This is a genomic window from Ruegeria sp. HKCCA5763, assembly GCF_013034545.1.
Classification (GTDB): Bacteria; Pseudomonadota; Alphaproteobacteria; order Rhodobacterales; family Rhodobacteraceae; genus Ruegeria.
This window is the reverse complement of record NZ_WQGF01000002.1, coordinates 393,469-435,721: the sequence shown is the minus strand read 5'-3', so window position 1 is coordinate 435,721 and position 42,253 is coordinate 393,469. Positions and strand designations below refer to the sequence as shown.

General features: G+C 57.5%; 40 protein-coding genes (1 of these 40 cut by a window edge). 31 read left to right on the top strand and 9 right to left on the bottom strand.

Features of this window, described 5'->3' with window-relative positions; all coding sequences use genetic code 11:
- Positions 1 to 312 precede the first annotated feature (312 nt).
- The 6 genes from GOV89_RS06545 to GOV89_RS06520 all read left to right on the top strand — a co-directional run bounded on the left by GOV89_RS06545 (position 313) and on the right by GOV89_RS06520 (position 5,658).
- Positions 313 to 1,455, top strand: coding sequence for a Coenzyme F420 hydrogenase/dehydrogenase, beta subunit C-terminal domain (locus GOV89_RS06545; RefSeq protein ID WP_171237840.1), 1,143 nt, complete (start codon positions 313 to 315; stop codon positions 1,453 to 1,455).
- Positions 1,456 to 1,710: 255 nt separating this feature from the next.
- The gene (gene dusA / locus GOV89_RS06540) at positions 1,711 to 2,706 is read left to right on the top strand and encodes a tRNA dihydrouridine(20/20a) synthase DusA (protein WP_171237839.1); all 996 of its coding nucleotides are present in this window, start codon (positions 1,711 to 1,713) and stop codon (positions 2,704 to 2,706) included.
- Positions 2,707 to 2,721: 15 nt separating this feature from the next.
- A complete protein-coding gene (locus GOV89_RS06535; protein WP_171234558.1) occupies positions 2,722 to 3,546 on the top strand; it encodes a sulfite exporter TauE/SafE family protein in 825 nt (274 codons plus the stop codon).
- Positions 3,543 to 4,325, top strand: a complete 783-nt coding sequence (locus GOV89_RS06530) for a hypothetical protein (RefSeq protein ID WP_171237838.1) — start codon at positions 3,543 to 3,545, stop codon at positions 4,323 to 4,325. Before GOV89_RS06535 ends, GOV89_RS06530 begins: the two co-directional genes overlap by 4 nt.
- 36 nt (positions 4,326 to 4,361) lie before the next feature.
- The gene (locus GOV89_RS06525; RefSeq protein WP_171237837.1) at positions 4,362 to 5,090 is read left to right on the top strand and encodes an STAS/SEC14 domain-containing protein; all 729 of its coding nucleotides are present in this window, start codon (positions 4,362 to 4,364) and stop codon (positions 5,088 to 5,090) included.
- A gap of 367 nt (positions 5,091 to 5,457) precedes the next feature.
- On the top strand, positions 5,458 to 5,658 hold the full coding sequence (locus GOV89_RS06520) for a hypothetical protein (protein ID WP_171237836.1): 201 nt from the start codon (positions 5,458 to 5,460) through the stop codon (positions 5,656 to 5,658).
- Positions 5,659 to 5,662: 4 nt separating this feature from the next.
- Here the strand turns inward: GOV89_RS06520 and GOV89_RS06515 are convergent, their stop codons facing one another.
- The 3 genes from GOV89_RS06515 to ccmI are packed head-to-tail and all read right to left on the bottom strand — an operon-like array spanning position 5,663 to position 7,596.
- Positions 5,663 to 5,896, bottom strand: coding sequence for a DUF1289 domain-containing protein (locus GOV89_RS06515; RefSeq protein WP_171237835.1), 234 nt, complete (start codon positions 5,894 to 5,896; stop codon positions 5,663 to 5,665).
- A gap of 18 nt (positions 5,897 to 5,914) precedes the next feature.
- Positions 5,915 to 6,379 carry a Holliday junction resolvase RuvX gene (gene ruvX, locus GOV89_RS06510; protein WP_171237834.1) on the bottom strand — a complete coding sequence of 155 codons (465 nt, stop codon included), beginning with the start codon at positions 6,377 to 6,379 and terminating at the stop codon, positions 5,915 to 5,917.
- Positions 6,376 to 7,596: a c-type cytochrome biogenesis protein CcmI gene (ccmI, locus tag GOV89_RS06505; RefSeq protein ID WP_171237833.1), complete on the bottom strand. Its 1,221-nt coding sequence runs from the start codon at positions 7,594 to 7,596 to the stop codon at positions 6,376 to 6,378. The genes ruvX and ccmI overlap by 4 nt, the downstream gene beginning before the upstream one ends.
- A gap of 176 nt (positions 7,597 to 7,772) precedes the next feature.
- Here ccmI and GOV89_RS06500 point away from each other — a divergent pair, with 176 nt between their 5' ends.
- The 4 genes from GOV89_RS06500 (at position 7,773) to GOV89_RS06485 (ending at position 13,064) form a co-directional block, all read left to right on the top strand.
- Complete coding sequence (locus tag GOV89_RS06500; RefSeq protein WP_171237832.1) at positions 7,773 to 9,017, top strand: sarcosine oxidase subunit beta family protein; 1,245 nt, start codon at positions 7,773 to 7,775, stop codon at positions 9,015 to 9,017.
- Positions 9,018 to 9,093: 76 nt separating this feature from the next.
- Positions 9,094 to 9,423, top strand: a complete 330-nt coding sequence (locus GOV89_RS06495) for a sarcosine oxidase subunit delta (protein ID WP_171237855.1) — start codon at positions 9,094 to 9,096, stop codon at positions 9,421 to 9,423.
- 67 nt (positions 9,424 to 9,490) lie between these two features.
- Positions 9,491 to 12,505, top strand: coding sequence for a sarcosine oxidase subunit alpha family protein (locus tag GOV89_RS06490; RefSeq protein ID WP_171237831.1), 3,015 nt, complete (start codon positions 9,491 to 9,493; stop codon positions 12,503 to 12,505).
- Positions 12,498 to 13,064, top strand: a complete 567-nt coding sequence (locus GOV89_RS06485) for a sarcosine oxidase subunit gamma (RefSeq protein ID WP_171237830.1) — start codon at positions 12,498 to 12,500, stop codon at positions 13,062 to 13,064. Before GOV89_RS06490 ends, GOV89_RS06485 begins: the two co-directional genes overlap by 8 nt.
- Before the next feature lie 536 nt (positions 13,065 to 13,600).
- Here GOV89_RS06485 and GOV89_RS06480 read toward each other — a convergent pair.
- Complete coding sequence (locus GOV89_RS06480) at positions 13,601 to 14,359, bottom strand: FkbM family methyltransferase (protein WP_171179486.1); 759 nt, start codon at positions 14,357 to 14,359, stop codon at positions 13,601 to 13,603.
- A gap of 100 nt (positions 14,360 to 14,459) precedes the next feature.
- On the opposite strand from GOV89_RS06480, the gene GOV89_RS06475 reads away from it, so the two are divergent.
- From GOV89_RS06475 to GOV89_RS06465, 3 genes are all read left to right on the top strand, one after another.
- Positions 14,460 to 15,059 (top strand): superoxide dismutase, encoded by a 600-nt coding sequence (locus tag GOV89_RS06475; RefSeq protein ID WP_170704218.1) that lies wholly within the window; start codon positions 14,460 to 14,462, stop codon positions 15,057 to 15,059.
- Between the two features lie 4 nt (positions 15,060 to 15,063).
- Positions 15,064 to 15,942 (top strand): metallophosphoesterase, encoded by an 879-nt coding sequence (locus GOV89_RS06470; RefSeq protein WP_171237829.1) that lies wholly within the window; start codon positions 15,064 to 15,066, stop codon positions 15,940 to 15,942.
- A 219-nt stretch (positions 15,943 to 16,161) separates the two neighbouring features.
- Entirely contained in the window at positions 16,162 to 16,623 is a 462-nt protein-coding gene (locus GOV89_RS06465; protein ID WP_171237828.1) for a host attachment family protein, read from the top strand.
- Positions 16,624 to 16,665: 42 nt separating this feature from the next.
- On the opposite strand, the gene GOV89_RS06460 is transcribed toward GOV89_RS06465, so the two are convergent.
- Entirely contained in the window at positions 16,666 to 17,217 is a 552-nt protein-coding gene (locus GOV89_RS06460; protein WP_171234546.1) for a TIGR00730 family Rossman fold protein, read from the bottom strand.
- A gap of 127 nt (positions 17,218 to 17,344) precedes the next feature.
- Here GOV89_RS06460 and GOV89_RS06455 point away from each other — a divergent pair, with 127 nt between their 5' ends.
- The 3 genes from GOV89_RS06455 to GOV89_RS06445 all read left to right on the top strand — a co-directional run bounded on the left by GOV89_RS06455 (position 17,345) and on the right by GOV89_RS06445 (position 21,393).
- Entirely contained in the window at positions 17,345 to 18,718 is a 1,374-nt protein-coding gene (locus tag GOV89_RS06455) for a LysM peptidoglycan-binding domain-containing protein (protein ID WP_171237827.1), read from the top strand.
- A gap of 92 nt (positions 18,719 to 18,810) precedes the next feature.
- Positions 18,811 to 20,601 carry an ABC transporter ATP-binding protein/permease gene (locus GOV89_RS06450; RefSeq protein ID WP_216601731.1) on the top strand — a complete coding sequence of 597 codons (1,791 nt, stop codon included), beginning with the start codon at positions 18,811 to 18,813 and terminating at the stop codon, positions 20,599 to 20,601.
- 99 nt (positions 20,602 to 20,700) lie between these two features.
- Positions 20,701 to 21,393 (top strand): TylF/MycF/NovP-related O-methyltransferase, encoded by a 693-nt coding sequence (locus tag GOV89_RS06445; RefSeq protein WP_171237825.1) that lies wholly within the window; start codon positions 20,701 to 20,703, stop codon positions 21,391 to 21,393.
- Between the two features lie 50 nt (positions 21,394 to 21,443).
- Here the strand turns inward: GOV89_RS06445 and GOV89_RS06440 are convergent, their stop codons facing one another.
- Positions 21,444 to 25,232 (bottom strand): efflux RND transporter permease subunit, encoded by a 3,789-nt coding sequence (locus GOV89_RS06440; protein ID WP_171237824.1) that lies wholly within the window; start codon positions 25,230 to 25,232, stop codon positions 21,444 to 21,446.
- Positions 25,229 to 26,455, bottom strand: coding sequence for an efflux RND transporter periplasmic adaptor subunit (locus GOV89_RS06435; RefSeq protein WP_171237823.1), 1,227 nt, complete (start codon positions 26,453 to 26,455; stop codon positions 25,229 to 25,231). Before GOV89_RS06435 ends, GOV89_RS06440 begins: the two co-directional genes overlap by 4 nt.
- A 227-nt stretch (positions 26,456 to 26,682) precedes the next feature.
- Between GOV89_RS06435 and GOV89_RS06430 the strand changes: the two genes are divergently transcribed.
- The 5 genes from GOV89_RS06430 (at position 26,683) to GOV89_RS06410 (ending at position 32,067) form a co-directional block, all read left to right on the top strand.
- Positions 26,683 to 27,354 (top strand): hypothetical protein, encoded by a 672-nt coding sequence (locus GOV89_RS06430; RefSeq protein ID WP_171237822.1) that lies wholly within the window; start codon positions 26,683 to 26,685, stop codon positions 27,352 to 27,354.
- Between the two features lie 45 nt (positions 27,355 to 27,399).
- Positions 27,400 to 28,722 carry a PQQ-like beta-propeller repeat protein gene (locus GOV89_RS06425; protein ID WP_171237821.1) on the top strand — a complete coding sequence of 441 codons (1,323 nt, stop codon included), beginning with the start codon at positions 27,400 to 27,402 and terminating at the stop codon, positions 28,720 to 28,722.
- 49 nt (positions 28,723 to 28,771) lie between these two features.
- Positions 28,772 to 30,235 carry a ribosome biogenesis GTPase Der gene (gene der, locus GOV89_RS06420; RefSeq protein ID WP_171237820.1) on the top strand — a complete coding sequence of 488 codons (1,464 nt, stop codon included), beginning with the start codon at positions 28,772 to 28,774 and terminating at the stop codon, positions 30,233 to 30,235.
- Positions 30,236 to 30,397: 162 nt separating this feature from the next.
- Positions 30,398 to 31,381 (top strand): fatty acid desaturase, encoded by a 984-nt coding sequence (locus GOV89_RS06415; RefSeq protein ID WP_171237819.1) that lies wholly within the window; start codon positions 30,398 to 30,400, stop codon positions 31,379 to 31,381.
- An 89-nt stretch (positions 31,382 to 31,470) separates the two neighbouring features.
- Positions 31,471 to 32,067, top strand: a complete 597-nt coding sequence (locus GOV89_RS06410; protein ID WP_171237818.1) for a helix-hairpin-helix domain-containing protein — start codon at positions 31,471 to 31,473, stop codon at positions 32,065 to 32,067.
- 55 nt (positions 32,068 to 32,122) lie between these two features.
- Here the strand turns inward: GOV89_RS06410 and serS are convergent, their stop codons facing one another.
- Together serS and GOV89_RS06400 are read right to left on the bottom strand one after the other, a co-directional pair.
- Entirely contained in the window at positions 32,123 to 33,415 is a 1,293-nt protein-coding gene (gene serS / locus GOV89_RS06405; protein ID WP_171237817.1) for a serine--tRNA ligase, read from the bottom strand.
- A 72-nt stretch (positions 33,416 to 33,487) separates the two neighbouring features.
- Positions 33,488 to 35,152: a mechanosensitive ion channel family protein gene (locus GOV89_RS06400; protein ID WP_171237816.1), complete on the bottom strand. Its 1,665-nt coding sequence runs from the start codon at positions 35,150 to 35,152 to the stop codon at positions 33,488 to 33,490.
- Positions 35,153 to 35,353: 201 nt separating this feature from the next.
- Here GOV89_RS06400 and yajC point away from each other — a divergent pair, with 201 nt between their 5' ends.
- The 10 genes from yajC to GOV89_RS06350 form a co-directional block, all read left to right on the top strand.
- On the top strand, positions 35,354 to 35,641 hold the full coding sequence (gene yajC, locus GOV89_RS06395) for a preprotein translocase subunit YajC (protein ID WP_171090782.1): 288 nt from the start codon (positions 35,354 to 35,356) through the stop codon (positions 35,639 to 35,641).
- A 33-nt stretch (positions 35,642 to 35,674) separates the two neighbouring features.
- Positions 35,675 to 37,336 carry a protein translocase subunit SecD gene (gene secD, locus GOV89_RS06390; RefSeq protein ID WP_171237815.1) on the top strand — a complete coding sequence of 554 codons (1,662 nt, stop codon included), beginning with the start codon at positions 35,675 to 35,677 and terminating at the stop codon, positions 37,334 to 37,336.
- Position 37,337: 1 nt separating this feature from the next.
- The gene (secF, locus tag GOV89_RS06385) at positions 37,338 to 38,306 is read left to right on the top strand and encodes a protein translocase subunit SecF (RefSeq protein WP_171179522.1); all 969 of its coding nucleotides are present in this window, start codon (positions 37,338 to 37,340) and stop codon (positions 38,304 to 38,306) included.
- Positions 38,299 to 39,045, top strand: coding sequence for a TSUP family transporter (locus GOV89_RS06380; protein ID WP_171237814.1), 747 nt, complete (start codon positions 38,299 to 38,301; stop codon positions 39,043 to 39,045). The genes secF and GOV89_RS06380 overlap by 8 nt, the downstream gene beginning before the upstream one ends.
- Before the next feature lie 9 nt (positions 39,046 to 39,054).
- Entirely contained in the window at positions 39,055 to 39,411 is a 357-nt protein-coding gene (locus tag GOV89_RS06375) for an Mth938-like domain-containing protein (RefSeq protein WP_171237813.1), read from the top strand.
- 95 nt (positions 39,412 to 39,506) lie between these two features.
- Complete coding sequence (ccmA, locus tag GOV89_RS06370; protein WP_171237812.1) at positions 39,507 to 40,121, top strand: heme ABC exporter ATP-binding protein CcmA; 615 nt, start codon at positions 39,507 to 39,509, stop codon at positions 40,119 to 40,121.
- Positions 40,118 to 40,774, top strand: coding sequence for a heme exporter protein CcmB (gene ccmB, locus GOV89_RS06365; protein ID WP_171179531.1), 657 nt, complete (start codon positions 40,118 to 40,120; stop codon positions 40,772 to 40,774). The genes ccmA and ccmB overlap by 4 nt, the downstream gene beginning before the upstream one ends.
- Positions 40,775 to 40,835: 61 nt before the next feature.
- The gene (locus GOV89_RS06360; RefSeq protein WP_171179533.1) at positions 40,836 to 41,609 is read left to right on the top strand and encodes a heme ABC transporter permease; all 774 of its coding nucleotides are present in this window, start codon (positions 40,836 to 40,838) and stop codon (positions 41,607 to 41,609) included.
- A complete protein-coding gene (gene ccmD / locus GOV89_RS06355; RefSeq protein WP_171179535.1) occupies positions 41,606 to 41,764 on the top strand; it encodes a heme exporter protein CcmD in 159 nt (52 codons plus the stop codon). Before GOV89_RS06360 ends, ccmD begins: the two co-directional genes overlap by 4 nt.
- Positions 41,757 to 42,253, top strand: partial view of a DsbE family thiol:disulfide interchange protein gene (locus tag GOV89_RS06350; RefSeq protein ID WP_171237811.1) — the 5' portion only. Its footprint extends 43 nt past the window's final position; only the first 497 of its 540 coding nucleotides appear in the window; its start codon is at positions 41,757 to 41,759; its stop codon lies off the right edge, out of view. Before ccmD ends, GOV89_RS06350 begins: the two co-directional genes overlap by 8 nt.

Here is a 42,253-nt window from a genome sequence, read left to right as displayed (position 1 = left end):
CTGAACTGAGCGTCGAAACCGAAAATGTCGAAGTCGACAACTGCGCTCATCAGGTGATCTTGAAGCTTGAGCAAATGGGGTTGATTTCGGGCAGTTGGGGAGAGGGTTGGTGATGGCTGTACCTGCCTTGAAGGCTTTTTGGGGCCCAATCGTCCAATGTAAACCCAACTGCCGGAACGGTGCCGTTATAGCCCGGGGTGATTTTGAGTGAAGAACATGGACCCCAACACACGCTTTTCAAAGATTTTGAAGGACGGATTGTGCATTGGCTGCGGTCTTTGCCAATCTGTGCTTGGGTCAGCAAAACTGCATATGGCAAAGGCGCAGGACGGAGAACTGCGCCCGCAGCTTCGAGGCGAGCTGACACGGGCGGATGTTGACCTTGTCTACGACGTTTGCCCTGGTACGCGTTGCGAGGCGATCCCATCCGAAGAAGCGAATGCCGCCCCCTTTGATGACCTGGTCTGGGGACCTTACCACAGCCTGTCTCTGGCTTGGGCGGCTGATGCCAACACGCGGTACGAGGGCTCTACCGCAGGTGTCTTAACCGCGCTGGCGCAATACCTGCTACACTCAGGGCGGGTCTCGTTCATCTTGCATGTGAAAGCCTCGGAACAAGAGCCGACTTTTGGCGAGGCCACGTTTTCGACAACGATGGAAGAGGTTTTGAGCGGGGCAGGGTCTCGCTATGGTCCGACGGCACCGCTGATTGGACTGGTTGCGGCTTTGGACCGGAACGAACCCTTTGCCGTTGTTGCAAAGCCGTGTGATCTGAACGCTATACGCAATCTTGCGCACAAGGATGCGCGTGTGAATCGCTTGATCAAGTATATGCTGGCCCCGGTCTGCGGCGGCTTTATGCCCGATCAGGCCATGAACCGCTTTTTGTCGGACAACGACATCCCCAAGCAGGACATCAACGCTTTGCGGTACCGAGGTCGTGGGTGTCCGGGCCCAACGACAATCACTACAAATGACGGTCGACGTCGCGATTTTCATTATCTTGATTTTTGGGGCGAAGACGAAAGCAAATGGTCATTGCCTTTTCGCTGCAAGGTTTGTCCCGATGGTATTGGCGAGGCCGCAGATATTGCGGCCGCTGACACCTGGCCCAATGCCACGCCGGACCGAGAAGGGTCAGTAACGGATCCTGGTACCAATTCAGTGATTACCCGCACGCAGCGTGGCGAAGCGCTTTTACAAGCAGCACTTGCGGACGGATTTCTGGCCCCCGGAGGACAGGTTGATGTTGACTACATGAGTAACACGCAGCCGCATCAGGTATCTAAAAAGCGGTTTATGCATGCCCGATTCAAAGGGCTGAACCGGGCTGGTCAACTAACGCCGGCGACCTTCGGTTTGCGCCTGGAAGAGCTTTCTGATCAAAACACCAGAGAGGAAAACACCGCTCAGGAACAAGGGGCATTCGAGCGCGCTTCGAGGGTAAATGTTTAAAAATATACGTTTTTCTCTGCTGGCCTTTTGTGATCATAGGCACTGCAAACCGGTTTGAGACGGTCACGTCTGGTATGACCACGACAGTCACGAGACGTTGGCTTCTCGCACAGTGCCTTCGGCCTGCTGTTCGCGCCGTCGCGATGTGTTACACCCCAAGAACGCTCGAATCGTGATCTTTGGAAAACCCGAGGAGATACGGCTAAAACCGGGGATATCGCACGCAATGGAGTTTAGAGCTGTGGAGCTGGCGCTTTGAAAAACAACGCACAAAAAGCAGCGCGTTTAAGCGTTGCGCCGATGATGGATTGGACAGATCGACACTGCCGCTTTTTCCATCGACTGCTCAGCACTGAGACCTTGTTGTACACCGAAATGGTGACAGCGCCGGCGCTTGTACGAGGCGGGGCGATGCACCTGTTGGAGTATTCGCCAGAGGAACATCCGGTGGCATTGCAGCTTGGCGGTTCGGACCCGGATGAACTGGCGCAGGCCGCACGGCTGGGGGCCGAGGCTGGATATGATGAGATCAATCTCAATTGCGGTTGCCCATCGGACCGGGTGCAATCGGGCACGTTTGGGGCGGTTCTGATGAAAGATCCGGGCCGTGTTGCCGACTGCGTGTCCGCGATGTGCGCGGCTGTGGATGTTGACGTTACGGTCAAGTGCCGCATCGGGGTTGACGATCAAAACCCTGACGATGTGCTGCCTGCATTTCTGGACCAGATCCGTAACGCGGGCTGTCAGAGGGTGACAATCCACGCACGCAAGGCTTGGTTGCAGGGGCTGAGCCCCAAGGAAAATCGGGATATTCCTCCGTTAGACTATGATCTGGTGCACCGGATGAAGGCGACGTTTTCAGACCTTCATATCTCGATCAATGGCGGTATCGCTTCATTGGACGCGTCGAAGGCTCATCTGGATGCAGGCCTGGATGGGGTGATGATCGGACGGGCCGCGTACCACCAGCCCGGAGATATTCTGTCAGAGGCTGACCCGCGCATCTTCGGCGTCGGAGACGCGCGAGATCCGATTGCGATCGTTCAACAAATGGTGCCCTATGTTGATAAGCATCTTGCCAAAGGCGGGCGGTTGCACCAGATCACGCGCCATATGCTCGGTCTCTTTGCGGGCCGCCCCGGGGCCCGTGCATGGCGGCGCGCTTTGTCTGAAGGGGCAGTGCACAAAGGGGCAGGGCCCGAAGTGATGTTGCAGGCGTTGGACCACGTTGCGCCGATGGCAGAGGCTTAACAGGCAGGGGGAACAATGCCCGAGACGATGTTGCTGGCTCAGATGCTGGGCCTTTTGCTTGTGATCGGAGCGCTGGCTGGCGTTCTGGCAGGGTTGCTTGGGGTCGGCGGAGGTATCGTTCTTGTCCCCGCGTTCTTTTATGCCTTCCAAACCCTCGGATATGGCGGCCCGCAACTGATGCAGCTGTGTTTGGCGACATCGCTTGCCACGATCATTGTGACATCGGTTCGTTCAGTTATGGCGCATAACAAAAAGGGTGCCGTTGATTGGGACATTCTGCGTGGATGGGGACCGGGTATCGTCGTTGGCGCAATAGTTGGCGTTATGGTCGCCTCCGCCCTGCGGACCGAGGCCCTGCAGGCTTTGTTTGGCGTTCTGGGTATGGTGATTGGCGCGTATCTTGGGCTGGGCCGTGCTGAATGGCGACTGGGCGATGTTATGCCGGGGGGGATCAAAAGGGCAGTTCTGTCGCCCATGGTAGGCTTTCTTTCGGTTCTGATGGGGATCGGGGGTGGCAGTTTTGGTGTTCCGCTGATGAGCCTTTATAACACCCCGATCCACCGTGCCGTCGCAACAGCGGCAGGCTTTGGTGTGATCATTGCCGTGCCGTCGGTTATTGGCTTTCTGTTTCTCGAAATTGCACCTGAACACCGCCCTCCGTTGACAATCGGGGCCGTCAATCTTGTGGCCTTTGCCGTTGTTGTTGCGATGACGATGATGACCGCACCCTTGGGTGTGAAACTGGCGCATGCGATGGATCCGAAACCCTTAAAACGGGTCTTCGCCGTGTTTCTGACGCTGGTGGCGCTGAACATGCTGCGGAAGGCAATTGGCCTATGAGTGATTTTTGGGCCAAGGGCTGGGTAAAGTTTGCCTATGACCCGTCGCTGGCCGAGTGGGTCAGCTACGCGTTGCCCGCAGCCCGCGCCTCGACTTCAGACCCGGCTCATGCGGAATGGTTAGACTGTGAAGGGACATGGTTCATCGGCGTAGATGCGCTGCCCAATGACGCGCAGGGCAGGGTCGGTCAGTCTGCGCCTCTGGCCGGGCAGGCGGTGTCGTTTATTCGCGAACATTATGGCGATTTACCCCTGCACAAAGGGCAGGTGTCGGTCATTTATCCGGGCTACCCGCGCCCGCGGCGTTGGGAAAACGAAGCCGCCACTCGGTATCGCCGGAATAGGGATGCTGCCCATGTGGACGGTTTGCGCCCAATGGGCCCGGATCGTCGTCGGCGTGTGGATGAGCCACATGCGTGGATATTGGGCATTCCCCTGACCGAGGCCAGCGCGGATGCGTCACCCATGGTGCTGTGGGAAGGCAGCCATCATATTCTTGGTTCTGCCTTCAGGGATGCGTTGCGTGGCACACCAGACGAGGCTCTGCATGAAGTAGATGTGACGGATATCTACCAAGCCGCGCGACGCGAGGTTTTTGAGACCTGCCCGAGGGTCGAATTGCCTGCCGTACCGGGGGAAGCTTACCTGTTACACCGCCACTGTCTGCATGGTGTTGCGCCCTGGGCTGACACGGCCACAGCCGGACCAGATGGACGGATGATCGCCTATTTTCGACCGGAATGTACCGGGGGTGTGGCCGAATGGATCAAAACTGCCTAACCTTCTGTCATTGTTTGGCTTTGGAGGTTTTGAGGTATGATTAAGGTCCATACGAATTCTGATGGTGCCCTGATTGAAGTCGAGTTGTCAGGGCAAGTCACAAGCGCCGACTACACAAACACCTTGGTTCCTGCGATCGAGGCCGCGTTGACCGAAAATGACACGGTGCGTCTACTGGCCATCGTGCAGCCTGAATTCAAAGGGTATGATCTGGGCGCTGCATGGTCGGATACCAAGCTGGGGCTTAGCCATTGGCGTGGCTTCGACCGGATCGCCGTTGTTGCCGATCAGGGCTGGGTGAAAACCAGCATACGTCTGGCCGCCCCGATCCTGCCGTGTCCCGTGCAATTGTTTGATCTGGCTGATCTGGAAGCCGCCCGGCGTTGGATGCGCGAGTCGCTGGGCTCGATCCATGTGACCGACTTGGGCGGGCCGGGTGTGCAGATCAGCCTTTTGGGTAAACTGGACCCCGAGGAATACCAGCAGGCAGAGCGTGATCTGGATGGCTTGCTTCAGGACCGCGACGGGTTTCGCTTGCTGATCGACCTGCGGGAATTCGATGGATGGCAGGGACTGTCTGCGTTAGCGGCGCATTTCCGGCTGGCCAGTCGCCATATCGGTCAGTTGGACCGAGCTGCGATTGTTGGCGACAAAAGCTGGCAGCATATGGCCCAAAAAGTCGCCAGTCATGTTCTTGGCACTCGGACTCAGTTTTTCCCGTCTGAAGAGTTCGACAACGCAAAAACCTGGCTGGCTGCCGGATAAGCCCGCGGTGTGCTTAAGGTGGCGGCGATCAATCCCCGGGGCATTGATCGATGCATCGCGCTCGCGAAATTCATGATGATTCGCCAACAATGGTTGGGTTGCAAAGTGCACACTTGTTATTTGCGTTTTGCTCAGACCTGAACGCCTAATAATGACGTGAGGGAACTTCAGGCGTTTATGGGTTTTTACTGACGGGTGCGTCAAATACGATCTGGACCTGAGTGTTTTCCCCCTAATTTTCGTTGGAAACACCTTTAGCCACACTTTGTCGCTGCGGATCACCACTTACATAAAACGCGAGCTAGAACCCCTCGGAGCTCGCTTTCGATCCGCAGCGGCAGAAATGTTATTTAGCGGGAAAATTAAGATGAAATTGAATGGTCTGTTAGGAAAGCTTTTAAGTGGCGGCGCGTCTGACAATCGGCGTGTGAAACCCAAAAGTGAAACTGTTCGACATGACCGGGCGACGCGATCCGAGATGACGGTTCTGCTCCGCAAAGAATTGCATAAACCTGTTTCGAAGCGGGCCGGACACGCGCAAATCGACGCGCGAGATAAGCTGGGCTAACTGCTCAGGAGTCGTTTAAGCGACCCGCACGTCCGCCGCGCCGTTTGGAAAGTCGGGGTTTGCGCGCGGGCAAGTCATCCATGATTTCTGCACGCTCAGAGCTGTCCATCTTGGACCAGCGCGTGATTTCGTCAATCGTGCGATAGCATCCGGTGCAGATGCGTTCAGTCGGGTGAACGGCACAGATCTGGACGCAAGGGCTTTCGACCTCATTCCGTTTCCACACCATATTCGTCATTGACGGTCTCCGACCTCGTTACAAAAAGCGCAACCTGTCCAGCGCCCCTTGCAAGATATAACCTGCGGCTACGTGATCAATAACCTGTCCGCGACGTTTTCGTGTCGTATCCGCCTCCAGCAGTGCTTTTTCTGCCGCAACCGTGCTGAGCCGTTCGTCCCAGAATCCAATGGGCCGATCGGTCAAACGGGACAGATTTCGCGCAAAAGCCCGTGTCGACTGGCAGCGCGGCCCCTCAGACCCATCCATGTTTTTCGGCAGTCCCAGTAAGATACCACCGATTTCACGATCGGTCACAATCTCGATCAAACGCGCGGAATCCAAGGTAAATTTTTTGCGCCGTACGGTTTCCAGCGGACTGGCAACCCCGCGCATCCGGTCGGACACGGCAACGCCGATTGTCTTTTCACCAAGATCCAGACCCATCAGTGCTGTCATCGGCGGCAACGCTGCAGCGAAGTCCTCGAACGCATCGTGGATCATTGGGCAATCCCTGCCTGCAACGCGGCTGCGTCGAGGATTTCAAGTGCTTCGGAATTCCCGGCAAAGACTTGCATGGCCTCTTTGTGAATATCGATGGCCCTTTGACCCTGACCCAGAACACCCAAAGCTGCAATCAGACGTGCCCATTCCTCGGGCGCGCCGCCTTCGGTGGCCAGACGGTCTGACAGCTGGTTCACCATCCCCTGAATCATCTCTTGCCGTTCTTCGGGCGTCAATTCCGCCGCGGCGGCCATATCTTCCTGACTGGGGCCGGCCGCGGTGCTGAGGTCTGGTGCATTGAAAACACCTGCTCGAAAGGCCAGTTCATCGATCTGCGCCCGAATGGCACCGACCCAGGGCGCGCCGCTTGGGGAATCCTGTAAGGTTTGCACCCACATGCGATAGGCCAGGTCCGGGCGACCGACCTGAGCCAACATCTGCCCCCAGTAGTAACGCGCCGGACCATGGCGACGGTCCCGGTTCAACGCTTCGGTCAGGGCCTGTTCAGCCTCTGGCGAAACATAGCCGCCCGCCGCGAGGATCATCATCTCGGCAAGGTCAGCGTAAGCGTCGGCCGTTGCTGCGTCCCCGGACAGTTCAATCACGCGTTGCTGCGCGGTATATCCTGCCTTGAAGTTGCCAGCGTTGGTCTCGTGCTGTGCCAGCAGCATTTGCCCCTGCAGGTCATCCGGACGGTTGGCGACCGTTTCCCGCAACTGATTCAAAAGCGCTTCATAGCTTTCGTCCAATTGCGCAGGTTGCGGTGGGGTCGCCAGCTGTTCTGCGGCGTTTTGGGGCGGACGGTTGGCGCGAACCTCTTCCGCAAGCTCCAGCCTTGCGGTCAATGGCATGTCAGGCAAATCCACGGCACCGGTCCGATCATACAGTGCCGTCGCACCACCGATCAGGATAAGCGCAATCACGACCACCGAGATGATGGAAACGGCTCGCGAAGGTCCAGATTCGGCGTTGCCCTTTTTCATTTGTTCGTCAGCGGCCAGAATGCGACGGGAAATCTCGGTTCGGACCCGTTCGGCGTCTGCCTCGCCAATCACACCGCGCGCCAGGTCTTTGTCGACCCCGGCCAATTGTTCGCGATAAACCTCCAGATCATAAGCGGCTGAAGGTTTTTCCCCACTGCGATTGCGCAGCAGAGCGAAGCAAAGGAATGCCGCAACCAGGAGTGCGACAATAAAAATCAGAACCCAGAACGTCATGGTCCCTCCGAAGATGTTGCCCTGACTTAGACCCAAGGGCCGCCCGACAAAAGGGACAAATGGCCGCGAATGAGCGACATGTCGCAATAGTGCGATATTGCGGCGTTGCGCGGCAGGGGTAAACTGCGCACACACGGCATATCTGCGCCCAATCACCGAACCGGATGGATTCGCACATGAAACACTATTCAGCCTTTGCTGTGGCGCGGGAAGCTCTGCGCTATCACACCGGATGGGAACGCGCCTGGCGTTCGCCCGAACCCAAGAAGAAATATGACGTCATCATCATAGGTGCTGGCGGGCACGGTCTAGCGACCGCGTACTACCTTGGAAAGAACTACGGCATACAGAATGTCGCGGTGATCGAAAAAGGCTGGCTGGGTGGTGGTAACACGGGCCGGAATACCACCATTATCCGTTCGAACTATCTGCAGGATCCATCGGCTGCACTGTACGAAAAGGCGCGGGGGCTTTATGAGGACCTGAGCCAGGACCTGAACTACAACATCATGTTCAGCCCGCGCGGTGTGATGATGCTGGCGCAGACACAGCACGAGATTCGCGGCTATCAACGCACGGCCCATGCCAACGCTTTGCAGGGCGTGAAAACTGAATGGATTACGCCCGAGCGCGTCAAGGAACTGGTGCCGATCATCAATCTGGAGGGTCCGCGCTATCCGGTTCTGGGCGCGTTGTGGCAGGAACGCGGCGGCACCGCGCGTCACGATGCTGTGGCCTGGGGCTATGCCCGTGCCTGTTCTGCCATGGGGATGGATATCATTCAGCAATGTGAAGTCACAGGCGTGCGCTCGGATAACGGGCGGGTCGTAGGCGTAGATACCACCAAAGGTGCCATTGATTGTGACAAGCTGGGCATCGTCGTTGCCGGCCACTCTGGTCAACTGGCCGAAATGGCGGGCTTCCGTCTGCCGCTTGAAGCGATTGCATTGCAGGCTCTGGTATCCGAACCGATCAAGCCTTGCATGGATGTGGTCGTAATGGCGAACACCGTGCACGGTTATATGTCTCAGTCCGACAAGGGTGAGATGGTGATTGGTGGCGGCACCGACGGGTTCAACAACTTTACCCAGCGCGGATCGTTCCATCACATCGAGGAAACCGTGCGCGCGCTGGTCGAAACCTTCCCGATGATCTCACGCCTGAAAATGCTGCGGCAATGGGGTGGGATCGTGGATATGACCGGCGACCGGTCCCCGATTTTGTCCAAGACACCGCTGGGTGGCTGCTTCATCAACTGTGGTTGGGGTACTGGCGGCTTCAAGGCGATCCCGGGATCGGGCTGGGGCATGGCACAGCTGATGGCCACAGGTCATTCGCCGCTGACCGAAGCCTTTACTCTGGATCGCTTCAAAGAGGGCCGCTTCATCGACGAAAGCGTCGCCGCCGGGGTGGCGCACTAATGGGTCTGCCCAAGGTCGCCAAGTAACAGAATTCAGGTCGGCTTCGATGCCGACCGACCGCCAAAAGGATGACAACATGCTGATCCTGAACTGCCCTTACTGCGGCGTCGACGCCGAAGAAACCGAACTGGCCGCTGGTGGCGAAGCGCATCTGAAGCGTTTTGGCCCCGGCTCGTCGGATGATGAATTCCACGACTACCTTTTCATGCGTGAAAACCCCAAAGGGGTGCATTTCGAACGCTGGCGTCATGCCAATGGTTGCGGCAAGTGGTTCCACGCCGCGCGCTGCACGCAGACGCTTGAGGTGTTCGGCACTTATTCCGCACAGGTCACCGAGCCGCCGAAAGAGATCAAGGATGCCATCACAGCCAAACGTCCTGACTGGACGTGGAGAGAGTTCTCCTGATGCTTCATCTTTTCAAAAATACTCCCGCCGGAGGCTTTGATGCCTCCACCTGCGAAAGGTCCGCAAAATGAGCACCCGTCTCGCAAAACAAGGCCGGCTGATTGACCGGTCGAAAAAGGTCACGTTTACGTTCAACGGCACTTCGATGCAGGGCTACGACGGCGACACGCTCGCTTCGGCCCTGCTGGCCAACGATCAGATGATGATGGGCCGGTCGTTCAAGTACCACCGTCCGCGCGGCGTCGTCGCCAGCGGTGCGGAAGAGCCGAACGCGCTGGTTGGTCTGGGGCAGGGTGCCCGGTTCGAGCCGAACCAGCGCGCCACCACGACCGAGCTGTTCAACGGCTTGACTGCAATCTCTCAAAACCACTGGCCGAACCTCGATTTTGACATCGGTGCAGTGAATACAGCGCTGGCGCGGTTCCTGCCGGCTGGTTTCTACTACAAAACGTTCATCCATCCGAAGCCGTTCTGGAAACACGTCTACGAGCCCTTCATCCGCCAATCTGCCGGTCTGGGCAAAGCGCCCGACAAGGAAACCAAGGACGCGGACACCTATGAACACTTCTATGCCTTTACCGATGTGCTGGTGATTGGCGGTGGTGTAGCTGGGCTGCAAGCAGCGAAAACGGCCGCGCAATCCGGTGCCAAGGTTCTGCTGATCGAGCAGACCGCGCATTGGGGTGGTCGCGCTCCGGTTGACGGCGGTACGGTGAATGGCGAGCCTGTGGATAAGTTCGTGGAACAATTGGTTTCCGAACTCGAAACAATGGACAACGTGACCATGCGCGCGCGCTGCATGGGGGCAGGCGTCTATGACCACGGTTACGTGCTGGGATATGAGCGTCTGACGGACCACACTCCGGGCGTGCAAGGCCCGCGTCATCGGTTGTGGCGTATCCGGGCCAAACAGGTTGTCACCGCCACCGGCGCAATTGAGCGTCCGTTGTCATTCGCGGGTAACGATGTGCCGGGCGTGATGCTGGCTTCGGCGATGCGCGATTATGTTGTGAACTGGGGCGTAACACCCGGTGAACGTGTGATTGTTGCCACCAATAATGACGACGCATACCGAACTGCGATCCAGATGAAACAGGCCGGTGTTGATGTTCTGCGCGTGGTTGACGCCCGTGCATCTGCAGGCCCTCTGGCGCAAGAAGCGCGGGACCTTGGTATCCGCGTTGATCCCGGCAAGGCCATCGCGAAGGTCAAGGGCGGCAAACGCGTCAAAAAGGTTGCCATCTGTAACCAAGAGGGTGTCGGCGGCGCGCGCGAGGAGGTCGAAGCCGATGCGGTCGCCATGTCGGGCGGCTGGTCTCCGGTTGTGCATATGTGGTCGCACTGCGGCGGCAAACTGATCTGGGACGAGGCGCACGCGCATTTCCGCCCCGATCCCGACCGCCCGCCGCTGGGTGCCGATGGTGAAGGCTTTGTTATTGCTGCTGGCAGCTCCAATGGTCCGTTGGCTCTGGCAGATGTTCTGAAAGATGCAGACGCAGCGGGCAAAGCCGCGGGCAAGGCCGTTGGTCATACGCCCAAACGCACCAAAGCCCCGGTTGGTGAAACCACTGCCGAGGCACCGATGGAAGCTGTTTGGCTGATGCCTGCCAATGCTGAAATCCAACTGCGGGCTAAGTCCTGGCTGGACTTCCAGAACGATGTCAAAGTGTCCGACGTTCAGCTGGCAGCGCGCGAAGGGTATGAAAGCGTCGAGCACACCAAGCGTTACACCACGCTGGGCATGGCGACTGATCAGGGTAAGTTGAGCAATATCAACGGCTTGGCGATCCTTGCTGATGCACTTGAGTCAGAGATTCCCAAGGTCGGAACCACCACCTTCCGTCCGCCCTATACGCCCATTTCGATGGGGGCGATCGGGGGCGAGGCGCGCGGTGAAGTGTTCCAACCGATCCGTCAGACTCCGATGCACAACTGGCATGACAAGAACGGTGCCGATTGGGAACCTGTCGGCCACTGGCGCCGGACATATGCCTATGTTCGTCCCGGTGAATCCGTGCATGACGCAGTGAACCGCGAGGTGAAGAACACCCGCGAAAACCTCGGATTGCTGGATGCCTCGACACTGGGCAAACTGATCGTCAAAGGGCCTGATGCAGGCAAGTTCCTGGACATGATGTACACCAACATGATGTCCACGCTGAAGGTCGGCAAATGCCGCTATGGCCTGATGTGTTCCGAGAATGGATTCCTGATCGACGACGGTGTTGTTGCCCGTATCGACGAGGACACGTGGCTGTGCCACACCACCACTGGCGGGGCCGAGCGCATCCATGGTCACATGGAAGAATGGTTGCAGACCGAATGGTGGGATTGGAAAGTCTACGTCGCCAATGTGACAGAGCAATATGCGCAAGTCGCCGTGGTCGGACCGAACGCGCGCAAGGTGCTCGAGAAACTGGGCGGCATGGATGTCAGCAAAGAGGCGCTGCCGTTCATGGAATGGCGCGATGGCAAGATCGGTGACTTCGATTGCCGTGCCTATCGCATCTCGTTCTCGGGTGAACTGTCCTATGAGATCGCCGTTCCGGCAAGCCAAGGTCAGGCGTTTTGGGATGCCTTGATGGAGGCAGGTAGAGAATTCGGAGTGATGCCGTACGGCACCGAATGTCTGCACATCCTGCGGGCCGAGAAGGGCTTTATCATGATCGGTGACGAGACCGACGGCACCGTGATCCCGCAGGATCTGGGGCTGCACTGGGCGCTGTCCAAAAAGAAAGAGGATTACCTCGGTAAACGCGCGCATTCGCGTACTCATATGACCGATCCAGAGCGCTGGAAACTGGTCGGTCTTGAGACTGTGGATGGTTCTGTCATTCCCGACGGTGCCTATGCGGTGGGCGAAGGCGTCAACGCCAACGGTCAGCGCAACATGATCGGGCGCGTGACCTCGACCTATTACTCGGCCAATCTGGGCAAAGGCATCGCCATGGGCCTGATCAAGCACGGCCCGGATCGCATGGGTGAGATTGTCGAGTTCCCGGGCACCGACGGTAAAACCTACAAAGCCAAGATCGTGGACCCGATCTTCTTCGACAAGGAGGGGGAGAAGCAGAATGTCTGAACCCATCAGCGCACTGAACCACGCCAGCTATGACGGCATCGCCAAGATCGCGGAATGTGGCCTGCAAGGCATGATCACACTGCGCGGTGATCTGTCCGACAAGGTTCTGGCCAAAGCCGTCAAGGATGCAACCGGACAGAAGGTGCCCGGTCAGCGCGAGGCTTCGGTCACTGGCGACACCGGCGTGGCTTGGATGTCCACCGATGAATTGCTGGTGCTGGTGCCTTACGCCGAGGTCGAGGCCAAACTGGCGGCAATGACCAACGCGCTCAGCGGCACGCATGCTCTGGCGGTCAACGTCTCGGATGCGCGTGCGGTATTCAGCATCTCGGGTGCCAGCGCGCGTGAAGTGTTGGGTAAGCTGGCTCCGGTTGAGCTGTCGGCAGAGGCATTCCAACCCGGCCAGATCCGCCGTTCGCGCCTTGCGCAGGTGGCTGGCGCATTCTGGATGGACGACGATCAGACCTTCCGCGTTGTGTGCTTCCGCTCCGCTGCGGACTACGTCTTTAAGTTGCTTAAGGTTGCCGCGCAGCCGGGCGGCGAAGTCGGTGTTTACTGATAGAAAGTAGAAAGCCCCGGATCACCCGGGGCTTTTCTTAGCTTTGAACACTGCAGATGCCAACGCCGGATGGCTTGTTCGCAAAGTTACCCTGCAAAAAGGCCATGCGCACAGTAACGGACTTATCGGAAGGTTTAAGGTTTGCCTGAGAGCGAACACGAACGTTTCCGCCTGCAGCCATGGTTTGGTCCAAGTGCCAGACAACACGATAGCCTTTCGCGCCTCAATCTTAAAATTGTGCCGCCTCTCATTCCCGGTAAGAGCTGGCTGCCAGTGCAGACGCTTGTGCTGTATCAATCTTGAACCTGTACTCTGGCGCGATCCAGCGGTGGGCGTCCTGTTTTGTCATCTTACATAAGCATATAACCGTTTCGGCTGCTCCTGTTTGTACAAGTACCAGCGCAGAAAACTTCAATAAAAATATTTTATTACAATGATTTATTTATTGAATTCAGGTGGGTGCAAGCACCCCGATACACCCAGAAGAGGCAAGATCTATTCGTTGAAGTTTATAGAATACCGGCCCCGGCGTTTCTTTATTGCAAAAGGATTGTACGATACCGGCTTAACCCCTCTGGCTTCAAAAGCTCCGCCGGTTTCAGCGGTTGCATCTTGTCATCCGAGAGAGAGGGGTAAAAATCCAGCGCCTCCAACAATCCGGCCACCCGGTCGCGTCTTTCAGCCTCGGGCAGCAATGGAGCATGCAGCGACAAAAACAGGGCGGGGCGATGTTCTTTGAGCCACGGTGCGAGGGTTGGTAAGACAAAGAACTCTGCCCCCTCGATATCCATCTTAACCAACGACACGCCGGACAGATCGTTTGCGGTTGCGAACTGGTCCCACGCGATGGTCAATGCATCAGAGCCATGCGCTCCGTCATGCAGAAGCGAACTGGTGGAATCCCCCGGCTCGCCCCGAACGGACGCCATGCGGGCCACGCCAAATTTGTCAGACAAGGCAACGCCCAAGGCCGAGACATTTTGAATGCCATTCAGATCCAGATTCCAAGCCAGATGCCGGTACGCTGTGGGGTCGGGTTCGAAGCACCACACATGCCGCGCTTTTCGCGCGCCATATAGGACCGTGGGACCGATCCAAGCCCCGATGTCCAGATAATCGCTATCTTGGGAAAGGAACTGATCCAGCACCGCAAAGGTTTCCGGTTCCCAAGCGCCAGCAGAGGCTTTGCGCCAGAATTTCGAATGGTAGGGGTCTAGGCGAAATGGCTCGCCGTTCAATGAACCTTCATAGTATCCGCGGGCGCGGTAAAACATCTTGCGCGCCTGTGTCAGCATCGCGGACCTCCGGGTTTTATTGCCTCGCCCCTTGACCTGCGGCGGCTGCCACAGCATTTAACCGTTGGGAACCGCAACTTTAATTTAACAGGGGGCCGACATGGCTTTTGAACTTCCTGATCTTCCTTATGCACATGACGCGCTGGCAGCCAAGGGTATGTCCGCGGAAACGTTGGAATATCACCACGACCTGCACCACAAAGCCTATGTCGACAACGGCAACAAGCTGATCGCCGGCACCGAATGGGATGGCAAGTCGCTGGAAGAGATCATCGTTGGCACCTATGACGCAAACGCAGTCGCTCAGAACGGTATCTTCAACAACATCAGCCAGCTGTGGAACCACAACCAGTTCTGGGAAATGATGGGCCCTGGCGACAACGCGATGCCCGGTGAGCTGGAAAAAGCGCTGACCGAAAGCTTTGGCTCGGTTGACGAATTCAAGTCGCAGTTCAGCGCGGCTGGTGCCGGTCAGTTCGGCTCGGGCTGGGCGTGGCTTGTCAAGAACGCCGACGGATCGCTGGCCGTGACCAAGACAGAAAACGGCGTAAACCCGCTGTGCTTCGGTCAGACCGCACTGCTAGGTTGCGACGTGTGGGAGCACTCGTACTACATCGACTTCCGCAACAAGCGCCCGGCATACCTGTCGAACTTCCTCGACAATCTGGTGAACTGGGAAAACGTCGCGTCGCGGATGTAATGAATTGAACCGACGTCGGTTTATAAAGGGCCTGCTGGCGGTAACGCTGGCAGGTCTCATCACGTCAGCCTACGGGTTTTTCATCGAACCCGCAGTGCGGCTGCGCGTGCGTAAATGGCGCGTGCGTCGGGACGATTGGACCGCACCACCGCTCAAGATTGCGGTGCTGTCGGATTTGCACGTGGGTGAGCCCTATGTTGGTCTGGATCGCATAAGGCAGGTTGTGCGCCGTACAAACGCATTGGCACCTGATGTTGTCCTGCTGCTGGGCGATTTCTTCGCAAGCCACAAAGGGGTCTCTGAAACCGTCGAGATGCAGGATCTGGCACCTGTATTGGCGGGGCTAGAGGCAAAGAACGGTGTCTTTGCCGTGCTGGGCAATCACGACTGGTGGGATGACAAGCCAGCACAGCGCCGTGGGGCAGGACCCAATCGCTATACCGAGATTCTGGAACAGAACGGCATTTCGGTTTTGTCTAACACCGCCGTGAAACTCGAAGTCCCCGGCATCTGGCTGGCAGGGCTTGAGGATCAACTGGCTATCTGGCGCAACGGTAAACCAAAAGGGCTGGATGATCTGGAAGGAACATTGGCGCAGATCACCGACGATGCCCCGGTTGTGATGATGGCGCATGAACCGGATGTTTTCCCTAAAGTGCCAGACCGGGTGGCCTTGACCCTTTCGGGGCATACGCATGGCGGCCAAGTGCGCCTGTTTGGGTGGTCGCCCGTGGTGCCGTCGAAGTTTGGCAATCGGTATGCTTACGGACATGTACGCGAAGGTGCGCGTGATCTGGTGGTGTCGGGCGGTATCGGATGTTCGATCCTGCCGGTGCGTTTTGGTGTGACACCGGAAATCACCGTTGTCGAAATGTCGGCCTAAAGGATTGATGAGCCGCCGGTGAAAACCCGCCGATGGGTTTCATTTCCGTACAACCACATCTTGTTTGCTTCGCTACAGAACACATCTTTGTAGGGCGGAGGGAGAGAACCGCACACCAAATCAAACAACGACCGGGCTACGCATCACTGGTGCGTAAACAAACCCGTACGCCCGGCAGGTCGAGGGATACCCAGAGAACAACCTTAACAGGAGATCGCAATGGTCGCACTTACACAGGGAACTTGGGTTATTGTTGCAGACGGAGAGAAAGCGCTGGTGATGGAGAACATCACCGATGCTGACGATCCCAATCTTGTTGTTGTCGCTGTCGAGGAACAGGACAACCCAGCCTCAAAGCCGACTGACCGCGCTGGTCGCCGAAATGACGGCGGACCAAAGCAGAAATCGGCCCTTGAGGACCCAACGTGGAAGACCCATGCAAAATCTCTGTTCGTGCAGGATTTGGCGAATTTGCTGAATCGCAAGGGGTTGAAAGGGGCATATAATCGATTGGTACTGGTAGCCAGCCCTCATGTTCTGGGTCTGCTGCGCCGCCGGTTGCACAGTGAAGTGCTGGGAAAAGTCGTGGCCGAGGTCAACAAGACCCTGACCAACCACCCTTTGCATAAGGTTGAGCAGGTCGTGCGCCACAGTTTGCAACACAAGGCGCGTTTGGCCTGATCAACAAGGCGGGCGGTTTTGCCGGCCGCACCGTTTCTGGTGTCAGTTCAGCTTGTTCCGCAAGGTGACCATGGCGGCATCTGCATCTTCTACCCATGTGATGAAATCTGCCAGCGACGCGTCGGCAAAGCCTTGTCCGATCACCTGACCCAACAGCGTCTGCAACGCATCCCAATAGCCATTCACGTTCACCACGACGATGGGCTTGTCGTGCAGTCCCAACTGACGCCAAGTGAGGGCTTCGAACAATTCATCCAATGAGCCCGGCCCTCCGGGCAGAACGACCACCGCGTCGGCGTTCATGATCATGACCTTCTTGCGCTCGTGCATCGTCTCGGTGATCACAAAGTGGGTCAGATCGGTTTTGCCGACTTCCCGCTGAACCAGATGAACGGGGATGACGCCAAAGGTTTCGCCTCCGGCATTTTGCGAGGCGCGGGCCACTTCTCCCATCAAACCCACATCCCCAGCACCATAAACCAGCCGCCAGCCTTCCTGCGCCAGCAGCGTGCCGAAGTGCCTTGCAGTTTCAGAATAAGACTTCTCGGCACCATTGCGTGACCCGCAATACACACACACTGATTTCTGAGACATGAAAGAAGGGCTCCGGGGTTGTGTCAGAGGTTTTGACCCGTGATAGCGGGATTGATAGATTGCCTCAACTGTCCGCCGGAAAGCTTTTGAACGAAAAGCTTTTGCAGCGCGGAGTGAAAGGAAAAGAATGAACGCCAATTCGGGAAACGAAAGCTCGGGCAATTTCATCTGGGGGGTGATTGCAGGGCTTGTTGCAGTATTGGGTGCAGGTGGCTTGTACCTGTCGGGCGTCTTCACCAACGCATCGGAACCTGACGCAAGCACACCGCAGGAAACTGCTTCCGTTCCAGCAATCTCAGAGCCAGCAGATGAGGCACCGAAAGAAGCGGAAGACGTTACTGCCGCAGAGCCGTCCAATCCGGATACTGCGTCGTCAGACGAAACACCCGCACCTGCTGAAGACCTGGCGGAGCAAGCGGAAGAACCTGCTGAAACGGAGGCCGCCGAAGTTGTAGAGGAAGTGGCTGCGCCTGCGCCGGTCGCGCCTCCAGTCCTGGATCAGATTTTTGTAGAAACTGACGGCACCGCGCTTCTTTCGGGTGACGCAGCACCCGGCAGTCAGATAGAAGTTCTGCTAAACGGCGAAGTCGCACATTCTTTTACCGTGGATGGCAGCGGTCAGTTTGCTGAATTTGTGACGATCCCCTTCAGCGACAGCGCGCAGGGACTTGTGTTGCAAAGCACAGACGGGGCGCAAGCAACGCGATCCGACGACTATCTGATTGCCGCCTTGCCCAAACCAATCGAAGAAGAACCTGTTGCCGAAACAGCGCCCGAAGCCGAGCAGATCCCATCCCCGGACACGCAGGAGCAGGTGGTTGCAGTTGAAGAGGTTCAGCCGGATTCTCATGCTGCGGCAGACGTCTCGGAACCTGAAACGTCAGAGCCCGAGGCTGAGACAGTTGAAACTGCTGAACTGACCGATGAAACCCCACAGCAGGATCAGCAGGTCGCCGTGCTGCGATCTGGCGAAGAGGGCGTTGAGCTGGTGCAGCCCCCGGTCGTGCGGGATACCCCACCCGAGCAGGTCGCACTGGACACGATCGGATATTCCGAAACGGGCGATGTGCAGCTGACAGGGCGCGTTCAGGATGGGGCCGCCATTCGGTTGTACCTGAACAATCGTCTGGTCGCGGATCTTGCCCCGGAACAAGATGGATCCTGGCGCAGCGATCTGGAGGGAATTGACCCAGGCGTCTACACGCTCCGGGTAGATGCGGTAAACACGGACGGGACGGTCCTTAGCCGGGTCGAAACTCCGTTCAAACGCGAACCACTTGACGTTCTTCAGGCTGCAACGGGCACGGCTCAGGCAGATACGCCTCAAGCGACCCCTGCAATCCGGTCTGTCACGGTGCAGCAGGGCGATACGCTATGGGCGATCTCACGTGATCGATTTGGCGACGGGGTCTTATATGTGCGGCTGTTCGAAGCCAATCGTGACTTGATCCGCGATCCGGATCTGATCTATCCCGGGCAAATCTTTACAATCCCGGAATAATCAGCCCTTCTGGCCTTTTATGGGCAGAGGTCTAACTCTGACCGCAGACAAGGCACGTGATGAGACGCACATCTCCTAGGACTTCAGATGACATGGTGTCGGATGACGAACGCAGTTCGGGCTGGCGGACGATCCGCAAGGTTGCCCCATATCTATGGCCCGACGACGAACCGTGGGTAAAGCGTCGCGTCGTCATCGCCATGGGTATGCTTGTTCTGGCCAAGCTGATCGCGGTTTATACACCCATTTTGTACAAGGGCGCTGTTGACGCGCTGGCAGGCGAGGGTGTGCCGCCATTGGCGCTGGGCGCAGTTGGATTGACTGTGGCCTATGGTGTGGCGCGAATGATGACGGTGGGCTTTCAGCAATTGCGGGATGCCGCCTTTGCCCCCGTCGGACAACGCGCGTTGAGGGCGCTGGCGCTTGAGACGTTTCAGCACATCCACAACCTGTCGATGCGCTATCACGTCACGCGCCGTACTGGCGGGCTGAGCCGTATCATCGAACGGGGCGTCAAAGGGGTTGAGTTCCTGCTGCGGTTCCTGCTGTTCTCGATCGGGCCGCTTATTCTGGAGCTGATGCTGGTCGCCATCATCCTGATGTGGCTGTTTGATGTCTGGTATCTGGTTGTCGTCGCGGTCACGATTGGTCTGTACATCTGGTTTACTTTTGCCGTGACCGAATGGCGCGTGAAGCTGCGGCGTGAGATGAACGATCAGGACACCGAGGCCAACCAGCGCGCCATCGACAGCTTGCTGAACTTTGAAACGGTCAAATATTTCAACGCCGAAACCCGCGAAGCTGAACGGTACGACGTGTCGATGAAGGCCTATGCAGCGGCTGCGCTGAAGACGGCCTATTCATTGGCATTTCTGAACTTCGGACAATCCTTCCTGATCACCTGCGGTCTTATTGGGGTGATGGTTCTGGCCGCAATGGGTGTGCAGAACGGCAACCTGACCGTCGGCGATTTCGTTATGGTCAACGCCTACATGATCCAGATCACAGTGCCGTTGAACTTCCTTGGGACGGTCTATCGGGAAATCCGGCAGTCCTTGGTCGATATGGGTCAAATGTTCGACCTGCTTGAACAACCCGCCGAAGTTACAGACAAAGCCTGCGCGCCGAACCTGAAGGTAAATGGCGGCGAAGTCACGCTTGAGGACGTGCACTTCGGCTATGATCCCGAGCGTGAAATCCTCAAGGGCGTGTCCCTAACTGTCCCGGCTGGAAAAACCGTGGCCATTGTGGGGGCGACAGGGTCGGGTAAATCGACCATCGGGCGGCTCTTGTTCCGGTTCTACGACGTGACCAAAGGGGCGCTGAAGATCGATGGTCAGGACATTCGCGATGTGACCCAGACCAGCCTGCATGCCGCCATCGGTGTCGTCCCGCAAGACACGGTGCTGTTCAACGACACGATCCGCTACAACATTGCATATGGCCGCGACGGTGCCACCATGGACGAGGTCGAAGCAGCGGCCAAGGCGGCTCAGATTCACGACTTCATTTCCTCACTGCCCGAAGGGTATGACACCAAAGTGGGCGAGCGTGGCCTGAAGCTTTCCGGTGGTGAAAAGCAGCGCGTCGGGATTGCACGTACCTTGCTGAAGAACCCACCGATCCTGCTGTTGGACGAGGCGACCTCGGCGCTGGATACGGATACTGAGCAGGACATCAAAGATGCGCTGGCACGCGCGGGTGAGGGGCGGACGGTGATCACCATCGCGCATCGTCTCAGCACCATCGCCGAGGCCGATCAGATTGTGGTTCTGGAGGCGGGAGAGATCATCGAACAGGGTAAGCATGACGAGTTGCTAGCTCGGGGGCGCCGTTATGCCCAGCTTTGGAGCCGTCAACAAGCTGACGCCTTGGCATCCTAACCGGTTTTTTACCTTTGAGGGTAGCGCATTCCGGTCGGGTCAGGTTTGAAGCTGATCAACGCAAAACGGATAGGTCTGAAAAAGCAGACAGGAGGAGTAATGGAAGGATCGGAACTTGCTCGGCCCGAGATCAGAACCGTGCGCCGGGTGTGCCGAGAACATCTGACCATGGTCGGCCGCCAAAGTGCCTTTGCCACCGCACATGCTGCGGCGCATGTGGTGGACCAAAAGATACCAGGTGATTTCGTCGAGTGTGGAGTTTGGCGTGGGGGGAACGTCATCATTGCTGCCCGTGTTTTCATGCAACGTAATGATGTGCGAACTTGCCATTTGTTCGATACTTTTGCCGGCATGACGGAACCGACTGCCGAGGATATCGGACCGAACGGTGAGACTGCGATTGTAGAATTCGAGCGTCAAAAGACAGAAGAAGGTTCGACCTGGTGCATGGCTTCGCTGGAAGATGTCCAGTCCAATGTTGCGGCCTTTGATCTGAACCCTGACATGTTCGTCTACCGGAAGGGTGATGTGTTGGAGACGCTGAAAGATGAGGCCAACCTGCCTGAAACGATCTCGGTGCTTCGGCTGGACACGGATTGGCACGATTCAACCAAGCTTGAGCTGGAAACCTTGTACGCGCGCCTGTCCCCCGGCGGTATCGTCATCATTGACGACTACGGGCACTGGAAGGGCGCGCGCAAGGCAACGGATGAGTTTTTCAAAACATCCGGGTTTAAGCGCCCGTTCTTTTTTGGGCTGTCAAACGGCGGTGTTATTGGAACGAAAATCTGAACCGTGGGGCATCACCTTTGAAAAAGGCGCGCCGACGGGCGCGCCTTTTCTCATTCCGCAGCCTTCAGGGGGTGCCCCGGTGGGTGTGGTTCTGAAGTATCCGCATCCGGATTTTCGGAAGATGGGGTAGTGTCTGTATCCTCCCACACAATCTCGGTTGCTTGCATTTGACGGGCAGAGCGTCCAATGGCCATGTCCTGCGCAATCTGGCTTGATCGGCCCGCAGTTACACGCGCCAGCAAGCGACTGAGCCACACCGCATAGGTCGTCACCCAAACCCGCAACGCCAGAAGCGATGGCGTCACGATCAGGGTCAGAACAGTGGCAATACCCAGACCAAAGACTACCGCCGTCGCCAGCTGTTTCCACCACAAGGCAGTCGGGCTGTCGATGGAATAGCCGCCATTGATGAAGTCCAGCGAAAGACCGAACATCATGGGCGTCAAACCGGCCATTGTGGTCAAGGTCGTCAGCAGAACCGGACGAATGCGCGACTCTGCGGTGCGGATGATCGCCTCGATCCGTGGCATGTACGTGCTGTATTCCTGATAGGTATCGATCAGAACGATGTTGTTGTTCACAACAATTCCCGCCAGCGCCACGATGCCTGTGCCGGTCATGATGATCGAGAAGGGTTGTTCCATCACGATCATACCGATCAGAACGCCAGTGGTTGATAGGATGACCGCCAGCAACACCAGCACCGAATTGTAGAACGAGTTGAACTGCGCCAGCAGGATCACGAACATCAGTCCCAGCGCGCCCATGAAGGCGTTCACCAAAAAGGCACCGGATTCCGCCTGTTCTTCTTGATCTCCGGTCCATTCCCAACTGATCGAATTGGAAAACGGACCCGTTTCCAGCCATTCGGTCAGAACAGCAATCCGTTCATTTGGGTTGATCAACGCAAACTGAGCGTCTCCGCCCTCAACCGTGCTGATGAGTTGATCCACGCTATCGGCGCCGGTCAATTGAACCAACTCGTAGGACTTGCCGCCCCCGCCGTTCAGGACCGTGCCGGAGGGGGTGTAGCCTTCGGCAACTTCCCGAACCACGGCAAGACGGATGAGTTCACCATCGGGGCCTTCGGTCGTAACCTTGCTCAAACCTGGTTCAACGTCGGCTTTGACGTCGTAGTAGCGTTGTTGGTCAACCCGGTTGATCTCGGCCAGTTTGGCCACGGGTTTACGACTCACGAAATTCGACAATGGTACCAATCCGTCCGGGGTGCGAACCTTGAGCGTGTCCAAAGTCGACAGCACGCGATCTTCTTCTGGCAGGCGCACGCGAATTTCAATCTCTTCATCATTGCTATCCGGGCGCATCTCGCCCAGCAGAATGCCGCGTGTCACCAACTGTACCATGGCTCCAACCGTGGCCACGTCAGCTCCGAACCGACCGGCCTTGGCGACGTCCACGTCGATCTGCCAGTCGATGCCGGGCAAGGGCAGGGTGTCTTCTATCTTGATCAGTCCCGGCGTGGTGTCGAAAACCTCACGCGCAGTAAGCGTCGCCGAGGTCAGATCCTCCCACCCATCACCCTTGATGCGCAGATGCACCGGCTTGGCCGAGGCCGGGCCTTGTTCCAATGGCAGGATCTCGACCACGATGCCGGGGATCTCAGCCAGTTGCGCGTTGAGTTCGTCAATCACGAAGTCACCGTCAAATTCAGGCGCAACAAAGTGACGATCAAACAGGCCCCACAGAACAGATTCCGAGACGTTGGGACGGTCTTCCCAGGGGATGATCTCGAACTGAACACGGCCCACTGTATCGGCAGGTTCCTGAGCGCCCCCATTGTTCTGGTTCAGACCGCCTTCACCCGCGAACGAGAACACGTTGATCACGGCCGGGTGGGCCGCGATGACATCTTCTGCCGCCAAGACCATGCCATCTTTTTCCGCAAGCGAGATGTTCCCCCGCGCGCGGACATAAGCGGTGGCTTGTTCCGGTTCGCTTTCTACAAAGAATTCAACACCTCTGGACTCTTGCGGGAACCAGACGAAGGCAACGGTGTAGACAGCAAAAAACACTGCGGCCAATGACACGATGGGCATGATCGGATTGCCGACAAGAAAGCGAACCACATGACCGAAGGGCGTGTGTTCGTCGGCTGTATGAACGCGCTCTTCCGCTTTGCGTTCGATCTTGGCCGCGCTTAGGGTGACAGAGCCGGCGAACGCCCCGAACAGGAACAGAAGCGCACCAGCGATTGAACCGCCGGGCAGCAGGTAATCCGGGTTCAGGGTCTGCATTGCGCCCAGAAAGATCATGTACAGCGACGGTGGCACCAGAACTGCCCGCAGCCACCACGGCGTGCGCGCGCGCAACCAGATCGACGAGCGGTCGAAGACGCGGCTTAGCCGCCCAGACACGCCGCCCATGACCGGCAGGTAAATCAGTGCCACGATCAGCGACGCCGACAAAACAAAGATCAGCGTGACGGGCAACATTCCCATGAATTCACCCGGTACGCCGGGCCAGAACAGCATGGGCAGGAAGGCGCAAAGCGTTGTCGCCGTCGAGGATACGATGGGCCAGAACATGCGCTGCGCCGCCTCAACATAGGCGTGCATCGGTCCGACGCCCTGCTTGATGCGTTTATCGGCATATTCCACGACGACGATGGCACCGTCCACCAGCATACCGACCGCCAGAATAAGACCGAACATCACGATATTCGAAATGCTGACGCCCATAACCGCCAGGAAAGCAAAACACAGAAGGAATGAGGTGGGGATCGCGAAACCCACCAACAACGCAGCCCGCGTGCCCAGCGAGGCCAGCACTACGATCATCACCAGTGCAATCGCGGTCAGAACCGAGCCTTCCAACTGGCTGACCATCGAACCCACGATGCGGCTCTGGTCGTTGGACGTGCCCAGATCGACGGCGGCCTGAAGTTCAGGTGGCCACTTTGTTTTCGCTTGCTCGATGGTCTCTTTGACCTGAGCAACAGTATCGATCAGGTTGAAGCCCTTACGCTTTACCACTTGCAGGGCAACAGTTGGTTCACCGTTGAACCGGGCCGTACCGGCGCGGTCTTCGAAGGTGTAATTGATCTGCGCCAACTCACCCAAAGTCACAACCCGGTCGCCATTGACCTTGATCGGCAAGCCATAAACGTCCTGCGCGGTTTTGAACGATGACGGGATCTTGACCGAGAATGTACCCTGCGCGGTTTCAACTTCACCCGCGGCGATCAACTGGTTGTTGTTGCGAACCACATTGATCAGCTCATCTGCGGTGACGTTGTATGCCTCAAGCCGTAAGGGATCGATGACCACCTCGAGCATCTCGTCGCGATTGCCCGCGATACCAGCCTCAAGTACCGAATCCAGTGCCTCAAGCTCGTCCTGCAAGTCTTTGGCAACGCGGGCCATCGTGCGTTCAGGAACTGCGCCGGTCAGGTTGACGATGACGATGGGGAATTCTGAAAAGTTGATCTCGGTCAGCGAATACTGTTCCGCACCTTCAGGAAAATCCGCCTGCGCCGAATTCATCGCGTCGCGGACGTCGGCCATGATCGCGGTTTTGTCCCAGCCGAAATCAAACTCCAGCGCGACCCCTGCATAGCCTTCGGCGGCGGTCGACGTCATTTCCTTGAGGCCATCGAGATCCGCCAGTTCGGTCTCCATCGGCTTGATCAGAAGATTTTCGGAGTCTTCCGCTGAAATGCCGGGAAACTGTACCGAGACAAACAGGGCAGGGATTTCAATATCCGGCTCACCCTCTTTCGGCAACGAGACATAGGCAAACCCGCCGATGACCAACGAGATGGCGATAAACGCCAGAACCATACGGGCCCGTTCAGCGGCCCAAGCGACAATACCGGTCATTGTGAAGCTTCCCGGTAGGTGGGTTTCACAGTGACGCCGCGGGTCACAAACTCTTGCCCGACCACGATGATGTCAGTCGTTTCCGGCAGCCCGCCGATCCAGACGCCTTCTGCGGTATCGCGCAGAATCTGGACGGGCTTGAAGTCGACAATGTTGCCTGCGCCCACCGTGCGAACCCCCAATTGACCCTCATTGCTGAGCGTCAGCGCGGACTGCGGCAGCAGATGCGCCTTGGCGCCTTCGGCGGCGATTTGAATGGTTGCGGTCTGGCCGTCTCGGATGGTCAGGTCCGGGTTGGGGACAGTGATCTCTACCTCGAACGTCCGCGTTGTCTCATCGGCCGAACGGCTTAGGAACGTCACCCGCCCATTAAGTTGCCGCCCGGTGACCAACGTCGCGGATGCTTCGGAACCGACAACCACGCGGTTGACCTCGGTCTCGGGCACAAAGCCCACCAGCTTGATCGGATCCAGCTGAATAACCGTCGCGCAGAGCGATCCGGGCTGCATCAGGCTGCCCAGCTCAGCGGTGTCGCTTTCCAGCAGACCCTTGAAAGGTGAGGTGATGACCACGCGACCGGCCTCGCGCTGTGCGGCCTCAACGGCCGCAGTTGCGGCTTCAATCCCGGCACGGGTGGCTTCCAATCCGGCCTCTGCCGACTTCACTCCGGCCTTGGCGGTGCTCATCGCGGCTTCGCTGGAAATCCGGCGGGTTTCCGAGGCAAAGCCTGTTTCCGCCAATTTACGCGATGCGGTCAGGTTGATCTCGGCCTCTGCCACCAGCGCATGCGCCTCCTGCAGGCGGGCTTCGGCCTCGGGGATACGGCTTTCGGCTTCAAGCTTGCCGGCCATAGCTTCGGCCAGTTGGGCCGGGCGTGTGCCGGGGTCAAGCTCGCACAGAATGTCACCTGCCTCGACAAAGGCACCTTTGCGCTTGGGTTCTGAGATGACGGTCGAAGTGGTTTCTGACAGAACTTCGACCTGGCGATTTGCTTTGGTCTGACCGCGGAGCAAAACCGCGCTGTCAATCTCGCGGGCTTGCGAACGCAGGGCGACAACACCCACTGCCGCGATGTCTGAAGTTTCCGCAGCGGCAGCCTCACCTTGCGTCGTTTCATCGCCTTCGCCACGCCCCGCGAAGGCAAACAGCGCATCGCGTTCGAATACAAGAAAATACAGAGCAACAATGACCAGAATGGCGTTGATGAATGAAATCAAACGCATACGGGGATTCTCCTAGAATTTTTTGCCCAAGAACGCGAGGCGCTCACTTTTCGAAATGGGACTTATGCTATGTCTTTTCTACACTGAACTGAATAGTTTGGTTCACTTTTTTTCGCAAGAGCAGTACCCGGCGGCGAAAATGTGCAAATTCGGACCCTTGGCTTGGCGTTGGTGCCGGGGTATGACATGGCGCACTTAGACAAGATATACAGCCCAGGGGGCACGGGATGAGCGACACGGACAGTTTCATTGATGAGGTCACGGAAGAGGTGCGCCGCGACCGAATGTATCTGTTATTGCGCCGCTGGGGCTGGGTAGGTGTGGTTGCCGTTGTGCTGATCGTGGGCGGCGCGGCCTTCAATGAATACCGAAAATCCCGCGATGCGGCGCAGGCGCAAGATCTGGGGGACTCGATTCTTGCTGCGCTGACGGAAAACGATTCCGACGCGCGTGTCGCAGGCCTGCAGGGTATCGGGGCGGCAGCTCCGGGTGGAGACGCGGTTTTGAACATGCTTTTGTCCGCCTCGCAGGTCGATGCCGGATCGCGCGAAGACGCGGTCAACAGCCTGAACGCGGTGGCCGTTCAGGGCGACTTGCCTGAAATTTACCGCGCGATTGCAAGCTTCAAGGTGTTGTTGTTGCAAAGCGACACACTTCCTGCAGCCGAACGTAGGCAACAGTTTGAGGCGCTGGCAGCGCCTGGCGCACCGCTGCGTCTGCTTGCCGAAGAACAGTTGGCCCTGATTGACGTGTCCGAGGGCAATGTCGAGGCTGCGCTGGATCGGTTGCAGGCGCTGCGGCAGGATGCTGAAGTCGGGATTGACCTGCAACAGCGTGCCGCGCAATTGATTGTCGCGCTGGGCGGGGAACCAGAACCCCTGGTGGCGCAACAAGGTTGATCGGGTGGTGAACAAAGACATTTTGACAGGCGAGTTCGGAATACCATGGTAACAAGACTATTCTCCCGCGTGGGACTGCCGGTCGCGGCACTGGCATTGACCGCTCTGGCCGCCTGTGAAGAACCCGAGACCATTCTGCCCGGTGAACGTGAAGACATCCGCCCACTGTCGGATTTGGAAACTGTTGAAAGGCAGGGCTCTCAGCCCATCAGTCTGCCGTCGCAGCAGGCAAATGCCAATTGGTCGCAAAGCCCAGGAACTCCGGCCTATCGAACAACAAACGCCGCGCTGCGCGCGACACCGCAGCGGGTTTGGTCGGCCTCGATCGGTCAGGGGGACTCACGCAAGCAACGCATCACCGCCGAGCCAGTCGTTGCAGGTGGGTTGATCTATACGCTGGATGCAGGGGCAACGGTTTCAGCTGTCACACCCCAGGGCCAGTTGGCCTGGAACACGGATTTGATTCCCGCAAGTGATGGAGACTCGGACGCAACCGGCGGTGGAATGGCCTATGCCGATGGTGTTCTTTATGTTTCTTCAGGTTATGGTCGCCTGACCGCACTGGATGCGAGAACCGGTGCCATTCGGTGGCAGAAGCGTCTGCAAGCCACCGGCAGCGGCGCACCGTTGGTTAATGATGGCCTGCTTTATCTGGTGGCCGGAGATGAAACGGGTTGGACCATTGCCACCAAGGATGGACGTATCGCCTGGCAAATCGAAGGTACGCCGAGCGTGGGCAACGTATTGGGTGCACCAGCGCCTGTGATCGCCTCGGATCTCGCTGTGTTCGCCTTCGGCTCGGGCGATGTTGCGGCGACCTTTCGGCGGGGCGGTATCCGCCGTTGGAACGCATCGGTCGCCGGTGGACGCCGAGGGCGGGCCGCAGCCCAGATTGTTGACGTGACAGGCGGCCCGATGGTGTCGGGAAACACCATCTATATCGGCAACCATTCAGGCCGGACCGTCGCCTTTGACGTTGCGACGGGTGAACGTCGGTGGACCGCCGATGAGGGGGCCGTGGATGCCGTTTGGCCCGCAGGTAACAGCATCTTCCTGATCAGTGACCGCAGCCAGCTGGTGCGTCTGAACGCGGCGGATGGCTCGGTTGTCTGGGCGCAGGATCTGCCGGGTTTCGTGAAAGACAAACGCGGCCGGCGTGGTCCGATCTTTGCGCATTACGGTCCGATCCTGGCCGGTGGCCGCATTGTGATTGCGTCCAATGACGGGTATTTGCGGTTCTTCAATCCGGTCAACGGAACGCTGGTTCATCAGGTCGAAGTGCCCGGAGGCGCGACAACAGCGCCGGTTGTTGCCGGGCAAACGCTGTATGTGGTTTCGACCAAGGGTGATCTACACGCTTTCCGTTGACGGCAAGATGCGCTAAAGGGCGCATCTTGAGTCTTGAAAGTTGAGTATCATGTCGCTGACCCTCGCTATCGTGGGGCGCCCGAATGTGGGCAAATCCACTCTGTTCAATCGCCTTGTGGGCAAACGTCTGGCCCTGGTCGACGACCAGCCGGGCGTGACACGTGACCTGCGCGAGGGCGAGGGGCGTCTGGGCGATCTGCGCTTTACCGTGATCGATACGGCGGGGCTTGAGGATGCAACCGACGACAGCCTTCAGGGAAGGATGCGCCGCCTGACCGAGCGCGCGGTGGACATGGCCGATGTGTGCTTGTTCATGATCGATGCGCGCACGGGGCTGACCCCCACGGATGAGATGTTCGCCGAGATCCTTCGCAAGCGCGCGAAGCACGTGATTTTGGCGGCCAACAAAGCAGAAGGTTCTGCTGCGGATGCGGGAGTTCTGGAAGCTTATAATCTGGGGCTGGGAGAACCCGTGCGCCTGTCTGGCGAACACGGCGAGGGCATGACCGACCTTTATTCTCAGCTCATGCCACTGGCTGATGCGGCCGATGAAGCACAGGCAGAGGAAGCCCCCGAGACCGATATCGAACTGGATGAAGATGGCGAGGGTGAAACACCTCTGATCACTGCTGCCAAGCCATTGCAAGTGGCGGTGGTTGGCCGGCCAAACGCGGGCAAGTCGACATTGATCAACAAGATCATCGGTGAAGATCGCCTGCTGACAGGCCCCGAGGCTGGGATCACGCGAGACGCCATCAGTCTGCGTGTCGACTGGGCTGATCCTGTTGGTGACAGCACCCCGATGCGTATTTTCGATACAGCGGGGATGCGTAAAAAGGCGAAGGTTCAGGAAAAGCTTGAAAAGCTCTCGGTGTCCGATGGTCTGCGGGCCGTTAAGTTTGCAGAAGTTGTCGTGGTCTTGCTCGACGCGGCGATCCCGTTCGAACAGCAAGACTTGCGCATCGCCGATCTGGCCGAACGCGAGGGTCGGGCCGTAGTTGTTGCCGTCAACAAATGGGACGTCGAAGAGAACAAGCAGGAAAAACTGCGCGAGCTCAAGGAGTCCTTTGACCGACTTCTGCCGCAACTGCGCGGTGCACCCTTGATTACAGTGTCTGCGAAAACGGGCCGGGGGCTGGAGCGCCTGCGCGCTGCGATTTTGCGCGCCCATGACATTTGGAACCGCCGGGTGCCGACTGCTGCGCTGAACCGCTGGCTGACCGCGATGCTTGAACAGCACCCGCCACCAGCGCCGCAGGGTCGCCGGATCAAGCTGCGCTATATGACTCAGGCCAAGACCCGCCCGCCGGGCTTTGTTGTGATGTGTTCACATCCTGACAAGATGCCCGCCAGCTATACCCGCTATCTGGTCAACGGGCTACGCGAGGATTTCGACATGCCCGGCACGCCAATCCGTCTGACTCTGCGTGGGCAAGGGGATAAGAACCCCTACAAGGGTCGCCGCAAGAAAAACGCGGGCGCACTGGCCAAGCATCTCAAAGGGCGCGCGTAACTGCGCCAATTTTCAGCGTTTTTGCTGCGAGGGCGTGACAGCGTCCGTTCTGCGCGCTAGCATTCACTAGTGTGCATTTGTTTTACTGCGCACGCTTGTACCGGGACCAACGGGGCATATTTTTAGTTTATATTTAACCGGGCCATCGTGGGAGAGGGCTGGATGGATCTGAGGGAATATACACGGCAATACGCTGTTCAGGACAACAGGCTGGCAGCGCTTAGCTATTTTGGAACTTTTGCGGTGTATTTTGCATCGCTGGCGCTTGCGATTGGATATGTGGATCGCTGGTATGTCATGGTTCCCGCAGGCGTGGTCTTTGCCTTTTCGGCGGTGCGTCTTTATGTTTTGCAACATGATTGCGGCCATCATTCGCTGTTTGAGACGCGCCAGCAAAATGAATGGGCGGGGCATGGGTTGTCACCGTTTACCTTTGCGCCCTTTGAGGTGATGAAACAGAACCACAACCTGCATCACGCAGGGATCGGCAATCTTGAGCACCGCGAAACAGGTGAAATTCACACAATGACCCTGCGCGAATGGAATCAAGCGGATTGGAGCAAACGCTTGTTCTATCGGCTGTACCGCAACCCTTTCATCCTGGTGCCCGTTGGCGCGTTGTTCACATACTTCATCCGGTACCGCTGGCCTAAGAATACCGTTCGGTTTGGGGTGAAGGGCGTGTTTTTGCACAACCTGTCCATCGTTGTTTTTCTGGGGCTACTCTACATGATTGCGGGCGGCACCGGAATTCTGGTCTGGCTTGTGTTCTCGCTTTTGGGTGGAATGTTGGGGGTTTTCCTAGTCTATCTTCAACATAATTTTGAAGACACCTATTGGGACCGACGCCCGGATCTGGATCCGCAGCTTGCAGCGTTGCAGGGTTCATCCGCGCTGGATTTTGGATGGTGGTTCGATACGGCGGTTGCATGTATAACATTGCACGACATTCACCACTTCAACGCGCGCATTCCGTCTTATCGCTTGCGTGCGTGCCATTACAGCCTGCCGCCTGAATACACCCCGCGGCGTATCAAATTCCCCGAAGCAGTCGCAGCGCTGAACCTTAAGCTTTGGGACGAGGATACCAAACGTCTGGTGCCGTTCCCCAAGAAAGGCCGGACGGCTGATTTGGCCCACAGTTAAGCAGAGTCGCGCCATTTGGTGCCGCGGCTTGAAGCCTCGTATATCTTGTGTATATACGTTAAATCAGGGAGACAGAGAAAGGATCCGGAATGACCGCAGTGACCGATGTTAAAGGTGTGGGGGAAGCGCTTGCCGCGGCTTTGTCCGCGAACGGCTTTAAGACAGCCGAGGCGTTAGCGAAGGCCAAACCCGAAGATCTGGTCAAGGTTCCTCGGATCGGTTTGGCAAGAGCTGCCGTGCTGATTGCTGCGGCGAAAGATGCCACGGCTTCAAAACCAGCTGCGCGCCAGGTTCCGGCCCGCAAACCCGCCGCCCGCAAACCTGCTGCCCGCAAACCAGCTGCGCGAAAACCTGCGACGCGACGCCCAGTTGCGCGTAAGACCGTTGCGGCCGCCGCTGCCGAGAAACGCGCCGAAGAGGCGGCGAAGAAGGCTGCAGAAGAGAAAGCAGCCGCTGACGCGGCCGAGGCCAAAGCCCGCAAAAAAGCCAAGGCCAAAGCCAAAGCTGAAAAGGCCGCTAAGAAACGTGCCGAGATGGAAGCTGCGTTTTCGAAAGCAAAGGATAAGGTGAAGGCCAAGTCCAAGAAGGACAAAAAGTCCAAAAAGGACACAAAGAATAAAGATGCTGGCAAAAAAGACAGTAAGAAGAAAGATAAGAAAAAGGATAAGAAAAAGGCGAAGAAGTAAGACTTCCTCGCCTTCCCATCTTATTGGACCGGCTCCCGATTGGGGGCCGGTTTTCTTATGTCAGCGTGCCGTCCAGTTGCAGGGTCAGCTTGCCACCCAGATAGGGGCTCAGAACGTCTGGCAGGGTCACGGTTCCGTCCGAGTTCTGGCCGTTTTCCAGCACAGCGATCAGGCAGCGCCCCACGGCAAGGCCTGAGCCATTCAGCGTATGGACATATTCCGGTTTTCCACCACCCTCAGGGCGGAACCGCGCATTCATGCGGCGGGCCTGGAATTCACCACAGGTCGAGACCGAGCTGATCTCGCGGTAAGTATCCTGACCGGGCAGCCAAGCCTCGATGTCAAAGGTGCGGCGCGCGCCAAAACCCATGTCGCCGGTACACAGGATGACGGTGCGGTAGGGGATGCCCAGTTTTTCCAGAATGCCCTCGGCGCAGCGCAGCATACGCTTTTGTTCGTCATCCGATTTGTCCGGATGTGTGACCGAGACCATCTCGACCTTTTCGAACTGGTGCTGGCGCAGCATACCGCGTGTGTCCTTGCCCGCGCTGCCGGCTTCGGACCGAAAGCACAGAGAATGCGCGGTATAGCGGCGGGGCAGGTAGCTTTCCTCGATCATCGTGTCGTTGACGATATTAGTCAGCGAAACTTCGGATGTCGGGATCAGCCACCAGCCTTCGCGGGTCTGATAGCTATCTTCGCCAAATTTCGGCAACTGACCCGTGCCATGCATCATCTCGGACAGAACCAGTACCGGGCCGTTCACCTCGGTCAGCTCGTTCTCGTTGATATGGGTGTCCAGCATGAACTGCGCCAGTGCGCGGTGGATGCGGGCAACGCCGCCCGACAGCAGCACAAAGCGCGAGCCAGAGAGTTTGGCTGCGGTTTCGAAATCCATACCGTGCTGGACGGCTTCAATCTCGAAATGCTCTTTGGGTGCAAAATCCAACTCTCGTGGTGTGCCCCAGCGGTTGATCTCGACATTGTCGTTTTCATCGGCCCCTTCGGGCACATCCTCGGCGGGCAGGTTGGCGATGCGGATCAGCTGATCGGTCAGCAGAGCGTCCAGATCTTTGGCTTCGGTCTGCATCCGGGCAATCTCGGCCTTTTTCTCGGCCACCAATGCGCGCAGGCGTTCGAACTCTGCCTCGTCGCCACGACCCTTGGCAGCACCGACTTCTTTGCTGGCCTTGTTCTGTTCGGCTTGAGCTGTCTCGGCGGCCAAGATTTTGGACCGGCGGCTTTCATCCAGCCGCAGCAAATCTGACGACACCGGCGCGTCCCCACGGCGCGCAAGGGCGGCGTCGAAGGCGGCTGGATTTTCGCGAATGGCGCGGATGTCGTGCATGTCTCAGATCCTTAAATGCGTGAATCACTGAAACCGCTTATGCACCATCTGTCGGGCGGGGTGTAGCACCGGTTACGACTTATCGTCCTCGGCGTGGATTTCATGCGCCAGATGGCCATCCCATTCCTCTGCCGGGATTTTTGGTTCCGGTGGGTCAGCCATATAAGAGGGCGTCATGATCTGTACGCCATTTTCATTGAACACGGCGACAATGTTGCGGTGCAGGTCCGAGCGTATTTTTGGAATGATGCTGCCGCGCGTTGTGTAGCCGTTGATCTGATAGTTGATCGCGTAGTCGGCCAAAGCGGTCCACAATACAAAGGGTTCGGGCTTGGCTTTGATCCCCTTGGTGCGATTGGCAGCTTCGATCAGCATCGCCTCGACCTTCTCTGGGGGTTCCTCATATCCGATGCCGACCGTCGTGTGCAGCAACAGCCCGCTGCCATCGGTCTTCTTCGAAAAATTTACCACATCCGAGTTCATCAGCTGGGCATTTGGGATCGAGATCAGTTCGTTCTTGATCGACTTCAAATGCGTTTCCATGAGTTTGATCTGCACAACGTCTCCTATGTGATCTCCGATCTGGATACGGTCGCCGATTGAGGTGGATCTTCGGTAAATAACAAACAGGCCCGCCAGCATGTTGGACACGACCGAGTTTGCGCCCAGCGACAGCATTGCGCCGACCAGAATGGTCAGCCCCTGAAACGCCGCCGAGTCCGAGCCGGGGATGTAGGGGACAGCAAAAACCAGCGCGATCAGAATCACGATGACACGGGCGATATTGAACGTCGGGTTGACCCAGTGTTTCTCGAAATCACCCATATCGAACGAGCCCGCTTCAACCGCATCGAAGAACACGCGCATCCCTTTGATGATATACATCGTGACCCATGTGATCAGGCCCAGCATGATCAAGTTGGGAATGTAGCTCAGGATACCCTTGAATATCAGCAGTACGGGTTCGGTCAGGTAAGTGAGCAGCAGCTGCGCGAAATACCGTGTTTCAGCAAATGCAAGAAGGACAAAAGACAGATAATAGTAGAAACCCAGAAAGAAGATAATCAGCAGGATGAAATTCAATCCGTACCGGATCAGGGCTGCGATCGCTTCGGCCTGGACGCTTTTGGCAGTCGCCGTTTCAACATCCTTCAAATACCGCTTTACCAGTTTCAGGGTACGCCGCCTGATCCGCCGATGCAGCCATAGGATCAGCGCCACGAAAGCGACAAAGCCAAGTGTCCATCCCGCAGCCTCAATTGCACCTGACACCCGCGCCTGGTCTGTGCGGTTGGCACGATAGGCGAGGATGGCCTCTTCGATCGCCTGACCATGGAGGAAGCTGAGAACATCCAGCTCCATCTGATCCAATTCGGCATCTGCAACGGTCACGATTGACACGATCACACCGTCAGCCCGAATGCGAACGCCCAGATCGGTTTCTTCGAATGCGATGTCGACCGCAGGACTTTCCGAAGCTTCGGCAACCTCAATGATCTTGTCCTGAACGCTTTCCGCCCGTTCCGGCGCGGGCAGGGCACTGGACCCACGCAGGAAGAACAACATTTCGCCGTCCACGATTACAGGCGCTTTGAAACTGTCCGTTTCATCTGCCTCGGGCTCAGTGATTTCAGCGGGTGTTTCCTGCGATTGCGCCGGGCCGGAAAGCGTCAAACCCATCGATATGGTGATCAGTAAATAACATAGCAAAAGGAAAGGCTTGAATGGCAGTGTCATATGTCCCCCTACGGTTAAACTATAACCGGTTTTGCATGTGTTCCTAGGACATATCTGCAACGCTTTTCCCTTAGTTGACGGGTCGTATTCTTTTTCACGTGGTACACATCACCGCCTTTGCTTGCAAACAGGCATCTCAAAGCATAGGTTCCGGCCAAATTTGCGGAACGGTGCCGCAAGATCTGAACAAAGGAATATCCCATGGAAGGTGGCGCAATCGCCCAGTTTCTCCCGCTGATCCTGATCTTCGCGATCATGTATTTCCTGCTGATCCGTCCACAGCAGAAGAAAATGAAAGAACATCAGGCCATGGTCGAGGCCGTGCGCCGCGGTGATCAGGTGATCACCCAGGGTGGGGTGATCGGCAAGGTGTCGAAGGTCAAGGAAGGCGAGAACGAGATCGAGGTCGAGATCGCCGAGGGCGTCAAGATCCGCGTGGTTAAATCGACCATCGCTCAGGTTCTGAACAAGACCGAACCTGCGAAGTAATTTCGCTCGACAATCCCTTGAAAAGGCAGGGTAATGCTGCAAATTGATACCTGGAAGCGGGTTCTGATTTGGCTGGTCTGTGTGACCGGCCTTCTCTTAGCCCTGCCAAACGCGTTTTACACACGGGTCGAACAATCCAACGACGCAAAAGCGGCCATTGAGCTGGGTAACGATACGCCTGAATTGCAGGCTCAGGCTGCGGAATGGCCTACTTGGTTGCCATCTTCGCTGGTCAATCTTGGTCTGGATTTGCGCGGTGGTGCGCATTTGTTGGCCGAAGTCCGGGTGCAGGATGTGTACGAATCCCGGATGGAGGCCATGTGGCCTGAAGTTCGGGACGCGCTGCGTGACGAACGTGCGACGGTTGGAACGATCCGTCGCCAGGAGTCTGCCCCGGATGAGATTCGCGTTCGCATCAGCCAACCAGAGGGAATGCCCAGAGCGCTTGAAGTGGTGCGTGGACTTGCCCGCCAGGTGCAAACCCTGACCGGTGTTGGTGCCACGGATATTGAAGCGCGCGCTGATGGCGACACGATCGTTGTGCAGCTTTCCGAGGCCGAAAAGCTGGCATCCGATGATCGCACCGTGCGTCAATCGCTTGAGATTATCCGCCGCCGGATTGACGAAGTTGGCACCCGTGAGCCCACTATTCAGCGCCAGGGCGCGGACCGGATTCTGATCCAGGTGCCGGGCATCGGCAGCGCCGGAGAGTTGAAAAACATCATCGGAACCACAGCTCAGCTGACCTTCAACCCGGTTGTTAACAGGGGCACCGACCCGGATGCCAGCGTGGGCATCGGCGAAGAAGTTGTACCTTCGATCGACGAAAGCGGTGTCTATTATATTATTGAATCCGCCCCGGTTGTGACCGGTGAAGAACTGGTGGATGCACAGCCTTCGTTTGACCAAAACGGTCGCCCTGCGGTCAGTTTCCGGTTCAACACGTCTGGCGCCCGCAAATTTGGTGATTATACCCGCGACAATATCGGCGCGCCCTTCGCGATCGTGCTGGATGACGAAGTGATTTCCGCCCCAGTGATCCAAAGCCACATCCCCGGAGGATCTGGCATTATCACTGGCAACTTCTCTGTCGAGGAAAGCACCAATCTGGCCATCTTGTTGCGTGCGGGTGCGCTGCCTGCCGGTCTGGAATTCCTGGAAGAACGCACCATCGGTCCCGAATTGGGACAAGACAGCATCGATGCGGGTAAGGTTGCCACAATCGTGGCCTTTGTTGCCGTTCTGACCTTTATGGCGCTCAGCTATGGTCTGTTCGGAATCTTTGCCAATATCGCGTTGATCATCAACGTCGGTTTGTTGTTCGGCCTGCTATCCCTGATCGGAGCAACCCTGACCCTGCCGGGCATCGCCGGGATCGTTCTGACGGTCGGTATGGCGGTGGATGCCAACGTGCTGATCTTTGAACGCATTCGGGAAGAATTGAAATCTGCCAAAGGGCCAGCCCGCGCCATCGAGCTGGGCTATGAAAAGGCGCTGTCGGCCATTCTGGACGCCAACGTGACAACCTTCATTACGGCGACGATCTTGTTCGCGATGGGCAGTGGCCCGGTGCGCGGGTTCGCAATTACCCTGGGCATTGGTATTCTGACATCGGTCTTTACCGCGATCTTCGTGACACGCCTGATGGTTGTCATGTGGTTCGAACGCCGCCGTCCTAAAACGATCGAGGTTTGACATGAGACTGAAACTCGTACCCCAGAACACCTCGTTCGATTTCTTCAGCCGCTGGAAGGTTTGGCTGGGTATATCCGGCCTGATGATGGTCGTGGCTTTTGCTTCGTTTATGTTGCAGGGCCTGAATTTTGGCATCGACTTTCGGGGCGGTACGACCATTCGAACTGAAAGCACGCAACCGATTGACGTCGGCACGTACCGCGACGCAATCGCGCCATTGGAACTTGGCGATGTGACAATCACCGAGATTTTTGATCCGACCTTCGGAGAGGATGAAAATGTCGCGATGATCCGCATTCAGGCGCAGGCCGATGCCGAGGCGGTTGAGGCAGCAACGATCACGGCTGTGGAGCAAGCGCTGCAAGCCGTGATTCCGGATATTCAATTCGTATCGGTTGAATCGGTCGGCCCTAAGGTTTCCGGAGAGCTTATCCAGACAGCCGTTATCGCCGTTGCATTGGCCATCGGCGCGGTGCTTGTTTACATCTGGCTGCGGTTCGAATGGCAGTTTGCGCTGGGGGCGGTAGCTGCCCTTGTGCATGACGTGATCCTGACCATTGGCATATTCTCCGAGCTGCAAATCCGGTTCGATCTCGCCATCATTGCGGCGCTTCTGACCATCGTCGGTTATTCGTTGAACGACACTGTGGTTGTCTTCGACCGCGTGCGCGAGAACCTTCGGAAGTACAAGAAGAAGGACCTGAAAGAAGTTCTGAATATCTCGATCAACGAGACGCTCAGCCGGACGGTTATGACCTCGGTCACGACCCTGCTGGCGCTGATCTCGCTTTACGTTCTTGGCGGGGATGTGATCCGAGGGTTCGTCTTTGCGATGATCTGGGGTGTGATCGTGGGAACCTATTCCTCGGTCTTCGTGGCTTCGACCATCCTGTTATGGCTGGGGGTCAAACGCGACTGGTCCAAGCCGTCGAACACGGCAGGCAACCAGTTTGCCAATATTGATGCCTGAGCTTTTTGGCCAGCCCCCGCAAGGGCTGGCCATTATCCTTTTTGCGGCTTTTCTTGGCGGCGTTGTGCGCGGATTTTCGGGCTTTGGAACCGCGTTGGTCTTCCTGCCCCTTGCCTCCCCCTATCTCGGCCCATTCGGCGCGCTGATCGGGTTGACGATCATGGACATTTTTGGCCCGCTGCCCAATCTGCGCCGCGCTTGGAGCGATGTGGACAAAGGCGATCTTGCCCGCTTGACCGGAGGTTGCGCTTTGCTTCTGCCGCTGGGCTTGTGGGTGCTGACCCGCGTCGACCCCGATGTGTTTCGATATGCGGTCAGCCTGCTTGCGCTTTTCATGCTCGCGGTTCTGATATTGGGGCTGCGGTATAACGGCCAAGTCACTCGCGCGATGGTCTCGGGCATCGGTGCCGCTGCCGGGTTTCTGGGCGGTGTCGCAGGGCTTCCGGGTCCGGCGGTGATCCTTTTTTATATGTCCCGTCCGCTGTCGGTTCAGGTCATCCGCGCCACGATACTGTTGTTTCTCTTCGCGTTCGACTTTCTCATTCTCGGTTACCTGACTGGGATGGGGCGTGTTACATGGGCGGCTGCAGCGCTGGGTCTTGCACTGGCAATACCGAACCTGGCGGGGAATTGGCTGGGCGGATGGATGTTCCGCCCCGAGCGTGAGAGGCTTTATCGTGCGGCAGCTTATATCGCCATCGCACTGGCGGCCTTGTCGGGCCTGCCGCTTTGGGGATAGAAAGCGCATATGCGCTTGAACGAGATCACCTACACCAGTGCAGTACCGGTCGACGGCTACGGCCCCGGCTTCTTCCGCGTCGGCGGGCAAGTCCACGACGGCCCGGTTCTAATCGGCCCAACCGGAACAACAAGATGGGGCGGCTATGATGACACAGTGCCGCTGCTGAACCTTGCAGACGACATCGACGTCCTGTTCATCGGCACTGGCAAGGAAATGTCGCACATTCCCCAAACCCTGCGTGCTACTTTGGAAAACGCCGGAATTGGCGTCGAAATCATGAACTCTCCCGCCGCCTGCCGCACCTATAACGTGCTGCTCTCGGAAGGTCGCCGGATCGCACTTGCCTTAATCCCAGTTGGATAGGGTGTTGCAATCCGCCCTTGGCTATCCCCAAGCCAGCTAAGCCCTGCGGCAAATCTTGCCTTTTGCCTCTGAGGACAATCCGCTAAGCGGGTTTCATGACACTGACTGTATCCGACTTGTCGATCACCCGTGGTGGCATTCCCGTGCTGGAAGGTCTCAGCTTTCAACTGCGGCCTGGTAAGGCGCTGATTCTACGTGGACCAAACGGGATCGGTAAAACGACGCTTCTACGTACTTTGGCGGGTTTGCAGCCGCCGCTTCAGGGTACCATCGAAGGTGCCGAGGACCAGATTGCCTATGCGGCCCACTCGGACGGGTTAAAGCCGACGCTGACCGTGACCGAGAACCTGACGTTCTGGGCCTCGGTCTTTGGGACCAGCGGCATACAAAGCGCATTGGATGCGTTTGATCTGAATGAGCTGGCCGATCGCCATGCAGGCAACCTGTCAGCCGGTCAGAAACGGCGGCTGGGGTTGGCGCGGATGCTTGTGACTGGACGACCGATCTGGATGCTGGACGAACCCACCGTGTCGCTGGACAAAAACGCGGTGCAGATGTTTGCTGACGCGGTGCGGGCACATCTGGCGCAGGGCGGGTCGGCCCTAATCGCAACCCATATCGACCTCGGCCTGGACGGAGAGGTTCTGGATGTGGGACCCAACAAGGCCAAACCCAAACCCATTGACGATTTCGACGGAGGCTTCCTGTGATCGCCCTTTTGCTGCGCGACCTGAAACTGGCCTTCCGTGCAGGCGGCGGATTTGGTTTGGGCCTGGCGTTTTTTCTGATCGTGACCGTGATGGTGCCGTTTGCAGTTGGTCCGCAATCTTCGCTGCTGTCCACCATCGCACCCGGTGTTCTTTGGCTGGGGGCGTTGCTGGCCTGTTTGCTGTCGCTCGACCGCTTGCTGGCTTTGGATTGGGAAGACGGGTCGCTGGACCTGTTGGCCACCGCGCCGCTGCCGCTGGAATCAGTTGTAACCATCAAGGCTTTGGCGCATTGGCTGACCACCGGTTTGCCTCTTGTCCTGGCCGCTCCGTTCCTGGGAGTTTTGTTGAATCTTCCTGTGCCGGGTTTCTTCTGGCTGGTGATTTCACTGCTGATTGGCACCCCGGCGATGAGCGTGATCGGAACATTCGGTGCAGCCCTGACCGTTGGATTGAAGCGTGGCGGTTTGTTGCTGTCACTGTTGGTGCTGCCGCTATACGTGCCCACCCTGATTTTCGGAGCCGAGGTCGCCCGGCGCGGAGCCACAGAGATGGAGGTGCAGACGCCGCTGCTTATGCTGGCCGGCATCACGGCGGCAACGATCGCGCTGTTGCCATTCGCCAGCGCGGCGGTATTGCGGATCAATCTGCGGTGAACCGTCTCAACTTTGACCAAGGTCAATTGAGAACCACCCCAATTCAGACTAGATAGGGCCCATGTCTATTGCAGCCAAAGCCAACGCCCTCTGGGAATATGCCAACCCGCGTAAGTTTCTTGCGACGAGTGAGCGTGTTCTGCCGTTTTTCTGGATCACCTCACTTGCCTGCATCTGTGTTGGCCTGATCTGGGGCTTTTTCTTTACGCCGGACGATTACAAACAAGGGTCGACGGTCAAGATCATCTATCTGCATGTGCCTGCGGCGCTGATGGCGATCAACTGCTGGCTCATGATGTTGGCGACGTCGCTGGTTTGGCTGGTAAGACGTCACCATGTCAGTGCGCTTGCTGCGCGGGCGGCGGCACCGATTGGGATTGTGATGACCCTGATTGCTTTGCTGACTGGTGCGATCTGGGGCCAGCCTATGTGGGGCACCTGGTGGGCCTGGGATCCGCGACTGACATCGTTTCTGATCCTGTTCCTGTTCTACCTTGGATATGTCGCCCTGTGGGAGGCGATTGAAGACCCTGACACTGCGGCCGACCTGACCTCGGTCCTGTGCCTTGTAGGGTCGGTTTTCGCGATCCTCAGCCGCTACGCGGTGAACTTCTGGAATCAGGGACTGCATCAGGGCGCATCTGTCATGCGCGCAGCAGCGGTTACCGGGACAGACACCGAAGAGAAGGTTAGCAACATATTCTTCTATCCGCTGCTGGTCTGCATCATCGGCTTTGTTCTGCTGTTCATCGCATTGGTGCTGTACCGTACCGGAACCGAAATTCGGGCACGTCGGATCAAGGCACTGATGGCGCGGGAAAGGGTAAGTGGATGATTCCCGATCTTGGAAAATACGCTGACGCGGTTCTGTCGTCTTATGCCGTGTCGATCGTTCTTCTGGTGGCCTTGATTGCGTTCAGTGTGATGCGAGGACGCAAAGTGCGTAAAGATATGGAAAAGGTCGAACAAAGGATGTCGCGCAATGGCTAAGATTTCGCCCTTGATGGTCGCTCCACCGCTAATTTTTGCTGCCTTTGCCGTGCTGGCCGGGATCGGCATGTTCCGAGATGATCCCAATGCCTTGCCATCCGCGCGTGAAGGGCAGCCCGCCCCACCGGTGGTCCTAAGCGAGTTTCCTGGCAAAACCCCGTTCGATGACGCAACTCTGCGCGATGGAGAAGTTAAGCTGGTCAACTATTGGGCCAGTTGGTGCGCCCCTTGCCGGGCCGAACACCCCAATCTTGACGCTTTGGCGAAAGAAGGCATTCCGGTCTATGGCATCAACTACAAAGATCAGTTGGCCAACGCAGACGCATTTCTGACCGAGCTTGGCGATCCTTACACTGCGATGGGACGGGACGAGCAAGGCCGCATGGCGCTGGATTGGGGCCTATACGGCGTTCCTGAAACCTACGTGATAGACGGCGATGGCACTGTCATTCTGCGCTTTGCCGGGCCTATCACGCAACGGGTGATCGA

What these genes read in the sequence shown, in the direction of transcription:
- GOV89_RS06485 (WP_171237830.1), top strand. Translation starts at nt 12,498, where the DNA reads ATGTCTGAACCCATCAGCGCACTGAACCACGCCAGCTATGACGGCATC.
- ccmA (WP_171237812.1), top strand. Translation starts at nt 39,507, where the DNA reads ATGACACTGACTGTATCCGACTTGTCGATCACCCGTGGTGGCATTCCC.
- GOV89_RS06465 (WP_171237828.1), top strand. Translation starts at nt 16,162, where the DNA reads ATGGTCGCACTTACACAGGGAACTTGGGTTATTGTTGCAGACGGAGAG.
- GOV89_RS06430 (WP_171237822.1), top strand. Translation starts at nt 26,683, where the DNA reads ATGAGCGACACGGACAGTTTCATTGATGAGGTCACGGAAGAGGTGCGC.
- GOV89_RS06375 (WP_171237813.1), top strand. Translation starts at nt 39,055, where the DNA reads ATGCGCTTGAACGAGATCACCTACACCAGTGCAGTACCGGTCGACGGC.
- secD (WP_171237815.1), top strand. Translation starts at nt 35,675, where the DNA reads ATGCTGCAAATTGATACCTGGAAGCGGGTTCTGATTTGGCTGGTCTGT.
- GOV89_RS06415 (WP_171237819.1), top strand. Translation starts at nt 30,398, where the DNA reads ATGGATCTGAGGGAATATACACGGCAATACGCTGTTCAGGACAACAGG.
- ruvX (WP_171237834.1), bottom strand. Translation starts at nt 6,379, where the DNA reads ATGATCCACGATGCGTTCGAGGACTTCGCTGCAGCGTTGCCGCCGATG.
- GOV89_RS06425 (WP_171237821.1), top strand. Translation starts at nt 27,400, where the DNA reads ATGGTAACAAGACTATTCTCCCGCGTGGGACTGCCGGTCGCGGCACTG.
- GOV89_RS06435 (WP_171237823.1), bottom strand. Translation starts at nt 26,455, where the DNA reads ATGCGTTTGATTTCATTCATCAACGCCATTCTGGTCATTGTTGCTCTG.
- GOV89_RS06545 (WP_171237840.1), top strand. Translation starts at nt 313, where the DNA reads ATGGCAAAGGCGCAGGACGGAGAACTGCGCCCGCAGCTTCGAGGCGAG.
- GOV89_RS06535 (WP_171234558.1), top strand. Translation starts at nt 2,722, where the DNA reads ATGCCCGAGACGATGTTGCTGGCTCAGATGCTGGGCCTTTTGCTTGTG.
- GOV89_RS06480 (WP_171179486.1), bottom strand. Translation starts at nt 14,359, where the DNA reads ATGCTGACACAGGCGCGCAAGATGTTTTACCGCGCCCGCGGATACTAT.
- GOV89_RS06490 (WP_171237831.1), top strand. Translation starts at nt 9,491, where the DNA reads ATGAGCACCCGTCTCGCAAAACAAGGCCGGCTGATTGACCGGTCGAAA.
- GOV89_RS06520 (WP_171237836.1), top strand. Translation starts at nt 5,458, where the DNA reads ATGAAATTGAATGGTCTGTTAGGAAAGCTTTTAAGTGGCGGCGCGTCT.
- GOV89_RS06515 (WP_171237835.1), bottom strand. Translation starts at nt 5,896, where the DNA reads ATGACGAATATGGTGTGGAAACGGAATGAGGTCGAAAGCCCTTGCGTC.
- GOV89_RS06400 (WP_171237816.1), bottom strand. Translation starts at nt 35,152, where the DNA reads ATGACACTGCCATTCAAGCCTTTCCTTTTGCTATGTTATTTACTGATC.
- GOV89_RS06500 (WP_171237832.1), top strand. Translation starts at nt 7,773, where the DNA reads ATGAAACACTATTCAGCCTTTGCTGTGGCGCGGGAAGCTCTGCGCTAT.
- GOV89_RS06445 (WP_171237825.1), top strand. Translation starts at nt 20,701, where the DNA reads ATGGAAGGATCGGAACTTGCTCGGCCCGAGATCAGAACCGTGCGCCGG.
- GOV89_RS06525 (WP_171237837.1), top strand. Translation starts at nt 4,362, where the DNA reads ATGATTAAGGTCCATACGAATTCTGATGGTGCCCTGATTGAAGTCGAG.
- yajC (WP_171090782.1), top strand. Translation starts at nt 35,354, where the DNA reads ATGGAAGGTGGCGCAATCGCCCAGTTTCTCCCGCTGATCCTGATCTTC.
- GOV89_RS06360 (WP_171179533.1), top strand. Translation starts at nt 40,836, where the DNA reads ATGTCTATTGCAGCCAAAGCCAACGCCCTCTGGGAATATGCCAACCCG.
- GOV89_RS06475 (WP_170704218.1), top strand. Translation starts at nt 14,460, where the DNA reads ATGGCTTTTGAACTTCCTGATCTTCCTTATGCACATGACGCGCTGGCA.
- GOV89_RS06530 (WP_171237838.1), top strand. Translation starts at nt 3,543, where the DNA reads ATGAGTGATTTTTGGGCCAAGGGCTGGGTAAAGTTTGCCTATGACCCG.
- serS (WP_171237817.1), bottom strand. Translation starts at nt 33,415, where the DNA reads ATGCACGACATCCGCGCCATTCGCGAAAATCCAGCCGCCTTCGACGCC.
- GOV89_RS06440 (WP_171237824.1), bottom strand. Translation starts at nt 25,232, where the DNA reads ATGACCGGTATTGTCGCTTGGGCCGCTGAACGGGCCCGTATGGTTCTG.
- GOV89_RS06450 (WP_216601731.1), top strand. Translation starts at nt 18,811, where the DNA reads ATGGTGTCGGATGACGAACGCAGTTCGGGCTGGCGGACGATCCGCAAG.
- GOV89_RS06460 (WP_171234546.1), bottom strand. Translation starts at nt 17,217, where the DNA reads ATGTCTCAGAAATCAGTGTGTGTGTATTGCGGGTCACGCAATGGTGCC.
- GOV89_RS06380 (WP_171237814.1), top strand. Translation starts at nt 38,299, where the DNA reads ATGCCTGAGCTTTTTGGCCAGCCCCCGCAAGGGCTGGCCATTATCCTT.
- secF (WP_171179522.1), top strand. Translation starts at nt 37,338, where the DNA reads ATGAGACTGAAACTCGTACCCCAGAACACCTCGTTCGATTTCTTCAGC.
- GOV89_RS06455 (WP_171237827.1), top strand. Translation starts at nt 17,345, where the DNA reads ATGAACGCCAATTCGGGAAACGAAAGCTCGGGCAATTTCATCTGGGGG.
- GOV89_RS06495 (WP_171237855.1), top strand. Translation starts at nt 9,094, where the DNA reads ATGCTGATCCTGAACTGCCCTTACTGCGGCGTCGACGCCGAAGAAACC.
- GOV89_RS06410 (WP_171237818.1), top strand. Translation starts at nt 31,471, where the DNA reads ATGACCGCAGTGACCGATGTTAAAGGTGTGGGGGAAGCGCTTGCCGCG.
- ccmI (WP_171237833.1), bottom strand. Translation starts at nt 7,596, where the DNA reads ATGACGTTCTGGGTTCTGATTTTTATTGTCGCACTCCTGGTTGCGGCA.
- der (WP_171237820.1), top strand. Translation starts at nt 28,772, where the DNA reads ATGTCGCTGACCCTCGCTATCGTGGGGCGCCCGAATGTGGGCAAATCC.
- ccmD (WP_171179535.1), top strand. Translation starts at nt 41,606, where the DNA reads ATGATTCCCGATCTTGGAAAATACGCTGACGCGGTTCTGTCGTCTTAT.